Consider the following 56,651-nt stretch of genomic DNA (forward strand, 5'->3'; position numbering starts at 1 on the left):
GCGCGCCGAAGACCAGCAGCGCGGAGAGCACCAGGCTGAGGAAGATCACCGAGCCCAGCAGGCGGTAGTAGAAGAACGAGTAGATGATGACCAGCAGCATGCCGATGCCGGCCGCCAGCAGACCCGCCTGGAGGTGGCTGTCGCCCAGCGTCGCGGTCACGTTCTGCTGCTCCTGCTGCTCGAACGTCACCGGCAGCGCGCCGTAGCGGAGCTGGCTGGCCAGCGCGTTCGCCGACTTGTTGTCGAAGCTGCCGGTGATCTGCGAGTCACCGGTCAGCACGCCCTGGATCTCGGGCGACGACACGATCTCGTTGTCCAGCACCACGGCGACCCGGCACTTGCCGTCCTGGCCGAGCGCGGTCTGGTCGCAGGCCTGGCCCTCGTTGGTGAACGCCTCGCGGGTCAGCGCGGTCCACTTCTCCTGGCCCTTGCCGGTGAAGTTGAGGCTGACCACCCACTGGCTGGTCTGGTCGAGCACAGCGTTCGCGTCGTCGACGTCGGTGCCCAGCACCTTGGCCTTGTCGAGCAGGTACTTCGCGCCGGCCTCACAGGCCACCGCCTGCTGGTTCTCGTCCTTGATCGACGCGGCGGGCCGCTTGTCCAGCTGGGCGCAGGTGATCGAGGGGACGTTGAACTGCATGTCCACCGGCAGCACCGCGATCTCCTGCGGGGAGAGCGTGCCGAACGGCTTGAGCTTGTCGGCCAGCGACGGGTCGGTCGCGAGGTCGGCCGGGGCCTTCAGGCCGGAGGCGGCGCCCCAGGCGGCCGCGCCAACCTTCTGCTCGACGGCCTTGCGCTGCTGCTCGACGCTCTGCGGCACCGGGGCGGCACTGGCGCTCGGGCTCGGCGCGGCGGCGCTCGGCGATGCCGAGGGGGTCGGCGTGGCGCTGGCGCTCGGCGCCGGGGCCATGCCGCCCTGCCCGCCGGCGCTCGGCGAGGCGGTCGCCTTGGCGCTCGTGCCCGCCTTCGGCGAGGCGCTGCCGGACGGCTTCGCCGACGCGCTGCCCGACGGCTTGGGGCTGGCGCTGCCGGACGGGGCCGGGCTGGCGCTCGGGCTCGGCGGCGGGGCAAGGGCCGCACCGCTGCCGTCGGTGGCCTTGAGCACCTTGCGGAAGCGCAGCTCGGCCGCGCTGCCGACGTCGGTCAGGTCACGGTTCTGGCCGGGCAGGGAGATGACGATGTTGCGGTTGCCCTCGGTGACCACCTCGGCCTCGGCCACGCCGTAGGCGTTGACCCGGCTCTCGATGATCTGGCGGGCCTCCTCGAGGTTGCCGGCGGTCGGCGGCTTGCCGTCGACCGTGTTGGTGGCCTCGAGCGTCAGCCGGGTGCCGCCGATGAGGTCCAGGCCGAGCCGGGGCTCCAGCCGGTCCTTCCAGCCACCGCTGGCGCCGCCCGAGAAGAACACCAAAAGATAGAGGACGACGAAGATGAACCCGAGCACGGCGAGCTGCCGTCCGGGGCGCATCTGTCCCTGAGGTGGTGCCACGGCTGTCCTGTCTCCCTGTACGGTCGCGCCGCTTCCGCGGCGGCGACATCTGTCGGGCCGGGGGTGTCCGCCCGACTGCTCCGGCTGGTCGGCCCCGGCGGACGGCACGCCGACCCGGACGCGACGCGGGGGCGCCGCGCGGGCCTGCCCGCGTGCCGGCGTCCGACGCCGACCCAACTATCCACTTGTGCGGGTGTCCCCGCTGCCCCGTCCGGGGCGGGCGGTCACTCCTTGACCGGCTCGGCTTCCTCGCTGATCGTCTCGGCCGCCGGCGCCTCGGCCCGCTTGATCACCCGGGCCACGGCCGGGCGGGCGTAGCGGGTCTGCACGCCGGGAGCGACCTCCAGCAGGACCGTGTCGTCCTCGACCACGGTGACCGTGCCGTGCAGGCCGCCGATGGTGACCACCTCGTCGCCCGGGGAGAGGGCGGACTGCATCTGCTCGGCCTCACGGCGGCGCTTCTGCTGCGGACGGATCATCATGAAGTACATGACGACGAAGAGCAGAGCGATCATGAGGATCGGCGTCAGACCGCCGGCTCCCCCGCCACTCGCTGCTGCGTAAAGCACGGTGTCGACCTTCCGGTTGGCCCCCGCCGGCCCCGGAGGGCACCGCAGCGGAGGCGGATTCTCACGTCCTGTACAGACCGCGGCGAAGTCTAGTCCCTGCTCCTGAGAACACCGAATGCGGCACAGATCACGTTCGGATCACGGCTGATCGGTCTGGACCGAGAACAGATCGGGCCCGGCCGGGGCGTCCGCACCAAATGTACCATTCGGGGGCGTACGCCCCAGATGATGCCAGGCAGCCGCCGTCGCGACCCGGCCCCGCGGGGTCCGGGCCAGCAGCCCGGCCCGGACCAGGAACGGCTCGCAGACCTCCTCGACCGTGTCCGGCTGCTCCCCCACGGCCACCGCCAGGGTGGAGAGCCCGACCGGGCCGCCCCGGAACGAGTCGACCAGCGCGGTGAGCACCGCCCGGTCCAGCCGGTCCAGGCCGAGCGCGTCCACGTCGTAGACGGTCAGCGCGGACCGCGCCGTCTCCACCGTCACCACACCGTCGGCCCGCACCTCGGCGTAGTCGCGCACCCGGCGCAGCAGCCGGTTGGCGATCCGGGGCGTGCCCCGGGACCGGCCGGCGATCTCGGCCGCGCCGTCGGTGGTGATCGGCACGCCGAGGATCCGGGCGGAACGGTGCAGCAGCGTCTCCAGGTCGGCCGGCGCGTAGAAGTCGAGGTGCGCGACGAAGCCGAACCGGTCCCGCATCGGGCCCGTCAGCAGACCCGAGCGGGTGGTGGCGCCGACCAGCGTGAACGGCTCCACGTCGAGCGGGATGGCGGTGGCGCCGGGGCCCTTGCCGACCACCACGTCGACCCGGAAGTCCTCCATGGCGCTGTAGAGCAGCTCCTCGGCCGGCTTGGCGATCCGGTGGATCTCGTCGATGAAGAGCACGTCGCCCTCGGCCAGGCTGGTCAGGATCGCGGCCAGGTCACCGGAGCGCTCGATGGCCGGCCCGCTGGTCACCCGGATGCCCGCACCCAGCTCCGCCGCGACGATGTTGGCCAGCGAGGTCTTCCCGAGGCCGGGCGGCCCCGACAGGAGAATGTGGTCCGGTGGGGAGCCGCGCCGCATCGCGCCCTGCAACAGCAGGTCGAGCTGGTCGCGCACCCGGTCCTGGGCGATGAACTCGGCGAGCCGCTTCGGCCGGACGCTGGCCTCGGCGTCCCGCTCGGCGTCGCTGACGTACGCCGAGACCAGGTTGTCGCCGGTCATCCGCGCGGGCCCGTCATCGGGTGCGGCCCAGCAGACGGATGGCCTGCTTGAGCAGGACCGGCACCGGCGGCGTCTCGCCGTCGACGGTCTCCGCCACCGCGGCCACCGCCTGGTCGGCCTGCGCGGCCGTCCAGCCGAGCCCGACCAGCGCCTGACGCACCTGCTCCGGCCAGGCGCCGACGGTCACCCCGGCCGCGCCGTCGGGGCCGACCGGCACCGGACCGACCCGGTCGCGCAGCTCCAGCACGAGCCGCTCGGCGCCCTTCTTGCCGATCCCGGGCACCCGGGTCAGCGCGGCGGTGTCGGCGTTGGCGATGGCCTTGCGGACCGCGTCCGGCGTGTGCACCGCGAGCACCGCCTGGGCCAGCCGGGGGCCCACGCCGCTGGCGGTCTGCAGCAACTCGAACAACTGCTTCGCGTCGTCGTCGGCGAAGCCGTAGAGGGTGAGCGAGTCCTCCCGGACCACCAGGCTGGTGGCCAGCCGGGCCGGCTGGCCGACCCGCAGGTCGGCGAGCGTACCGGGGGCGCACTGCACGGCCAGGCCGATGCCGCCCACCTCCACCACCGCGTGGTCCGGACCGGTGGCGGTCACCGTGCCGCGAACGCTGGCGATCATCGTGCCCCTCCTCGTCGGGCCCGCTGGGCGGCGGCGGCCAGCTTGGACCGGGTGCCACCGCGCCAGACGTGACAGATGGCCAGCGCCAGGGCGTCGGCGGCGTCGGCCGGGCGAGGCGGCTCGGCGAGCCGAAGCAGCCTCGTGACCATGGCCGTCATCTGCGCCTTGTCGGCCTGACCGGAACCGGTCACCGCCGCCTTCACCTCGCTCGGCGTGTAGGTGGTCACCGGCAGCCCGGCCCGGGCGCCGGCGAGCACCGCGATGCCGCTGGCCTGGGCGGTGCCCATCACCGTGCGCACGTTGTGCTGGCTGAACACGCGCTCCACCGCGACCGCGTCCGGCCGGTGCTCGGCGACCAGGTCGGTGAGCGACCGGTCCAGGTGCAGCAGGCGCAGCGGCAGGTCGTCCTCGGGGTCGGTGTAGACCACGTAGTAGGCGACCAGCGTGCACGGGCGACCGGGGACGCCCTCGACCACGCCGACCCCGCACCGGGTCAGCCCCGGGTCGACGCCGAGCACGCGCACGCCGCCTCCTCCCCGAGCCGTCAGCAGTACGTGTGTTCGACACACCCTACTGGTGTGCTCCGACGACCGGACGCCCGGACACGCCGGGTGCGATCGGAGCGCAACACACCACACACTGAAGCGGTCGAGTATGTGTCGCCGCCCCATGTGCCCGAGGCCACACGCCTCGTAACTTCTTGCGCCATGACGGCAGAACCCGTGGCGGTCCCCCACGTCGTACACGTCGACCTCTCCGGTCGCAACGCCCTGGTGACCGGTGGTGGCAGCGGCATCGGACGGGCCTGCGCCCTGCGCCTGGCGGCGGCCGGCGCCTCGGTGGTGGTGCTGGACCGCAACGTGGAGGCGGCGAAGGCGGTGGCGGCCGAGGCGGGCGGCCGGGCCGAGGGGGTCGACCTGGCCGACCCGGAGGCGGTGGACCGGCTCGACGTCGACGCCGACATCGTGGTGAACAACGCCGGCCTGCAGCACGTGGCGCCGGTGCAGGAGTTCCCGGTGGAGCGGTTCGAGTACATCCAGCGGGTGATGGTGGAGGCGCCGTTCCTGCTGATCCGCCGGGCGCTGCCCCGGATGTACGCCAACGGCTGGGGCCGGATCGTGAACATCTCCTCGGTGCACGGGCTGCGCGCGTCGCCGTACAAGGCGGCGTACGTGTCGGCGAAGCACGCGCTGGAGGGCCTGTCGAAGGTGGTGGCCCTGGAGGGCGCGGCGCACGGGGTGACGGCCAACTGCATCAACCCGGCGTACGTGCGGACCGCGCTGGTGGAGAGCCAGATCGCCGACCAGGCGGCCAGCCACGGCATCGGCGAGGACGAGGTGGTGGAGAAGATCATGCTGGCCCGGGCGGCGATCAAGCGGCTGATCGAGCCGGAGGAGGTGGCCGAGCTGGTGGCGTACCTGTGCGCGCCCCCCGCCGCGTTCCTCACCGGCGCGTCGATCGCCCTCGACGGGGGCTGGACGGCGAACTAGTGGCGCCGCGCACAATGTCGGTCATGTCGTCGCCGGTCGAGTTCCTGGAGCTGCTGGCGCGCGAGGCCGCCGCGGTCGAGTTCGAGGGCCCGCTGGTCGCCGCGCGCGCCGCCGGCCTGCCCGCCGACCGCCTGGCCGAGCTGGAGCAGGCGAAGGTGGTGGCGCTGCGGGTGCGGGCGCTGCTGGAGCGCCGCCGCCGGCGGGAGACCGAGCTGTCCGGCCTGTACGACACCGCCAACGACCTGGCCGGCCTGCGCGACCTGGACGACGTGCTGCGGGCGATCGTGCACCGGGCGCGGATCCTGCTCGGCACCGACGTGGCCTACATGACGCTCAACGACGACGAGCGCGGCGACACCTACATGCGGGTCACCGACGGGTCGATCTCGGCCCGCTTCCAGCGGCTGCGGCTGGAGATGGGCGACGGACTGGGCGGGCTGGTGGCGCAGACCGGCACCCCGTACGCCACCGCGAACTACCCGGAGGACGAGCGGTTCCGGCACACCGGGGAGATCGACGGCGGGGTGGGCGAGGAGGGCCTCGTGGCCATCCTCGGCGTGCCGCTGCGGCTCGGTTCGAGCGTGATCGGCGTGCTCTACGCGGCCAACCGCTCGGCCCGGCCGTTCGCCCGGGAGGAGGTGTCGCTGCTGGTCTCCCTGGCCGCGCACGCGGCGGTGGCGATCGACACCGCCCGGCTGCTGGCCGAGACCCGCGCGGCGCTGGAGGAGCTGTCGGCGGCGAACGGCACGATCCAGGCGCACAGCACGTCGGTGGAGCGCGCCGCGGCCGCGCACGACCGGATGACCGCGTTGGTCGTGCGGGGCGGCGGGATGGAGGACGTGGCCGCGGCGGTCACCGAGGTGCTCGGCGGGGCGCTGCTGGCGCTGGACGCGGAGGGCCGGCGGCTGGCCCGGGTCGGCGAGATCTCCGAGCCGGACCGGGCGGACATCGTGGAGGCGGTGGCCGCGTCGCGGACCGAGGGGCGCAGCGTGCGGCGCGGCCCGCTCTGGTACGCCGCGGTGGTGGCCGGCGCGGAGAACCTGGGCGCGCTGGTGCTGCGCCCGGACGACGAGCTGGTCGACGCCGACCAGCGGATCCTGGAGCGGGCGGCGCTGGTGACCGCGTTGCTGCTGCTGTTCCGCCGCACGGTGGCCGAGGCGGAGGGTCGGGTCCGGGGTGAGCTGCTCGACGACCTGATCGCCCGGCCGTTGCGGGACACAGACGCGTTGCGCAGCCGGGCCCGCCGGATCGGGGTCGACCTCGACGCGCCGCACGTGCTGGTGGCGGTCGGCGACGACGCGTTCGCCGAGACCGGCTCGGCCCGGCAGCGGGTGCTGTCGTGGGCCACCACGTACGCGTCGACCCGGGGTGGGCTGGCCGCGGCGCGCGACGGCCGGGTGGTGCTGATGCTGCCCGGCCAGGACGCCGGCGGGGCGGCCCGCGCGGTGGCCCGGGACCTGTCCCGGGTGACCGGCCGCCCGGTGACCGCCGGGGCGAGCGGGCCGTCGACCGGTCCGGCGTCGCTGGCGGTCACGTTCGCCGAGGCGGAGCGCTGCCTGACCGCGCTCGGTGCGCTGGGCCGGGCCGGGCAGGGGGCGAGCACCGCGGAGCTGGGTTTCGTCGGGCTGCTGCTGGGCGCGGTCGGCGACTCCGGCGACCGGGACGTGACCCGGTTCCTCACCGCGACGGTGGGGCCGGTGGTCGACTACGACGCCCGGCGCGGCACCGCGCTGGTGAAGACGCTGGAGGCGTACTTCGGGGTGGGCGGCAGCCTGGCCCGGGCGGCCGAGCAGCTGCACGTGCACGTGAACACGGTGACCCAGCGGCTGGAGCGGGTCGGGCAGTTGCTGGGCGCCGACTGGCAGCGCCCGGAGCGGGCGCTGGAGGTGCAGCTCGCGTTGCGGCTGCACCGGTTGCGCACCCCGGCCGGCTGAGCCGGCCGGGTCAGCGGGGGCGCAGGCCGTCCAGGACCGCGTCGACGATCCGCTCGGGCAGGATCCGCTCGTCCCGGTCGGGGTGCCAGTGCAGCATCCGCTGGGTCAGCATCGGCGCGGTGAGCAGCGCCATGGCGAGCTCGACGTCGAGGTCGGCGCGCAGATCCCCGTTGTCCACGGCGCGCAGCAGCACCTCGCGCATGGCCTGGCGCCGGGGCTCGATGATCGCCTCGTAGGCCTGGCGGTGCGCGGAACTGCGGCTCACCTCGGGCACCAGACACGGCATGATCTTGCGGACCCGGGGGTCGACGTGCTGGCCCACGGCGCCGACCAGCAGGACCAGGTCGTCGCGGACCGAGCGGCCGCCGGTGCGGGGCGGGGCGCCCTTGAGCCGGCCCAGCGCGTCGAGCAGCAGCGCCTCCTTGCCCGGCCAGCGACGGTAGATGGTGGCCTTGCCGACGCCGGCGCGGGCCGCGATCGCCTCGATGGAGAGCGCCTCGACGGTGCTGCCCTCGGCCAGCAGGTCGAGGGTGGCCTCCACGATCGCCTCGTCCGCGCGGGTGCTCCGCGGTCGCCCGGGCGACCGCGGAGCATCCGCCGTGGAAGTCATGTCAGACATTGTCCACGAACCTACGCGGTCCCGGCCAACTCCCGCTCCGTGGCCGGAGCGGCGTCGGGGGCGACGACCGGCCGGCCCGGCATCCACCGCAGCACGATCACCATGCCGAGCGCCGCCACCAGCGCGGAGACGCCGGCCGCCCAGTGCATGGCCGAGACGAACGAGTCGTTGGCCGCGTCGATCAGTCGCGGCGCGGCCGGGCCGAGCCGGTCGGCGACCGCGTACGCCCCGGAGACCGACTCGCGGGCCGCGTCGCGGACCGGGGCGGGCAGGGCGGCGACCGCCGGGGCGACCTGGTCCCGGTAGACCGCGGAGAGCACCGAGCCGAGCACCGCCACGCCGAGCGCGCCGGCGACCTGGCGGATGGTGTTGCTGACCGCCGAGCCGACCCCGGCCTTCTCCCGGGGCAGCGCCGACATGATCGACTCGGTGGCCGGCGGCATGATGTTGGCCATGCCGGCGCCCTGGACGAAGCCCAGCGCCGAGAAGATCCAGATCGGCGTGTCCGCGTCGATGAAGACGAACGCGGCGAGCGCGATCGTGGTGAGCAGCAGCCCGACCGCGGCCACCGTCCGGCCGCCGTAGCGGCGGACCATGGCCGCGCTGCGCGGCGCGAAGATCAGCTGCGCGGCCGCGAACGGCAGGAACAGCAGGCCGCTCTCCAGCGGGCTGTAGCCGCGCACCAGCTGAAGGTAGAACGCGCCGAAGAACATCACGCCCATGGCGGCGAAGAAGACCAGGCCGACCAGGGCCACCGGGGCGGCGAACCGGGGCACCCGGAACAGCCGCACGTCCAGCGACGGGTGGTCGCTGCGCAGCTCATGGGCCACGAACCAGCCGAGCACCGCCAGGCCGCCGACGATCGCGACCCAGACCTGCGGCCGGCCGAAGCCGTGCTCGCCGCCGTCGATGATGCCGTAGGTGAGGGCGACCAGGCCGACCACGGACAGCAGGACGCCGAGCAGGTCGACCCGGCCGGGCGAGGGATCGCGGGACTCGGGGACCAGCACCGCGACCAGCACCACGCCGAGCACCACCACCGGCACGTTGATCAGGAAGACCGAGCCCCACCAGTAGCGCTCCAGGAGCGCGCCGCCGAGCACCGGGCCGATCGCCACGGCGAGGCCGACCGCGCCGGCCCAGACCCCGATCGCCTTGGCCCGCTCGCGGGGGTCGAACACGTTGGAGATGATCGAGAGCGTCACCGGCATGATCGCCGCGCCGCCGACCCCCATCAGCGCCCGGGCGGCGATCAGCTGCGCCGGGTCCTGCGCGTACGCCGACAGCAGCGAGGCGAGCCCGAACAGCGCCAGCCCGAAGATGAGGAAGCGGCGGCGGCCGAGCCGGTCGCCGAGCACGCCGAAGGTGAACAGCAGGCCGGCGAAGACGAGCGTGTAGGAGTTGATCGCCCATTCCAGCTCGCCCTGGCTGGCGCCGAGGCCGTGCACCGGGTCGGCGAGGGTGCGCAGCGCGACGTTGAGGATCGTGTTGTCGAGGACGACCACGAGGAGGCTGATCACCAGCACCCCGAGGATCGCCCACCTCCTCGGGTGTCCGGTGTTCTCGTGCGGTTCCATTCGGGTTCTCCCCCCGGCTCACCCGCGTCGGAATACGATACGGGGCAGACTCGTAACGCAGCCGAGCGTAGGTGAGCGGGTTTCGATACGGAACCGGTTCGTATCGAATGTGCGCCAGGTCACGGTCAGGCGGGCGGGCCGGCGGCCAGCGCCAGCCGGAGCACCGCGTCGCGTACCGGCAGCAGGCGTCGGGCCTGGGCGAGCCGGCCCGCCCACCGCGCGCCGGCCGCGATCCGCTGGGTGGGCCGCCGGCGGCGCCGGTCGTACGCCCGCAGCCCGGCCGGCAGGTCGCCGGCGGCGCGGAGGCAGTCGGCCAGCGCCACCGCGTCGATCAGCGCCTGGCAGGCGCCCTGCCCGAGGTCCGGCGTCATGGCGTGCGCGGCGTCGCCCAGCAGCGCCGTCCGGTCGCCCACGTAGGACGGCAACGGGGTCAGGTCGCGGATCTCGTGCCGGAGGATCCCGTCGGGCGTGAGGGCGTCGAGCACCTGCGGCACCGGCCGGTGCCAGTCACCGAAGAGCCGACGCAACTCGGCCCGGTCGTCCGTCGGCGCGGGATGACCCTCGGGCAGGCTCACCGCGGCGTACCAGTTGGTGCGCCCCGGGCCCGCTGGCGTGAGCCCGAACTTGCGCCCCCTCCCCCAGGTCTCGCCGCCCTCGGGCACCTCCGTGTCGACCACGCCCCGCCAGGCCACCGCGCCGGCGTGGCGCAGCGGGTAGCGGTCGCCGTGCAGGGCGACGCGGACCACGCTGTTGATCCCGTCCGCGCCGACCACGAGGTCGTACGCGTCGAGCAGGGCGCGCGGGTCGGTGACCGGGGCGGCGAGGCGCAGCACCGGCCCCGGTAGCGCGGCGGCGAGCACCGCGAGCAGCACCGGCCGGGTGACCAGGTGCACCGGCTCGCCGTGCCGGCGCTCCAGCCGGTCGACGTCGATGGTGGCGATGCGACTGCCGTCCGGCCGCCGGATCGTCCCGCCGACCTGCCGGCGGCCGCGGCGGCGCACCTCGTCGCCCACGCCGAGCGTGTCCAGCGCGCGCATCGCCCCGGGCCAGATGCCGAGCCCGGTGCCGGTCTCCGGCAGCCCGGCGGAGCGCTCCAGAACCGTCACCTCCCAGCCGGCGGCGCGCAGCCCGACGCCCGCCGCGAGCCCACCCACGCCGCCACCGACCACCACCGCCCGACCGTCCATGCCGGCCACCGTACTACAGATGTAGTCATTTCCACTACGCCTGTAGTCTGACCCGGTGACCGATCGCCGGCAGCTTCTGCTCGACGCCGCCATCCGGGTGCTCGGCACCCGGGGGCCGCGGCAGCTCACCCACCGGGCGGTGGACGCGGAGGCGGGACTGCCCGAGGGTTCCGCGTCCAACCGGTTCCGCACCCGGGAAGCGCTGGTCGACGGCGTCTTCGAGCGACTGGTCGAGGTGGAGACGCAGACCTGGCAGCGACTCGCCGCGGATCTGCCGCCCGGCGACGTCAACGGGTTCACCCGCGTGCTCGGCCGGCTGGTCCGGCGGTTCACCGACGAGGAGCGGGTGGTCACACTGGCCCGGTACGCGCTGTTCGTGGAGGCGGCCGTGCGGCCCGAGCTGCGCCCCGCCATCGAGGCCGGGCGGGCGCGGCTGGCCGGGTGGGGGGTGCCGCTGCTCGCCGCGCTCGGCTCGACCGACCCGCCCGCCCACTTCCGGGCGCTGCTCGCGCTCGTCGACGGGCTCCTCGGCAACCAACTCGCCGCCCCCGACGACGACTTCGACCCGGAGTCCGCCGTCGCCGCCCTCCTGCGCGGCTTCCGGGTCGGCTGACCGGCCGCCGCCCGCGGCGCGCGAGCCGCGCGGGACGGATACCGCCTACCGCGCCTCGTCCCGCTGCCGGGCGGCGTCGCGACACGCGGCGAGCGCGTCCGACAGGCTGGTCAGATGCCCGGCCGGCGTGGCCGGCGGCGTGATCCAGCCCGGCCCGGCCCCGTGCACCCGCACCGACGGGAACTCCCGCGCGAACCGGACCGCGCGGTACGCCCGCCCGGTCATCGGTGTCTGCGACCACACCACCACGGTGTGCGGGCGGGTCCGACGCACCGCGCTGGCCAGCGCCGGCCAGGGCAGCGCGGCACCGAGCAGCAGGCTGCCCAGACCGGCCTCGCGCAGCGCCGCGGCGAGCGCGTGCAGACCGAGGCAGTGCAACTCCTGTTCCGCCCCGGCGAGCAGGATGCCGCCGGCCGGGGGTGGTGTCCCCGGCCCGCGCAGCAGCACGTCCAGTCCGGACCGCAGGCCCTCCGAGAAGGCGTGTTCCACGGCCACCTCGGCGGCGCTGCGGCCGGGCAGCGCGGCCAGCATCGGCGCGCAGACACCCTCCCACACCGGCGCCACCCCCCACCGGCCCGCGGCCTCGACGACCAGCGCGGCGACCCGGTTGCCGTCCAGGTCCTCCGCCGCCAGCGTGAGGTGCTTGCGGGCGGTCTCGACGACATCGGCCGGGATCGGATCGGTCACCACCGGACGCACCCCTCGGTAGACGGTCACTACCGAGGGGTTCGTCGGAAGGGGGCGGCCTGGATGCGCCCGGCGCCGACCGGTCCGCACCGGGGCGCGGTGTCCACGCCGCGCCGGTGGGGCGGCTCACACCGGCGTGCGCTCCGGTCGGACCGGCCGAGCCCCGGCCGTCACGGCTCGATCACCAGGCGGGCGATCAGCCCGTCCCGGAGCGTGAACCGGAAGTGCAGGTCGGCGACGCCGCCGGGGAAGTCGCCCTCCAGGTGGTGGACCGCGTCGTAGTTCCGGTCGTCGACCCGGGCCGCCGCGACCAGCTCCGAGGTGTACGTGTACTCGCTCGACGAGTGGGACAGCCAGTCCCGGATCTGCTCGGGTCCCCGGTGGGTCCGGCCCTCGTCGGTCACCGACGCGTCGGGGGTGAAGCGTGCCACCGCCGCGTCGGCGTCCCGGGCCTGGTGCGCGACGAGGTACTGCGTGATCGTTTCGGGCAGTTCGTCCGGCGAGATCCGGCTCGCCCGGCTCCAGTCGATTGCGTCCATGTGCCCACCGTGAGGTCTCTCGGCGGGAGAGGGTCAAGTCGTCGACTCTCCCGCGTGGGGAAGGTGCAGAGTGAGGGCATGCGCAAGGGCATGACGATCGGGGAGTTCGCGACGGTCACCCACCTGAGCGTGCGGACGTTGCGTCGCTACCACGAGGCCGGGCTGCTGGAGCCGGAGACCGTGGACCCCTTCACCGGCTACCGCTACTACTCTACGAACCAGGTACCGCCCGCGCAGGTGATCCACCGACTACGCGAGCTGGACGTGCCACTGGCCGAGGTCAAGGCGATCCTCGCCACCGACGACCCCGCCCGGCGCACCGACCTGATCGCCGGGCACCTGCGTCGCCTGGAGGAGACGCTGGACCGCACCCGGGGGGCCGTCACCGCCCTGCGTCGGCTGCTGCGCCCCGACGACCACGACCTGTCGGTCGAACTGCGCGCCGTCCCCCGGCTCACCGTCGCCGCGGTGCGCGCAGACGTCGAGTTGGCGCGGGCCGGCACCTGGTACGACGGCGCGATGGCGGAGCTGGACGCGGCGTACCCGGTGGGCGAGCGCACCGGACCACCGGGCGGCCAGTACGCCAACGAGCTGTTCACCGACGGCGCCGGCGCCGTGACCGTCTACCGGCCGGTCCGTCGTCCCCGCCCGGCCGGGCGGATCGAGGTCGTCGACCTGCCGGCGGCCGAGTTCGCCGTCGCCGTGCACTCCGGCCCGCACGACGACATCGACGTCACCTACGGACGGCTCGGCGCCTGGGTGGTCGCCCACGCGCTGGTCGTCGACGGGCCGATCCGCGAGACCTACCTCGTCGGGCCGCGCGACACCGACGTCCCCACCGACTGGCGTACCGAGATCGGCTGGCCGGTCTTCCGCCTGACCCCCGACTAGGAGTGCCCGGCGCCGGGCGGCGCGACGCGGAGGCGATGTCCGCCGCCCGCGTCGCGCCGTCGGGCACGCCGGTCTAGCCGGACCGGCCCTGACGGGTCGCCGCCCGCCGCCGGGCCAGGTGGGCGACCGTGCCCCAGATGCCCCGCCGGAACAGCAGCACGACGAGGACGAAGATGCCGCCGGTGACCAGCCCGATGGCCTCGAACCCGGAGAACGACAGCCAGTCCTCCAGGCGGACCACCAGGGCCGCGCCGAGCACCCCGCCCCACAGCGTGCCGATGCCGCCGAGCACCACCACGATGACCGCCTTGCCGGAGGTCGTCCAGTGCAGCACGTCCAGCGAGACGAACCGGTGGCCGACCGCGAAGAGCCCGCCGCCGAGCCCGGCCAGGAAGCCGGAGAGCACGAACGCGGTCAGCTTGTAGCGGTGCACCGGGTAGCCCAGCGCGCGGGCCCGGGCCGGGTTGTCCCGGATGCCGACCAGCACCCGGCCGAACGGCGAGTGCACGATCCGCCAGGCGGCGAGCAGGCCGAGCAGCACGATCGGCAGGATCGCGTAGTAGAAGTAGTAGTCGTCGGTGAGGTCGGCGCCGAAGAACGCGCGCGGCACGCCCTGCAGGCCGTTCTCGCCCTGGGTGACCGAGCGCCACTCGTTGGCCACGTAGTAGACCATCTGCGCGAAGGCCAGCGTGACCATGGCGAAGTAGATCCCGGTGCGCTTCACCGCCAGGTAGCCGATCGGCAGCGCGAGCAGCGCCGCGCCCAGCGCCCCGGCCAGCACCGCGGCCGGGAACGGCAGGCCGGCGTGGATCGCCACCAGCCCGGTCAGGTACGCCGAGGTGCCCCAGAACCCGGCGTGCCCGAAGGACATCAGCCCGGTGAAGCCGAGCAGCAGGTCCACCGAGACGGCGAAGAGCGCCCAGCACAGGATGTCCACCGCGACCGCCGGGTAGAGCCCGTTGGGCAGCCACAGCGCGACGAGCAGGCCGGCGGCGAGCAGCACGTACCGGACCCAGCCGGGCGCCCGCGCCACGGCGAGCAGACCGGACCGGGGTGCCTTCCGCTTGACCGGGGCGGTTTCCACAGCACTGCTCACGCGGGTGCCTCCTCTCGGCCGAACAGGCCGGCCGGACGCCAGAGCAGCACGGCGGCCATCACCACGAACACGACGGTCTGCGACACGAGCGGGTAGTCGGACAGGTACGCCTCGCCCCACGCCTGGATCAGGCCGATGCCGAAGCCGGCGGCGACCGAGCCGAAGATCGAGCCGAGGCCGCCGATCACCACCACCGCGAAGACCACGATGATCAGGTCGGCGCCCATCAGCGGGTTGACCGCCCGCATCGGGGCGGCGAGCACCCCGGCCAGCCCGGCCAGGGCGATGCCGAAGCCGAACACCGGGGTGACCCACTTCCCCACGTCGATGCCGAACGCCCGGGTCAGCTCCGGCCGCTCGGTGGCGGCCCGGACCACCATGCCGATCCGGGTCCGCCCGAGCACCCACCACACCGCCACGCACAGCAGCACGGTGAAGCCGAGGATGAAGACCCGGTACGTCGGGAAGTCGAAGAGTCCGAAGTCGACCGTCCCGCTCAGCTCGGCGGGCGTGGCGTACGGGCTGGACTGCACGCCGTACCGGGACTTGACCAGGTCCTGCAGGATCAGCGTCAGGCCGAAGGTGAGCAGGAAGTTGTAGAGCGGGTCGAGCCGGGTCAGCCGGTGGATCACCGCCCGCTCCAGCACCATGCCGAGCAGGCCCAGCGCCAGCGGCATGATCACCAACGCGGCCCAGAACGGCACTCCCGCCTCGGCGAGCAGCACGTACGCCCCGAACGCGCCGAGCATGTAGAACGCGCCGTGGGCGAAGTTCACCACCCGGAGCATGCCGAAGATGACCGCGAGCCCGAGGGCGAGCAGGGCGTAGAACGCCCCGCCCACCAGCCCGTTGAACGTGTTCTGCAGGAACCCGGACATGTCAGAGCTTGCAGTCCGGGGACGGGGTGCGGAAGGCTTCCGCCGCCGGGATGGTCTTGAGGATCTTCACGTAGTCCCACGGCTCCGTGACCTCGGCCTGCGGCTTCACCTGGGCCAGGTACGCGTCGTGCACGACCCGGTGGTCCTCCGCGCGGATCTTGCCGTTGCGCAGGAAGAGGTCGTTGACGTCCTTGCCCTCCAGCTCCTTGACCACGGCGTCCGCGTCGTCGGTGCCGGCGGCCTGCACCGCCTCCAGGTACTGCATGGCGGCGGAGTAGTTCGCCGCGTGGGCGAACGACGGACGGGTGCCGGTCTCCTTCTGGAACCGGTCCGCCCACTCCCGGTTCTGCTGGTCGAAGTTCCAGTACCAGGCGTCGGTGTAGGTGGTGCCGGCCAGCGCGGCCGGGGTGAGCGAGTGGATGTCGGTGATGAACATCAGGCCGACGGCCAGCCCGACGCCCTTGTCCCGCAGCTTGAACTCGTTGTACTGCTTGACCACGTTGACCAGCTCCGCGCCGGCCTGCATGGTGCCGAGCACCTGCGGCTTCGGGTTCAGCGTCGGCGCCTTGAGCAGGAACGACGAGTAGTCGCCGCTGGTGTTCGGGAACGGGGCGCCGTCGGAGCCGACGACCTGCCCGCCGGCCGCCGTGATGGCGGCGGTGAAGCTCTTCTCCATGTCCTGCCCGAACGCGTAGTTCGGGTAGAGGATGTACCAGTTCTTGCCGACCTGCTCGGTGGTCACCGTGCCGGTGCCGTGGGCCAGCATGTACGTGTCGTACGCGTAGTGGAACGTGTACTTGTTGCAGCTCTTGCCGGTCAGGTCGGTGGTGGCGGCGCCGATGTTGAAGTAGAGCTTCTTCTTCTCCTTGGCCACGTCGGCGACCTTCAGGGCGGCCGAGGAGGTCGGCACGTCCAGGATGGCGTCGACGCCCTTGCGGTCGACCATCTCCTGGGCCTTGCTGTTGGCCACGTCCGGCTTGTTCTGGTGGTCCGCCGTCTCCACGGTGATGTCCTTGGTCACCGCGTCGTCGCCGTGCTTGGCCTTGAAGTCGGCGATCGCCATCTCCACGGCCTTGACCGAGTTGCGCCCGGACAGCTCCGAGTAGGCGCCCGACTGGTCGTTGAGCACGCCCAGCACGATCTTGTCGCCGGTCAGCTTCGAGTCGCCGCCGGACTGCGGGCCACCGCCGCCGCAGCCGGCCACCAGCAGCGCCGCCGCCGAGGCGGCGGCCACACCCACGCTCCTACGCATGTTCATCCCCTTCGTACCGCGCGGTCCGCGCGGGTCAGCCGTCCAGATTCAGATGCCGAGGTACGCCAGCAGCTCGCGTTCCCGCGAGCGCACCTCGGCGTTCTCCATCGCCTCCGCGATCCGTCCCTCGGCCAGCAGGTAGTGCCGGTCGGCGACGCCGGTGGCGAAGTGCAGGTTCTGTTCCACCAGCAGCACGGTCACGCCGTGCTTCTTGGCCTCCCGCAGCAGGTCACCGACCTGCTGCACGAGCAGCGGCGACAGCCCTTCGGTGGGCTCGTCGCAGAGCAGCAGCCGGGCGCCCATGCGCAGCACCCGGGCCAGCGCGAGCATCTGCTGCTCGCCGCCGGAGAGCATGGTCGCGGCCGAGTCGCGCCGGGCGTGCAGGGCGGGGAACGCCTCGTACACCCGCTCCAGCGGCCACGGGTCGGGACCGACCCGGGGCGGCAGGGTCAGGTTCTCGGTGACCGTGAGCGTGGCGTACGCGCCCCGGTCGTCGGGGACCCAGCCGAGCCCGGCCCGCGCCCGCCGGTACGCCGGCAGCCGGGAGATGTCCCGGCCGTCGAGGTGCACCGCGCCGCGCTGGCCGGGGTGCAGCCCCATCACCGACCGCAGCAGCGTGGACTTGCCGGCGCCGTTGCGCCCGACCAGGGTGACCACCTCACCGGCGGCCACCTCCAGACTCACCTCCCGCAGCACCTGGGCCTCGCCGTACCAGGCGGAGAGGTTCTCAATGCGCAGCATCCGCGGCTCCCAGGTAGGCGGTGATGACCCGCTCGTCGGCGCGGACCTGCTCGTACGGCCCCTCGACCAGCACCTTGCCGGCCTGCAGGACGGTGACCGTGTCGGCGAGCCGGCCCACCACGCTCATGTTGTGTTCCACCATGACCACGGTCCGTCCCGTGCGGACGGTGGCGATCAGGTCGACGGTGCGGTCGACGTCCTCCAGGCCCATCCCGGCCGTCGGCTCGTCCAGCAGCAGCACCTTCGGGTCGAGGGCGAGCGCGATCGCCAGCTCCAGGGCTCGCTTGCGCCCGTACGCGAGGGCCTCCGCCGGCGCCTCGGCGAGGTCGGCCAGGCCGACCATGGCCAGCAGCTCGTCGGCCCGGTCCCGGTAGCGGCGCATCAGCTTCGCCGACCGCCAGAACCGCCAGCCCAGCCCGCTGCGCGACTGGAGGGCCAGCTCGACGTGCTCCCGCGCGCCGAGCTGCGGGAAGAGGCTGGTGATCTGGAACGACCGGGCCACGCCGAGGCGGGCCACCCGCTCGGGGGGCAGGCCGGTGACGTCCCGGCCGTCCAGCTCGATCCGCCCGCCGCTGGGCGGCAGGAAGCCGGTGAGCAGGTTGAACAGTGTGGTCTTGCCGGCGCCGTTCGGGCCGACGAGGGCATGCACGGTCTCCGGTGCCACGTCGAGGTCGACGCGATCGACGGCCCGGAAGCCCCGGAAGTCCCGGGTCAGCCCTCGGGCCGACAGGATCGCTTGCCCGGCCATCGCCTCACCCTCCGCAGGTCCGCACGCGACGGCCAGGTCGGTGACCGGGGTCACAGGGCCGTCGCGTGCAGGAAACCTACGGGGAGCCGAAGTGGTCGAGCCATGTCGATCCACCACACATTCCCCCGGGACGGCACGGGCCCGTCCTCCATAGGTGTCGGTCGCCCCCGACCGGGTCCGGTCCGATCGGTGGCCGTCGACATGTGGTGCGGCACCGTCACCGGGGCGCGGGGAAGGGCCCCGCTCCAGGACGGCGAGCAGCCACCGCCGAGGGGGTGTACCGCTCTTCGCGGAGGCGGAGGCCGCCCCGGCCGGGAGGTCAGTCCGAGAAGGTGACCACCCAGCGGGCGCCCTCGCCACGGGCCAGCCGGTCCAGCGCCTCGGGCGCCTCCGCGAGCGACACCGTGCCACTGACCAGGGGCGCCAGGTCGAGGTCGCCGGCGGCGAGCGCGGCGGCCAGCTCCGGCACCTCGCGGTCCGGATCGGTCGAGCCGTAGACCGAGGAGCGCAGCGTCCGCGCCGAGTGGAAGATGTCCAGGGCGGACAGGCTGAGCAGGTCGTCCTTGGCGCCCATGCCGACCACGGTCACCGCTCCCCCGCGCCGGGTGGCGCGCCAGGCGGCCCGGATGGTGGCGGACCGGCCGACGCACTCGAAGGCGTGGTCCACCCCGCGCCCGCCGGTGCGCGCGCGGACCTCCTTGCCGAGCGTGTCGTCGGAGCGCAGGAAGTCGGTGGCGCCGGCGGCCAGGGCCAGCTCCCGCTTGGCCTCCACCACGTCGACGGCGAGGATCGGTGACGCGCCGGCGCGACGGGCCGCGGTGAGCACGGCCAGGCCGACCCCGCCCAGCCCGATCACCGCCACCGACTCGCCGGCGCCCACGCGGGCGGTGTTGCGGACCGCGCCGACGCCGGTGAGCACCGCGCAGCCCAGCAGCGCCGCCTGCGCCGGCGGCAGGCCGGCCGGCACCGGCACGGCCGCCCGCTCCGGCACCACCACCTCCTCGGCTAGCGCGCCGAGCCCGAGCGTGACCTGCACCGGCTCCCCGGCGGCCGTCTCCCCCCGGGCGACCGAGGGGGCGGTGTTCGCGGCACACAGCCAGGGCTCGCCGTGTCGGCAGTGCCAGCAGTCGCGGCACGCGGGCGCCCAGTTGAGCACCACCGGCGTGCCGACCGCCAGCCGGGTCGCCGGACCCGCCTCGGCCACCACACCGGTCGCCTCGTGCCCCAGCACCAGCGGGTACGCCGGCGCCAGCGTGCCGTTCACCATGGCCAGGTCGGAGTGGCAGAGGCCGGCGGCGCGGATGCGGACCCGCAGCTCCCCCGGGCCGGGCGCGGGCAGGCGCACCTCCTCGACCGTCGGGGTCCCGCCCCGGCCACGCACGACCAGCGCCCTCACCGCTGGATCGCCTTCAGCTCGGTGAACTCCTCGACGCCGTAGCCGCCCAGCTCGCGGCCGAGGCCGGACTGCTTGTAGCCGCCGAACGGCGCGAGCGGGTTGAACGCGGCGCCGTTGACGTCCACCTGGCCGGTCCGCAGCCGCCGGGCCACGGCCAGCGCCGCGTCGGAGTCGGCGGACCAGACCGCACCGGCCAGGCCGTACCGGGAGTTGTTGGCGATCGCGACCGCCTCGTCGGTGTCGGCGAACGGGACCACCGCGAGCACCGGGCCGAAGACCTCCTCCTGCGCCAACGCGCTGTCCGGGTGCACGTCGGCGAAGACGGTGGGCGCCACGAAGTGGCCCCGGGACGGCAGCGGCGCGTCCGGGCCGCCGGCGACGAGCCGGGCTCCGTCGGCGAGCGCCCGGTCCACGTGCCCGCGTACCCGTTGGGCCTGGGCGGCGGAGACCAGCGGGCCGAGCCGGGTGGCCGGGTCGAACGGGTCGCCGAGCCGGTAGCCGGCCACGGCGGCCGCGACCAGGTCGAGCGCCTCGGCGTAGCGGTCGCGGTGCACCAGCATCCGGGTCCAGGCGGTGCAGGTCTGCCCGGAGTTGAGCAGCGCGTTGCCCACGCCGACCTTGACCGCGGTGGGCAGGTCGGCGTCGGCCAGGATCACGTTCGCCGACTTGCCGCCCAGTTCCAGGGCGACCCGGGCGATCCGGTCGGCGGCGAGGTGCGCGATCCGCCGGCCGGTGGCGGTGGAGCCGGTGAACGAGACCAGGTCCACGTCGGGGTGCGCGGCGAGCGCCTCACCGACCACCGGGCCGGTGCCGGGCACCAGGTTGACCACCCCGGGCGGCAGGCCGGCCTCGGTCACCGCGTCGAAGAGCAGGTACGCGGTGAGCGGCGTCAGCTCGCTCGGCTTCAGCACGACGGTGCAGCCGGCGGCCAGCGCCGGGGCGACCTTGGCGACCACCTGGTGCAGCGGATAGTTCCACGGGGTGATCGCGCCGACCACACCGACCGGCTCGCGCACCACCAGCGAATTGCCGACCTCCTGCTCGGCGGCCGGGCGGGCGGCCAGGTCGACCAGGCCGCGCAGCACCGTCAGCGGCAGCCCGGCCTGCACCCGGGTGGCGAGCTTGAGCGGGGTGCCCAGTTCGAGGGCCACGGTGCGGGCGACCTCGTCGGCGCGGGCGGCGAGCGCGGCGTGCAGCCGGTCGAGGTGGGCGGCCCGGTCGGCGGGTGCCGTGGCGGCCCAGCCGGGGAAGGCGGCCCGGGCGGCGGCGACCGCACGGTCCACGTCGGCGGGGGTGCCGGCGGGAACCTGCCCGATGATCTCCCCGGTCGCCGGGTTCTCGACCGGGATCGTCCCGCCGTCCGCCGGGTCGACCCAGTCCCCGGCGAGGTGCAGGTGGCGGCGGACCAGCAGGGCGGGGGGCGCATCGGCGAGATCCATGGCGTCCCTTCGGGGGCGGGAAACTAGCAGTGGGAGTTTTGACGCTACCCCGGACCGCTGCCGCGTTCCACCGGGGCCACCGTCCGGGCGTACTCGTCCGCGAGGCCGTGCAGCAACGCGTCCAGGCCGAGGGTGAAGGCGCCCTCGTCGACGCTGCGCTGGTGGCCGCGCAGCCGGTGGGCCTGCGTGAGGTGCGGGTGGGCCGCGTACAGCTCCGGGTCCTCCACGAACCCCCGCGCGAACGAGCCGAGCGCCGACCCGGCCACGAAGTAGCGCAGCGCGGCACCGATGTGGGTGGCCCGGGCCGGCGGCCAGCCCGCCCGGACCAGCGCGCCGTAGACAGCGTCGGCCATGGCCAGCGCGGCCGCCCGGCGGCCCGGCCCCTGCGCCAGGTAGGGGACGATGTTCGGGTGCGCGGCCAGCGCCGCACGGTAGGACCGGGCCCAGCGGCGCAACGCCTCGACCCAGTCGTACCGGTCGAAGACGCTCACGTCGACCGTGCCGGTGACGCTGTCCGCCACGGCGTCGAGGATCTCGTCCTTCGTGGCGAAGTGGTTGTAGAGCGAGGGGCCCTGCACGCCGAGCGCGGCGGCCAGCCGGCGGGTGGAGAGCGCGCCGAGACCGTCGGCGTCGATGAGCACGAGCGCGGTCTCGACGATCCGGTCCCGGTTGAGCAGGGCCTGGCGGGGGCGGGGCATGTCAGGCCTCCCCGCCGGCGGTTCCGGCGGACGCCCGGAGGATCCCCGCCCCGGCAAGGATCCGTTCCATGAGGGCGACCGGAAGGTTGGGGTTTCCCGCCGCCGATCCCGCGGCGGCCGGATCGTCGAGCAGCTCGGCCAGCCGCCCGGCGCCAAGGCGGGGGTCGGACGCCATCCGGGACCGGACGCCGCCGTCCCCATCACGGCTGAGCCGGTCGATGAGCTCGGCCGGTGCCTCCGGGTCGTGGCGGACCAGCATGCGCGCCCTGGGATCGGCGGAGTCCGCCAGCCGGGCCAGCCCGACCCGCGGGAAGCGGGGCCGCGCGATCAACATGCTCGCCGTGATCACCCGAGCCTCCAGATACGTCGCGAGCAGCACCTCCCCCGGGACCTCGTCGTGGTTCTCACAGAGCAGCAGCCGGACCGCGAAGTCGTCGTCGCCGGCGAGCCGGGCCACCTGGTCCGGACGCAGGCTCGGGCTGTACGCGGCGCTGCGCCGAAGCCCGACGTGGGCCGAGCGGACGGCGCCGTCCAGCGCGTCGGGATCGCCGAGCCGGTCGAGCACCCACCGGGCGGGTCGGAGGCGGGTCTCCGGCCGCACCTCGTAGTCGACGGCGGCGCGTTCGGCCTCGGTCAGCCCGGGGCGCAGGGACAGCCGTAGCCGCACCGTCGGGTCGGGGTCGGTGGCCAACTCCTGGACCAGGTCGCGGGGCAGGTGCGGGTTCTCGGCCACGGCCGCGCGGACGTCCCGGTCCTGGTGCCGGGCGAGTCGCTCCGCCATCGCCCGCGCCAACGGGATCTCGACGGCCAGGTCACGCAGCCACCAGGGGTCCGACCACGCCTCGTCGAGCACGCCGGCGAGCAGTTCCGGACGGCGGCGCCACGCCCGCCGGGCCACCGCGTCGCGCACCCGGGGGTCGGGGTCGGCGAGCAGCCGGTCGGTGATCCCGTCCGACGGATCCGCCCAGCCCGCGTACCCCGAGACCCGGACCTCGGGATCGGGGTCCTCGACCATCCGGGCCCGGACGTCCACCGGACACTGCCGGGACCCGGCCACCTCGTCGCGGACCCGGTGGTCCGGGTCCGCCGCCAGCCGGGCGTAGGTCTCCTCGGGCAGCGGCGCGGGCGTGGCCCGGAACAGCTCCGGCCCGTGGGCGAGCAGGATACGGACCATCGGCGCGGGATCGTCGACGAGCAGGGCGCGCTGTTGCGGCGTGGCTGACGAACTGTCCGCCAGCGCCGCCCGGACCCGCCGATCCGGGTGTGCGGCGACGGCGGCGCAGAACTCGTCCGGCAGCGTGTTCCGGAAGATCAGCACCGCTACGGCCGCGTCGCTGTCGTCCAGCATGCGGAGCAGCAACTCCGACGGGGTCGCCGGGTTGCCGGCCACTCCCCTCACCTGTTCGCAGACCAGGTCCCGCAAGCCGCCTCCCGTCCGAAACCACCTGATCATGCACCTTAACCGGGCGGGTCTCACCGCGGCGGTGACAGGAGAGGGCTGGACGGATGAAAACTTGCACCGCTAGTTTAAAGGCGACCGCCGCCGCCGCGACGGTCGCCACGCCGACCGAGGGAGCATCGTGGACTTCGCACTGTCCGACGAGGAACGGGCCGTCCGGGACACCGTGCGCGCCTTCGTCACCCGCGAGGTGCTGCCGCTGGAGCAGGAGGTGCTGCGCCGTGAGCGCGCCCACCGGCCCGGCCTGGACCGCTCAGAGCTGCGCGAGTTGCAGCTCAAGGCGAAGAAGTTCGGCTTCTGGGGCCTGGCCACCCCGGAGGAGTACGGCGGGATGGACCTGCCGGCGGTGATGCAGTCGCTGATCTGGACCGAGCTGGGCCGCAGCTTCGTGCCGTTCCGCTTCGGCGGCGAGGCCGACAACATCCTGTTCCACGCCACCGACGAGCAGAAGCGCGAGTTCCTGATCCCGACCATCGAGGGCGAACGGATCTCCTGCTTCGCCATCACCGAGCCGGGCGCCGGCTCGGACGCGGCCAACATCAAGCTGCGCGCCCGACGCGACGGCGACGACTGGGTCCTCGACGGCGAGAAGACGTTCATCACCAACGGCAACGACGCCGACTTCGCCATCGTGGTGGCGGTGACCGACCCGGAGAAGGGGGCCCGCCGCGGCGGCGCGACCGCGTTCCTGGTCGACCGGGCGATGGGCTGGCGGTCGGAGTTCATCCAGACCATGGGCGAGGGCGGCCCGGCCTCACTCGTCTTCGACGGCGTACGCGTGCCGCACCGCAACATCCTCGGCGAGATCGGTCAGGGCTTCACGCTCGGCATGGAGTGGATCGGCAAGGGCCGCTACACCATCCCCTCGCACGCGGTCGGCATCGCCGAACGCGCCCTCCAGATGGCGATCGACCACGCCAACACCCGGGAGACGTTCGGCGCGCCGATCGCCACCAACCAGGCCATCCAGTGGATGATCGCCGACTCGGAGACCGAGTTGGAGGCCGCGCGCTGGCTGATCCTGCGCTCGGCCTGGACGGTCGACCAGGGCCTCGATCCCCGGCACGCCTCCTCGATGGGCAAGCTCTACGGCGCCGGCATGGTCAACCGGGTGGTGGACCGGGTGCTCCAGATCCACGGCGGCATGGGCTACACCCGGGAGTTGCCGATCGAACGCTGGTACCGGCAGGTGCGCCTGTACCGGATCTTCGAGGGCACCGACGAGATGCAGCGGCTGATCATCTCCCGCGACCTGCTGCGCGGCTACACGAAGATCGGCGGCCACCTGGCCTGACCCGGGGGCCGGGTCAGCCGGTCAGCGCCTCGACCGCCCGGTCCACGTCCGCCTCGGTCGTGTAGAGGTGGAACGAGGCGCGCACCCGCCCGGCCCGCACCGCCGCGCGCACCCCGGCGCGGGCCAGCCGCTCCTGGGCGTCCGGCACGTCCACGCTGACGATCGCGCTGTCGCCGGGCGGGCGGCCCAAACCGGCCAGGAACCGGTTGGCCAGCGCCACGTCGTGGTCCCGCACCGCCGCCAGGTCGAGGTCGGCGAGCAGTTCCAGCACCGGCGCCGCCCCCGCGTAGCAGAGCCACGACGGGGAGATGTCGAAGCGGCGGGCGTCGTCGGCCAGCCGCAACGGCGTGCCGTAGTACGAGGCGTGCGGGTCGCGGCCCGCGTACCACCCGGCGGCGTCCGCACGCATCCGCTCGCGCAGCGCCGGGGCCAGGTAGGCGAAGGCCGCGCCGCGCGGCGCCATCAACCACTTGTACGCCCCCACCAGCACCGCGTCCGCCCGGTCGGCCGCGAACGGCAGCCATCCGCAGGCCTGGGTGGCGTCGACCACGACCAGCGCCCCGTGCGCCCGGGCCGCCGCGACGATCTCGTCGTACGGCGCGACCGTGCCGTCGGCGGACTGCACCAGGCTGAACGCGACCAGGTCGGTGTCGGCGTCGATCGCGTCGACCAGGCCGTCGAGCGGCACGGTCCGCACCCGCACCCCCCGGTCCTCCTGCACCAGCCAGGGGAACAGGATCGAGGTGAACTCGACCTCGGGCACCACCACCGTGGCCCCCGACGGCAGCGCCGCCGCGATCGGCGCGGCCAGTTGGGACACGGCGGCGCCGACGCTCACGTCGGCCGGGTCCACGCCGACCAGCCGGGCGAACGCGGCCCGGGACCGGCCGACCGACTCGTCCCACACCTCGAACGACACCCGGCCGGTCCGCCACTCGGCGAGCACCTGCTGCACGGCCGTCCACACCGGATCGGGCGGCAACCCGTAGGTCGCCGTGTTCAACCAGCCCGACTCCACCTGCCACAACTTCCGCGCCTGCTCCAGCTCCATGCCACCGACGCTAGCCACCCCCGACTCCCGTCCGAAACCACCAATCCCACCCCCGTGGCCCACGCTTCTCACCCGCTCGCCCTACACCCCGCTCCCCCACCCCTCACCCCCTGCTGCCCCCGCACACGCCCCGCGCTGGCCCCCGCCCCCGCCACGCCCCGCGCTGGCCCCCGCCCCCGCACACGCCCCGCGCTGGCCCCCGCCCCGGCCTCGCCCCTGCCTCGCCCCGCGGCCCCGCCCTACACCCCACCCTCAGCCCTGCTCTGCACCCCCCACCCCCAGCCCTGCCCTGCGCCCTCACCCTCGGCCCCGCCCTCGCGCCCTCACCCTCGGCCCCTCCCTGCACCCGCGCCCCGCGCCCCGCGATCTTGCAGTTCCGGCCACCTCCCTGGGCGCTCCGTCCCTTTTGCCTGGACCGAAGGTGCATGATCGCGGTCGGGCCTGCGTCGCTGCCACCGCATGAGGGCGACGGTTGAAGACCGATATACCGCTCAGTCATATTTATGACTCAGCGGTATATCGGTTTGGAACTCATGTGCCTGTCTGGTCGGTCGCGTCCGGTGGTCCGCCTCGGGACATGGACCGACTCAACAGGTAGGGCGCTCCGGCCCGTGCCCGTCTCGACGAGAGCGCCGCTCCAGGCGCGCGGCTGGTCCGCAGGCGGACTACGTAGCCAATCCTGCCCCTGGTGAAGGCGGGCCAAGCCGAATCGCATCGGGCCGGGCCGGGCCAAGCCGGGCGGGTCGCGCCGGGCCGAGCCGAGCCAAGCCAGGCCGAGCCAGGCCAGGCCGGGCCCGGCCGGGCCGAGGCGAGGCGAGCCCGGGGCGGGCCGGCGGGGGGGTCAGGCGGTGGAGCCGGCGAGCGGGCGCTCGGCGCCGGGCGGGGTGTCCTCGGCGGGGCGCTCGTCGTCGTCCTCGTCGACCATGCTGGCCTCGTCGAACGGGCGGTCCCCGGCCAGGACGGCACGGGCCTGGTCGCGGTCGAACTCACCGGTCCAGGTGCCGACCAGCACGGTGGCCACGGCGTTGCCGGCGAAGTTGGTCAGCGCCCGGGCCTCGGACATGAACCGGTCGATGCCGACGATCAGGCCGACGCCGTCGACCAGGTCCGGCCGGTGCGACTGGAGGCCGCCGGCGAGCGTGGCCAGGCCGGCGCCGGTCACGCCGGCCGCACCCTTGGAGGCGATCACCATGAACACCAGCAGCGAGATCTGCTCGCCGACGGCCAGCGGCTTGCCCAGCGCGTCGGCCACGAAGAGGGAGGCCATGGTCAGGTAGATCGCGGTGCCGTCGAGGTTGAACGAGTAGCCGGTGGGGACCGTGATGCCGACGACCGGACGGCCGACGCCGACGTGTTCCATCTTGGCGATCAGCCGGGGCAGCGCCGATTCCGACGACGAGGTGGAGAGGATCAGCAGGAACTCCCGGCCCAGGTAGCGCAGCAGCGAGAAGATCGAGATCCGGGCGATCAGGCGCAGCAGCAGGCCGAGCACCACGATCACGAAGATCAGGCAGGTGGCGTAGAAGCCGAGCATGATCTGGGCCAGGCTCTTCAGCGCGTCCACGCCGGTGGCGCCGACCACGGCTGCCATCGCGCCGAACGCGCCGATCGGCGCGAGCCACATGATCATGGCCAGCACCTTGAAGACCAGGCGCTGCAGCACGCCGATCGCCCGCAGCACCGGCTCGCCCCGACTGCCCAGCCCCTGCACGGCGAAGCCGACCAGCAGCGCGACCAGCAGGGTCTGCAGCACCTCGCCCTCGGTCAGCGCGGAGACCAGTGTGGTCGGGATGATGCCGAGCAGGAAGTCGACCGTGCCGGCGCTCTCGTCACCGGCGGCGGACCGGCCGGCGTCGGCCACCTCGGGGCCCAGGTCCAGGCCCGCGCCGGGGTGGATGATGTTGCCGACCACGAGACCGATCGCCAGAGCCACTGTCGACATGACCAGGAAGTAGCCGAGCGCGAGGCCGCCGACCTTGCCGACCTTGGCCGCCTGCCGGACGGATCCGACACCGAGCACGATCGTGCAGAAGATGACCGGGCTGATCATCATCTTGATCAGGTTGACGAAGCCGGTACCCAGCGGTTTCAGCGCCTTGCCGACGTCGGGCGCGACGAGGCCGACCACGATGCCGGCGATGACGGCGACGATGACCGCCAGGTAGAGGTACCGGGTCCGGTCCCGGCGGGCGGGTCGGACAGCCTCGGGGGTGGGGGTGGTGGTGTCCATGTCGACACTGTGAAGCAGGTCTCACCGGACCGCACGCCGTCCGACGCCGCCGGTCAGCTCACGTTGGCCGGGCCCAGCACGCTCTTCAGGTCGCCCATCAGGGCGGTGGTCGGCGCGACCCGGAACGGGCCGAGGCGCAGCGTGGTGACCTTGCCGCCGTTGAGCAGCTTGACGTGCACCTCGCAGTCGCCCGGATGCAGCACCAGCGTCTCCTTGAGCCGCTCGACCAGCGGCGGGGTGCAGCGGTGCACCGGGATGGTCAGGGTGACCGGCTTGTTCGCCGGGTTGCTGGTGACGTCCGGCATGGACATGTCCATCGCCATGATCCGGGGGGTGTCGTCGCGCCGGTCCACCCGGCCCTTGACCACCACGATGGCGTCCTCGGCGATGTATTGCCCGATCACCTCGTAGGTGTTCGGGAAGAACAGCGTCTCCACGCCGCCGGCCAGGTCCTCCAGGGTGGCCGAGGCCCAGGCCCGGCCCTGCTTGGTGACCCGGCGCTGCACGCCCGAGAGGATGCCGGCGAGGGTGACGACCGCGCCGTCGGGCACGGTGCCCTCCTCGGAGAGCGCGGCGATGGTGGTGTCCGCGGCGGCGCCGAGCACGTGCTCCAGGCCGAACAACGGGTGGTCGGAGACGTAGAGGCCGAGCATCTCGCGTTCGAAGGCGAGCTTGTCCCGCTTGTCCCACTCCCCCTCGCCGATGACCGGCATCACGGTGGTGCTGCCGCCGGTGTCCGCGTCGCCGAAGCCGGCGCCGAACAGGTCGTACTGGCCGACCGCCTCCTTGCGCTTGACGTCGGCGTACGCGTCGATGGCGTCGGCGTGCACCGCCAGCAGGCCCTTGCGGGGGTGGTTGAGCGAGTCGAACGCGCCGGCCTTGATCAGCGATTCGATGGTCTTCTTGTTGCAGACCACCGCGTCCACCTTGGACAGGAAGTCGTAGAAGTCGGTGTAGTCGCCCTTCTCGTCGCGGCACCGCATGATCGAGGCGACCACGTTCGCGCCGACGTTGCGCACCGCGCCGAGACCGAAGCGGATCTCCTTGCCGACCGGGGTGAACGGGCCGGCCGAGGTGTTCACGTCCGGCGGGAGGACCTGGATGCGCATCCGGCGGCACTCGGACAGGTACATGGCCATCTTGTCCTTGTCGTCACCGACGGAGGTGAGCAACGCGGCCATGTACTCGGCGGGGTAGTGCGCCTTCAGGTAGGCGGTCCAGTAGGAGACCAGGCCGTACGCGGCGGAGTGGGCCTTGTTGAACGCGTAGCCGGCGAACGGGACGAGCACGTCCCACACCGCCTGGATGGCCTCGTCGGAGTAGCCGCGCTCGCGGCAGCCGTCCCGGAACGGGATGAACTCCTTGTCGAGGATCTCCTTCTTCTTCTTGCCCATCGCCCGGCGCAGCAGGTCGGCCTGGCCGAGCGTGTAGCCGGCGAGGATCTGCGCGGCGCGCTGCACCTGCTCCTGGTAGACGATCAGGCCGTAGGTCGGGGCGAGGATCTCGCGCAGCGGCTCCTCCAGCTCCGGGTGGATCGGGGTGATCTCCTGGAGGCCGTTCTTGCGCAGCGCGTAGTTGGTGTGCGAGTCGACGCCCATCGGGCCGGGGCGGTAGAGCGCCAGCACGGCCGAGATGTCCTCGAAGTTGTCCGGCTTCATCAGCCGCAGCAGCGAGCGCATCGGCCCGCCGTCGAGCTGGAAGACGCCCAGCGTGTCACCGCGGGCGAGCAGTTCGTACGCCTGCCGGTCGTCCAGCGGCAGGCCCAGCAGGTCCAGCTCCAGGTTGTGGTTGAGCCGGATGTTCTTCACCGCGTCGTCGATGATCGTCAGGTTGCGCAGGCCGAGGAAGTCCATCTTCAGCAACCCGAGCGACTCGCAGGTCGGGTAGTCGAACTGCGTGATGATGACGCCGTCGGAGTCACGCCGCATCAGCGGGATGTGCTCGATGATCGGCTCGGCGGACATGATGACGCCGGCCGCGTGCACGCCGGTCTGCCGGATCAGGCCCTCGATGCCCTTCGCGGTCTCGATCACCTTCTTGACGTCCGGGTCGGACTCGTAGAGGCCCCGGATCTCGCCCGCCTCGGCGTAGCGCGGGTGCTTCGGGTCGAAGATGCCGGACAGCGGGATGTCCTTGCCCATCACCGCCGGGGGCATGGCCTTGGTGATCCGGTCGCCGACCGCGTACGGGAAACCCAGCACGCGGGCCGAGTCCTTGATCGCGGCCTTCGCCTTGATCGTGCCGAACGTGGCGATCTGCGCGACCTTGTCCTCGCCCCACTTGTCGGTCACGTACTTGATGACCTCACCACGCCGGCGCTCGTCGAAGTCGATGTCGACGTCCGGCATCGAGACGCGCTCGGGGTTGAGGAACCGCTCGAAGATCAGGCCGTGCGGGATCGGGTCCAGGTCGGTGATGCCCAGCGCGTACGCGACCAGCGAACCGGCGGCCGAGCCACGGCCCGGGCCGACCGCGATGCCCTGGTTCTTGGCCCACTGGATGAAGTCGGCGACCACGAGGAAGTAGGACGGGAAGCCCATCTGGATGATGACGCCCAGCTCGTACTCGGCCTGGACGACGTGGCCCTCCGGGATGCCGTTCGGGAAGCGGCGCTTGAGCCCGGCGAACGTCTCCTTGCGGAACCAGGACTCCTCGGTCTCGCCGTCGGGGATCGGGAACCGCGGCATCAGGTTGTGGAAGGTGAACATGCCGGTCGGGTCGACCTTCTCGGCCACCAGCAGCGTGTTGCGGCAGCCCTGCTGCCACAGCTCGGAGGAGTCGACCGCGCGCATCTGGTCGGCGGACTTGACGAAGTAGCCGCCGCCCTCGAACCGGAACCGGTTCGGGTCGGCCACGTTGCTGCCGGTCTGCACGCACAGCAGCACGTCGTGCGCCTCGGCCTGCGCCTCGTGGGTGTAGTGCGAGTCGTTGGTGACCACCGGCGGGATGTCGAGCTTGCGGGCGATCTCGGTGAGCCCGTCGCGGACCCGGCGCTCGATGTCGAGGCCGTGGTCCATGATCTCCAGGAAGTAGTTGTCCTTGCCGAAGATGTCCTGGTAGGCGGCGGCGACCTTGAGCGCCTCGTCGAACTGGCCGAGCCGCAGCCGGGTCTGCACCGCGCCGGACGGGCAGCCGGTGGTGGCCATGATGCCCTCGGCGTGCTCGGCGATCAGCTCCATGTCCATCCGGGGCCACTTGACGTAGTGGCCCTCCATGGAGGCGCGGGAGTTGAGCCGGAACATGTTGTGCAGCCCGGTGCGGTTCGCCGCCCACATGGTCATGTGGGTGATGGCGCCGTTGCCGGAGACGTCGTCGCTCTTCTGCTCGGGGCGCCCCCACTTGACCCGTGCCTTGTGGAAGCGCGACTCCGGCGCCACGTACGCCTCGACGCCGAGGATGGGCTTGACCCCGGCGGCCATGGCCTGCTTGTAGAAGTCGTTCGCGCCGTGCATGTTGCCGTGGTCGGTGATCGCCACCGCCGGCATGCCGAGCCGCGCCGCCTCGGCGAACAGGTCCTTGAGCCGGGCCGCCCCGTCGAGCATCGAGTACTCGGTGTGTACGTGCAGATGCGCGAACGAATCGCCCATGCGTGGCGCCCCCCGGGTTGTGGATCAAGCTGCGTCGGAGTCGACCGACCCACCCTACCGAGGCGGTCCGACCGGCTCCACCGTCCGCGCCGGGGGTGGCCGGCGTCTCTCCCGACGGACCGGTGTATGCCACACGACGGTGTATCTGCTTGCAATGGTGTGTGGCACACACTATCGTGTGTCACATGGTCACCGACGAGGTCCTCCGGACCCACCTCCAGGAGCTGCGACGCGGCACGATCGTGGTGGCCAGCCTGGTCGCCCTGCGCCGCCCCGACTACGGCTACGCCCTGCTGCAACGGCTGGCCGCGCACGGCTTCGCGGTCGACGCCAACACGCTCTACCCGCTGCTGCGCCGGCTCGAGGAACAGGGCCTGCTGACCAGCGAGTGGAACACCGAGGAGAGCCGGCCGCGCAAGTTCTACCGCACCAGTGACGACGGCGAGACGGTGCTGGGCCGCCTGCTCGACGACCTGACCGCGGTCCAGACGTCCGTCACCCAGCTGATCGAAGGAGTAGGGCGATGAGTTCCCTGACCGACCGCTATCTCGCGGCCACCCTGCGCACCGTGCCGGCGCCCCGCCGCGCCGAGCTCGCCGAGGAGCTGCGCGCCTCCATCGCCGACATGATCGACGACCGGACCGCGGGCGGGCAGGACCACGCCTCCGCCGAGCGCGAGGTGCTCACCGAGATGGGCAACCCCGAGCAGCTCGCGGCCCGCTACAGCGACCGCACGCTCCAGCTCATCGGCCCGCGCTACTACCTGCTCTGGTGGCGGGTGCTGCGGATGCTGCTCACCTGGATCCCGGCGATCGTCGGCGTGGTCACCGGCGTGGTCAAGGCGACGGTCGGCGGCGAACCGGGCGCGGCGATCGGCGCCGGCATCGCCAGCGCGTTGCAGACGGCCGTGCAGATCGCGTTCTGGGTCACGCTGTCCTTCGCCGTCCTGGAGCGCACCCGGACCCCGCTGGGCCTGCCCGAGTGGACCGTCGACCAGCTCCCCGAGGAGACCCACGACCGGCAGATCAGCCAGCCGGACAGCGTCGCGTCCGTGGTGTTCCTGCTCGGCACGGTCGGCGTCCTCGTCGGGCAGCACTTCCAGCACTGGGCCAGCGGCGACGGCTCCCGGCTGCCGGTGCTCGACCCGGCGCTCTGGAGCTTCTGGCTCCCGGCGCTGATCGTGGTGCTGCTGGCCACCGTCGGTCTGGAGATCGCGAAGTACCGGTCGGGCCGGTGGACCTGGGCGCTGGTCGGGGTCAACGCGCTGCTCAACCTGGCGTTCGCGGCGCCGGTGGTGTGGCTGCTGCTGACCGACCGGATGCTCAACCCGGACCTGGTCGAGCGGTTCGCCTGGCTCCGCGAGGGCGGGGCGGACGACGTCGCCCGGATCGCCGTGGTGGTCACCGTGGTCATCGCGGTCTGGGACGTGATCGACAGCGCGGTCAAGGCGGTCCGCGCCCGCCGCTGAGGGTCTTGACCGGCCCGGCGCCGCCCGCACGGGGCGCGCCGGGCCCTCGGGTGCGCCGGGCCTCAGGCCGCCGCGCGCCACTCCCGCGCCAGCAGGGCGTAGACCGCCTCGTCGGTCCACTCCCCCTTGACGAACTCGTTCTCCCGCAGGTGCGCCTCGCGCCGCATGCCCAACCGCTCCAGCACCCGGGCGGAGGCCGTGTTGCGGGCGTCCAGCCGACCGACGATCCGGTGCAGGCCCAGCCCGTCGAAGCCGAGTCGCAGCAGCTCCCGGGCCGCCTCGGTGACGTAGCCCCGACCGGTGTGGTCCGGGTGGGCCGCGTAGCCGATCTCGCCCTGCCGGTGCTCGCCGCTGGTCCAGTTCAGCAGCACGTCCCCGACGACCACGCCGGTGTCGGGCAACGTCACCGCCAACTGGAGCACGTCGCCCGGTGCCCGCAACGCGGTCCGGCGGACCATCCGGTCGATCGCCGGCCGCACCGACTCGTCGTCGTAGGGCTCCTGGTAGAGAAAGCGGGTGACCTCCGGGCGGCCCCGGTAGTCCCGGACGACGGCCAGGTCGGCCGTGGTGAAGGCGCGCAGCACCAGGCGCCCGGTGCGCAGCGGCAGATCGGGTACGAGCACCGAGGCAGGCTACGCCCCCACCCGCGCCCCGGTCAGGCCGGTTTCCCTCGTCGATCAGGGTGGGTCGGGTGGCGGGGGTGCCCTTCCGGTCGGGGCGGGCGGGGGCGGGTGGCATGGTCGTACGGTGAGCACCGCAAACACCACCGGCTGGCGACGGCCGGGTCCCACCGCCGAGCAGCTCCGCACCGACCTCTGGATCGGCCTCGGAGTCACCGTGCTGGCCCTGTTCGAGCTGACCCTCGCCCGCAGCACCGGGGCGTTCCTGCTCGGGCCGCCGCCGAGCCTGGCCGAGCAGATCTTCTGGACGGCGGCGGCGACCGCGCCGCTGGCCCTGCGCCGACGGTGGCCCACCGCGGTCGCGGTGTTCATCTCGATCGCCTTCATCGCCGGGCAGGCCCGGGCGGTCCCGCTGTCCCAGCTCCCGTCGGGGGCGCTCTTCGCCGCGCTCTACACCCTCGGCGCCTGGGGCACCGACCGGCGGCTGGCCGGGCGGGTCCGGGTCGCCATCATCGGCGCGATGTTCGGCTGGCTGGGACTGTCGCTCGCGCTGCGCGCCGACCAGCTCTCGGCGAGCACCTTCGACGGCGCCGCCGGCCCGGTGCCGCCGGTGCTCGCGGCCGTCATCAACGGCGTCCTGTACAACGTCCTGTTCTTCGCCTTCGCCTACTACTCCGGCCAGACCGCCTGGGTGGCCGCGCGCCGCCGGCACGAGCTGCGGGAGCAGGCCGAGCAGCTGCGCCGCTCGCAGGAGGAGGCGCGCGAACGCGCGGTGATGGGGGAACGGGTCCGCATCGCCCGGGAGCTGCACGACGTGGTCGCCCACCACGTGTCGGTCATGGGCGTGCAGGCCGCCGCGTGCCGGCGGGTGTTCGACCGCGACCCGGACAAGGCGCGTACCGCGCTGACCGCCATCGAGGAGACGGCCCGCACCTCGGTGGACGAGCTGCGCCGGATGCTCGGCGTGCTGCGGGACCCGAGCGTCGCGTCCGGCGCCGGGCCCACCGACACCGCCGGCATCGAGCAGGTCGCCGCGCTGGTCGACCGGGCCCGCGAGACCGGGCTGCGGGCCCGCCTCGGGGTGTACGGCGACCCGACGCCGCTGCCCCGCTCGGTGTCCCAGGCGGCGTACCGGATCGTGCAGGAGGCGGTGACGAACGTGGTCAAGCACGCGTCCGCCACGTCGCTGGACGTGCGGATCCGCTACCTCGACCGGGAGCTGGAGGTCGACGTGAGCGACGACGGGCGCGGCGGAGGGTCCGGCGGCGGGGGCGGACTCGGCCTGATCGGCATGCGTGAGCGGGCCACCGCGCACGGCGGTGAGCTGGAGGCCGGGCCGAGGGCCGGTGGCGGCTTCCGGGTGCGGGCCCGCCTGCCGCTGGCCGTCGAGACGGCCGGGCGGGCGGCGTGACCGGGCCGGCGCCGGACGGGCCGGTCCGGGTCCTGCTCGTCGACGACCAGCACCTGGTCCGCAGCGGCTTCCGCATCATCCTCGAGGTGGAGGACGACATCGAGGTGGTCGGGGAGGCTGCCGACGGGGAGCGGGCGGTGGCGATGGCCGCCGCGCTGCGACCGGACGTGGTGCTGATGGACGTGGAGATGCCGGTGCTCGACGGGCTGGCGGCGACCCGCAGGATCACCGACGACGCCACCGGCGACGGCCCGGCCGTGCTGATCCTCACCACCTTCGACCGCGACGACTACCTCTTCGCGGCGCTGCGGGCCGGGGCGAGCGGCTTCCTGCTCAAGAACGGCACACCCGAGGACCTCGTCGAGGCGGTCCGGGTGGTGGCGCGCGGCGAGGGACTGATCGCGCCCGCGCTCACCCGCCGGGTGATCTCCACCTTCGCCCGTCCCGGTGCCGCGCCGCCCGACCCTCGGCACGACGCCGCGACGGCGGAACTGACCCCCCGGGAGCGTGAGGTGCTGGCGCTGGTGGCGCGGGGCGCCAGCAACGCGGAGGTCGCCGCCGTCCTGCACGTCGGCGAGGCGACCGTGAAGACCCACGTGAGCCGGGTGCTGGCCAAGCTGGGACTGCGCGACCGGGTCCAGGCGGTGATCTTCGCGTACGAGCACGGCATCGTGCGGCCCGGCGGCTGACGGCATCCGCCGCGCGGCGGACCCCGATGATCAACCCCTGGTGGGACGCCGTCGCGCCCGCCCGACCGTAGCGTCGGGCGCATGACCAGCGTGCTCCACCTGGACGGCGTCGACCGCAGCTTCGACGGACGTCAGGTGCTCTCCGACGTCACCTTCGACGTGACCGCCGGCCGGCTGACCGGGTTCGTCGGCGGCAACGGCGCCGGCAAGACCACCACGATGCGGATCATCCTCGGCGTGCTCGCCCCCGACGCCGGGCAGGTGACGTGGCGGGGCGACCGGCTCACCCGGGACGCCCGGCGGCGGTTCGGCTACATGCCGGAGGAACGGGGCCTCTACCCGAAGATGACGACCCGCGAGCAGGTGGCCCACCTCGGCCGCCTGTACGGGCTGGACGCGCCGGCGGCGCGCCGGCGTACCGACGCGCTGCTGGAGCGGATCGGCCTCGGCGAGCGCGGCGACGACCTGCTGGAGACGCTGTCGCTGGGCAACCAGCAGCGGGCGCAGATCGCCGCCGCGCTGGTGCACGACCCGGAGGTGCTGATCCTCGACGAGCCCTTCTCCGGGCTCGACCCCCTCGCCGTCGACACGGTGGTCGCGGTGCTGCGGGAACGGGCCGCCGCCGGGGCGCCCGTGCTCTTCTCCAGCCACCAGCTCGACGTGGTGGAACGGCTCTGCGACGACCTGGTGATCATCGCGGGCGGCACCATCCGGGCCGCCGGCCCCCGGGAGGAGCTGCGCGCCGCGTACACCCTGCCCCGGTTCGAGCTGGTGGTCGACGGCGACGCCGGCTGGCTGCGGGACCAGGCCGGCGTGGAGCTGGTCGACCTCGACGGCGCCCGCGCGGTGTTCGACCTGGAACCCACCGTCGACGACCAGTCGGTGCTGCGCGCGGCGCTGGCCCGCGGCCCGGTGCGCGCCTTCCACCCGGTCACCCCGTCCCTCGCCGAGATCTTCCGAGAGGTCAACCAGTGAACACCTACCAGGCCACCCGGCTGGTCGCCGCCCGCGAGATCAGGGTCAAGCTGCGCGACAAGACGTTCCTCTACGGCACCCTGGTCTTCCTGCTCATCGCGATCGCCTCCACGGTGCTGCCGGCGATGCTGCAGGGCGGACCGTCCACGGTGGCGGCGCCCGCCGCGGCCGCCGGCCCGCTGCGCGCGGCCGGCCTGGACGTCCTCGTGGTCGCCGACGACGCGGCCGCCGAGCGGGCGGTACGCGACGGCGACGCGGACGCGGCGCTGGTCGCCGGCCCGACCGTGCTCGGCGACCAGCGGGCCCCGGACGACGTGGTCCAGGCGCTCAGCGTGGCACCGCAGGTGCGGCTGCTCGACCCCGACGCGGTGGACCCGGTCACCGCCTACCTGGTGCCGTTCGCCTTCGCGTTCGTCTTCTTCATCATGTCCCAGACCTTCGGCATCCAGGTCGCGCAGAGCGTCACCGAGGAGAAGCAGACCCGGATCGTGGAGATCCTGGTCGCCGCCGTGCCGGTCCGGGCGCTGCTGGCCGGCAAGATCGTCGCCGCCGGCGCGCTGGCGCTGGGACAGGTGGCGCTGATCGCGGTCGCCGCCGTGACCGGGCTGCGGCTGACCGGCGGCGGGGACCTGCTCGACCTGGTCGCCCCCGCGCTCGGCTGGTTCGTGCCCTTCTTCCTGCTCGGCTTCCTGCTGCTGGCGGCGATGTGGGCGGCGGCCGGCGCGCTGGTGAACCGGCAGGAGGACATCGCCGGGGCGTCCACCCCGGTGCAGCTGGCGGTGATGGCGCCGTTCTTCGCGGTGGTGTTCCTCAACGACAACGGCACCGCGATGCGGATCCTGTCGTACCTGCCGCTGTCCGCGCCGACCGCGATGCCGGTGCGGCTGTTCACCGGCGACGCGGCGACCTGGGAGCCGTTCGTGGCGCTGGCGCTGCTGCTGGTCGCGGCGGCCGGCTTCCTCGCCGCCGGGGCGCGGATCTACCAGGGCTCGCTGCTGCGCACCAACGGGCGGACGTCGGTGCGTGCGGCCTGGCGGCAGCGCGAGACGGTCGGCTGACCGCGGCCGCCCCGCCCGGCCCGGGACCGGCCGGCGGGGCGGCGGAGCCGGTCCGACCTGTGCGAAGATCGCCGACCATGAGTACGGACCCGACCCACCTGCGCGCCCTCGCCGACGAGTGCGTCGACCTGGTGTCCCGGCAGTTCGGCCACCGGCTGGACTGGTCGCCCGAGAGTCTGTCGACGCTCGACGGGGTGTGCGCCGACCTGATCGCCGAGGGTCCGCTCGCCGCGGAGCGCCTGGACCTGTGGTGGCGGTTGATCGGGGCCTACACCGGCGAGGTGGTCGTCCGCGCCTACGCCGGCGAGTGGGTCACGCACGAGAGGTCGCCGGGGGCGCCGGCGGTCTCCGCGCTGGGCGTGACCGGCTTCCCGTTCGGGCTGGCCGCGCGGGTGCTGGACGGCGAGCCGTACAAGAGCCTCGCCTCGTTCGCGCGCGCCCTGCCGGCCATCGCCGAGCGCGCGACGAGCGACTGACGACGGGCCGCGACGAGCATCGCGACGTCCACCATGGACGACGGCCCGACACCCGGGAGGTCCGGGTGTCGGGCCGTCGTGGCGGTCCGGGTCAGCCGACCGCGGCCATCACCTCGTCGGAGACGTCGAAGTTGGCGTAGACGTTCTGCACGTCGTCGCAGTCCTCCAGCACGTCGATCAGCTTGAAGATCTTGCGCGCGCCCTCCTCGTCCAGCGGAACGTTCACGCTGGGGATCAGGGAGGACTCGGCCGACTCGTACTCGATCCCGGCGTCCTGCAGGGCGGTGCGCACCGCGATCAGGTCGCCCGGCTCGGAGACCACCTCGTACGCCTCACCGAGGTCGTTGACCTCCTCGGCACCGGCGTCGAGGACGGCCATCATCACGTCGTCCTCGCTGGTGTCGGCCTTGGGCACGATCACCACGCCCTTGCGGGAGAACATGTACGACACCGAGCCGGCGTCGGCGAGCGAGCCGCCGTTGCGGGTCAGCGCGGTGCGCACCTCGGTGGCGGCGCGGTTGCGGTTGTCGGTGAGGCACTCGATCAGCATCGCCACGCCGCTCGGGCCGTAGCCCTCGTACATGATCGTCTGCCAGTCGGCGCCGCCCGCCTCCAGCCCGGAGCCGCGCTTGACCGCGCGGTCGATGTTGTCGTTCGGGACCGAGTTCTTCTTCGCCTTCTGGATGGCGTCGTAGAGGGTCGGGTTGCCGGCCGGGTCGCCGCCGCCGGTGCGGGCCGCCACCTCGACGTTCTTGATCAGCTTGGCGAACATCTTGCCGCGCTTGGCGTCGATCACGGCCTTCTTGTGCTTGGTGGTCGCCCACTTTGAGTGGCCGGACATCTGAGTACCTCCGTTAGTGATCCACGCCCGCGTCCGCAGCCCGCGCCGGAGCCGAACCCGGCAATCCTACCGAGGCCACGGCCGGCCGGCACCCACGGGCGCACCGCCACGACGGCCGGCGCCGCGCTCGGCGTGGTCGGCGGCCGTCAGGCGGCGGCCCGGACCACGTCGACGAAGTGACGGTGCAGGCGGAGGTCGCCGGTCAGCTCCGGGTGGAACGACGTGGCCAGCAGGTTCCCCTGGCGGACCGCGACGATCCGGTCGGCCGCCGGGCCGTCGGTGACCCGGCCGAGCACCTCCACGCCCGGGCCGACCCGCTCGACCCAGGGCGCGCGGATGAAGACCGCGTGGAACGGCTCGCCGTCGACCCCGGCGAGCGTCACCGGCGCCTCGAACGAGTCGACCTGGCGGCCGAACGCGTTGCGCCGGACGGTCATCTCGATGCCGGCGAAGCCGCGCTGGTCGGGGCGGCCGTCCAGCACCTCCGTGGCCAGCATGATCATGCCGGCGCAGGAGCCGTAGACCGGCATGCCGGCGGCGATCCGCTTGTCGATCGGCTCGCGCATCTCGAAGATGTCCACCAGCTTGCTGATCGTGGTCGACTCGCCGCCGGGCACCACCAGGCCGTCGACCGCGTCCAGCTCGCCCGGCCGGCGCACCGCCCGGGCGTCGGCGCCCGCGCCGGCCAGCGCCGCGACGTGCTCGCGTACGTCGCCCTGAAGCGCGAGCACGCCGATCACCGGTCCGGTCACACCGCTCCCTTCGAGATGTTAAGAAGGGGCCCCGCCTCTACCGGAGGCGTTAAGAAGGGGCCCTTCCTTCGGTTCACCACCCGCGCTCGGCGAGGCGGTGCGGCTGGGGGATCTCGTCGACGTTGATGCCGACCATCGCCTCGCCCAGACCGCGCGACACCTTGGCCAGCACGTCCGGGTCGTCGTGGAACGTGGTCGCCTTGACGATCGCGGCGGCCCGCTGGGCCGGGTTGCCGGACTTGAAGATGCCCGAACCGACGAACACGCCCTCGGCGCCGAGCTGCATCATCATGGCCGCGTCCGCCGGGGTGGCGATGCCGCCGGCGGTGAACAGCACGACCGGCAGCTTGCCCCGCTCGGCGACCTCCTTGACCAGCTCGTACGGGGCCTGCAGCTCCTTCGCCGCGACGTACAGCTCGTCGGCCGGCAGCGACTGGAGCCGGCGGATCTCCTGCCGGATCTTCCGCATGTGGGTGGTGGCGTTGGAGACGTCCCCGGTGCCCGCCTCGCCCTTCGAGCGGATCATCGCGGCGCCCTCGGTGATCCGGCGCAGCGCCTCGCCCAGGTTGGTCGCGCCGCACACGAACGGGACGGTGAACGCCCACTTGTCGATGTGGTTGGCGTAGTCGGCCGGGGTCAGCACCTCGGACTCGTCGACGTAGTCGACGCCGAGCGCCTGGAGGATCCGCGCCTCGACGAAGTGGCCGATGCGGGCCTTGGCCATCACCGGGATGGAGACGGCCGAGATGATGCCGTCGATCATGTCCGGGTCGCTCATCCGGGACACGCCGCCCTGGGCGCGGATGTCGGCCGGCACGCGCTCCAGGGCCATCACGGCCACGGCGCCGGCGTCCTCGGCGATCTTCGCCTGCTCGGGGGTGACCACGTCCATGATCACGCCGCCCTTGAGCATCTCGGCCATGCCGCGCTTGACGCGGGCGGTGCCGACGGTGGCGTCGGTGGTCGGTGCGGTGGATTCAGACACGGGTCATCGCTCCTCGACGGGCTGGGGAGGGGGCTGCGCTGGAATGCTACGACCGGCGCGACGCCGCTCCGACAGCCAATCGGCCCCCCGGTGGCCTGCCCTGTGGCCGCCGTCACGAGCCCCGGCCCGGTCAGCCGGTGGTGACGTCCGCGCGCGGGACCACCGTCGGGTCGTCGATGTCGAAGTAGCGGGGCCACTCCCGCCCCCGTCCCATCCGGAACAGCCGCACCACCGGACGGCTCCGGGCCGACCGGGCGTCCCGGACCAGGTCGGTGTGCACCTGCCGGGCCAGCGCCAGCCGCCGGCTCGCCGCGATCACCGCCGCGCAGGCCGCGTCGTCCGGGTCCAGCCGGACCGCGCGCAACTGCCGGGTGAGGTCGTTCTCGGCGGCCTCGCGCTCCTCCGGGGCGGCGTCCAGCGCGATCCGGGCGGCGGCGTACAGCTCCACGCCGTACCGCTGCTCGGCCAGCACCGCGGCGGCGGCCGCCCGGCGGAGCAGGTGCGCGTCGAGCGCGCGGGCCGCCGAGTCCGCCCGGACCTGCAGCCGCTGCACCCGGCCGGAGGTCCAGATCAGGTACGCCGAGACCAGCCCGAGCACCAGGGCCGCGCCCACCACCCACCACATGCCCGGCATCGTAGTGCTGCTCCTCATCCCGGCCGGCCGGCGCGGGCACCGGTCGACGCGCTCGTCACAGCGGCCCCACCGGCCACCGCGGTCAGCCCAGCCCCGCCCACTCCTGGTCCATGACCCGGCCGTCGGTGGCCTCGATCGCGGCTGCGTATACCTCCAGAACGCGGCGGGCAACCACGGGCCAGTCGAAATTCGCCACCACCTGGTCGCCGGCGGCGGTCAGCCCGGCCCGCTGGCCGTCGTCGTCGAGCAGTTCGGTCAGCGCCGCGCCCAGCGCCACCGCGTCGCCGGTCGGGAAGAGCCGGCCGGCCCGCCCGCCGTCGAGCACCCGGCGGAACGCGTCCAGGTCACTGGCGACCACGGTGGTGCCGGCCGCGAGCGCCTCGGTGAGGATCATCCCGAAGGATTCCCCGCCGGTGTTCGGTGCGACGTAGAGGTGCACGCTGCGCAGCATGCGTGCCTTGTCCGCCTCGGAGACCAGCCCGAGGAACGTGACCCGCTCGCGCAGGTCCGCCGGGAACCGCCCGTACAGCTCGTCGGCGTCGCCCGGGCCGGCCACCAGCAGGCGCAGCCCGGGGCGGCGCGGCGCGAGCGCGACGAACGCGTCGCGCAGGATCGGGAAGCCCTTGCGCGGCTCGGTGAACCGGCCCAGGAACCCCAGCGTGCCGCCGGCGCCCGGGCCGCACTCCCCCGGCCAGTCGGGCAACGGCGCCACCCCGGCGAACTTCGCCACCGCCACGCCGTTGGGGATCTCCACCGCGCCGCCGTCCATGTGCTCGACCTGCACCTTGCGGGCGAGCGCGCTGACCGCGATCCGGGCGGTGATCCGCTCCAGCACGATCCGCAGCACCCCCTGCGCGGCGGAGAGCACCCGGGAGCGGGTCATCGCGGTGTGGAAGGTGGCCACCACCGGGCCGCGGGCGCAGAGCACCGCCAGCATCGACAGGCTCGGGGTGAGCGGCTCGTGCACGTGCAGCACGTCGAAGTCGCCACGGGTGATCCAACGGCGCACCCGCGCGGTGGAGACCGGGCCGAACGCGATCCGGGCCACCGAACCGTTGTACGGCAGCGGCACGGCCCGGCCCGCCGACACCACGTACGGCGGCAACGGCGCGTCCTCGTCGGCCGGGGCCAGCACACTCACCTCGTGGCCGAGCCCGAGCAGCGCCTCGGCCAGGTCCATGACGTGGTTCTGCACCCCGCCCGGGACGTCGAAGGAGTACGGGCACACGATGCCGATCCGCACTTGCGCCCCCTCTAGACCGTCCCGGTGGTGGTCGGCGGCTGCGCCGACGTGGGCGCGCCCTGCGGACCCTGGTCCAGCCACATCCGCTGCAGCATGTGCCAGTCTTCCGGATGCCGGGCGATGCCCGCCGCCAGACCGTCGGCAATCCGCTGGGTCACCACGCGGACCCGGGCGTCCAGCGGGGCGCTGTCCTCGGCCGGCAGCGGCAGCGGGCCGTCGATCGAGGCGCAGGCGGCGTCCGGTTCGTACCACATCGAGGCCACGTAGAGCGGGGCGCCGGTGCGGATGGCCAGCAGCGCCGGACCGGCCGGCATCCGGGTCCGGCCGCCGAAGAAGTCCACCTCCACGCCCCGGGCCGACAGGTCCCGGTCGGCGAGCAGGGGCACCACGTAACCGGCGCGCAGCCGGTCCACCAGCACGTCGAACGCGGGACGCGGGCCGCCGCGGTTGGGCAGGATCTCCATCCCCAGCCCCTCCCGGAACCCGACGAACCGCTCGTAGACGCCGTCCGGAAGCCGCTCGGCCACGGTGGTCATCGGCCAGCCGGTGGCGGCCACCCAGGCGCCGGCGGCATCCCAGTTGCCGGCGTGCGGCAGCGCCACCACCGCGCCGCGCCCGGCCGCCACGTCCGCGGCGAGCTTGTCGGCGCCGTCGAGGCGGAATCCCGCGAGGATCTCCGCCCGGTCCAGGCCGGGCAGCCGGAACGCCTCCATCCAGTAGCGGGCGTACGAGCGCAGGCCCGCCCGCACCAGCGCGTCCAGCTCCGCCTCGGGCAGCTCCGGGCCCACCACCCGGCGCAGGTTGGCGCGCAGTCGACGCGTACCCCCGCCGTCCCTGCGGTGGGCCCGGTCGGCGCCCGCCCGGAAGGCCGCGGCCGCGACGGGCCGGGGCAGCGCCCGGATCAGGCGCCAGCCCGCGACGAAGCCCGCCTCGGTGAGGTTCACTCCGCGCCGACCCGCTGGGCCTGCCGGTACACGTGGGCCATCCGCTGCCCCACCGTGAAGATCGAGACGGCGGCGAGCAGCCAGAGCGCGATCTCCAGCGCGGGGCGGACGCCGACGCCGGTGAGCAGGCCGCCGACGCCGACGATGAGCAGCCGCTCGGTGCGCTCGGCGATCCCGACGTTGCAGGTCATGCCGAGCCCTTCGGCCCGGGCCTTCACGTAGGAGACCAGGCCGCCGGCGGCCAGGCAGATCAGCGCCGCGGCCACGCCGGAGTGGTCGTGCTCGGTGGCCAGCCAGTAGGCGACCGCGCCGAAGACCGCGCTGTCGGCGACCCGGTCCATGCTCGAGTCGAGGAACGCCCCGAACCGGGTCGAGCCGCCGCTCATCCGGGCCATCGTGCCGTCGAGCAGGTCGGTGAGGGCGAAGACCGTGACGATCAGCGCGCCGGCGACCAGGTGGCCGCGCGCGCCGAAGCCGAGCGCGCCGACGAGCACGCCGACGGTGCCGGTCACGGTGACCGCGTTGGGGGACACGCCCGCGCGGAGCAGTCCGCGCGCGATCGGCTCCACGACGCGGGTCATGCCCGCGCGGGCCGTCACTTGGAAGATCTTCGCCATGGCGGTCCCACGATAACGGCCGGCAGCGGCCGGGGACACAGCCGGGCGGACGACCCGCCCGACGACCCTTGTGCCGGCACCGGCGCGGGTGTGAGATCGAGCCAGGAGGTGAGCCAGTTCACCGGATCACCGGTCCGCGTTCCCGTCCAGCAGCAGATCACCGGAAAATATCGCCGCGGCGCCCGTCCGGGTCCGCTCCCCCGTCGCCCGCGGCGGTCGCCACCACCACCGGTTGAGGGAGGTGCGCCGCGATGGCGCAGAAGAACGAGAAGGGTGTCACCGGCGGCGCGCCGGTGGTGACCGAACCCGGCAGGGTTCGCAACGTGGTGCTCGTCGGGCACTCCGGCGCGGGCAAGACCACCCTGGTCGAGGCGCTGCTGGCAGCCAGCGGCACGATCGGCCGCGCCGGCTCGGTCACCGAGGGCACCACGGTCTGCGACCACGACCCCGCCGCCGTGCGCCAGCAGCGCTCGGTGAGCCTGGCCTGCGCCCCGCTGATGCACCGCGACGTCAAGGTCAACCTCCTGGACACGCCGGGCTACGGCGACTTCGTCGGCGAGCTGCGCGCGGGGCTGCGCGCCGCCGACGCGGCGCTGTTCGTGGTCTCGGCGGTGGACGGGATGGACGCCGCCACCGCCGCGCTCTGGGAGGAGTGCGCCGCGGTGGACATGCCGCGCGCGGTGGCCGTCTCCCGGCTCGACCACCCGCGCGCCGACTTCGACGAGGCGGTCGCGCTCTGCCAGCGGGTCTTCGGCGACAACGTGCTGCCGCTCTACCTGCCCATGCTCGGCGACGACGGCGAGTCGGTGGCCGGTCTGATGGGCCTGATCACCCGCCGCGTGTTCGACTACTCCGCCGGGCTGCCGGCGGCGGTGCGCGAGCCGGACCCGGAGCACCTGCCGGCCATCCAGGAGGCACGCGACGAGCTGATCGAGGGGATCATCGCGGAGAGCGAGGACGAGACCCTGATGGACCGCTACCTCGGGGGCGAGCAGATCGACCCGGAGGTCCTCATCGCCGACCTGGAGACCGCGGTCGCCCGCGGCCACTTCTACCCGGTGGTGCCGGTCTGCGCGGAGACCGGGGTCGGCCTGGACGCGCTGCTCGACGGTCTGGTGACGGCGTTCCCGTCGCCGCTGGAGCACGACCTGCCGGCGGTCACCGGGGTGGACGGCTCGCCCCGCCCCCGCTGACCTGCGACCCGGACGGCCCGCTGGTCGCCGAGGTGGTCAAGACGACTGTCGACCGCCACGTCGGGCGGGTTTCGCTGGTCCGGGTCTTCTCCGGCACGCTCCGCCCCGACCAGGTGATCCACGTGTCCGGGCACGGCATGGCCGAGCGGGGCCACCCGGACCACGACGCCGACGAGCGGGTCGGCCACGTCTACAGCCCGCTCGGCGCGACCCTGCGCGAGGTGCCGGCCTGCGTCGCCGGTGACCTCTGCGCGGTCACCAAGTCGGGCAGCGCGGAGACCGGCGACACCATCTCCGCCAAGGACGAGCCGCTGCTGGTCGCGCCCTGGGAGATGCCCGAGCCGCTGCTGCCGGTGGCGGTGGTGGCGCGCAGCCGGGCCGACGAGGACGCGCTGGCGCGCAACCTGTCCCGGCTCGTCGCCGGTGACCCGACGCTGCGGCTGGAGCGCAACCCGGAGACCCACCAGCTGGTGCTCTGGTGCATGGGCGAGGCGCACGCGGACGTGGTGCTCGACCGGTTGCGCGGCGGCGGGGTCGAGCTGGAGACCGAACCGGTCCGGGTGGCGCTGCGGGAGACCCTCACCACGGCCGCACGCGGGCACGGCCGGCACGTCAAGCAGTCCGGCGGCCACGGCCAGTACGCCGTCTGCGACATCGAGGTGGAGCCGCTGCCCCGGGGCGCCGGCTTCGAGTTCGTCGACCGGGTGGTCGGCGGCGCGGTCCCGCACAACTACATCCCCTCGGTGGAGAAGGGCGTCCGGGCCCAGATGGAGCGCGGCCTGGTCGCCGGTCACCCGGTGGTCGACCTGCGGGTGACGCTCGTCGACGGCAAGGCGCACAGCGTCGACTCCTCCGACGCCGCGTTCCAGACCGCCGGCGCGCTGGCCCTGCGCGACGCCGCCGAGAAGGGTCAGCCGACGCTGCTGGAACCGGTCGACGAGATCACCGTCCGGGTGGCCGACTCCTCGGTCGGCGCGGTGATGGGCGACCTGTCCGGGCGGCGCGGCCGGGTGCTCGGCACCGAGCCCGACCCGGACGCCGAGGGCCGCACCCTGGTCCGCGCCGAGGTGCCCGCCACCGAGCTGCTGCGGTACGCGGTGGAGCTGCGGTCGATGACCGCCGGCACCGGCACGTTCCGGCGCGAGTTCGCCCGCCACGAGCCCATGCCCGCCCACCTGGCCGACCAGGCCCGCAAGGAGTCCTCCACCCGGTCCTGACGGTCCCGTCAGGGGCGGGCGGAGGGGACCGGCGGCATCGGCCAGTGGGGGCGGTCGGCGTCGCGGAGGGCGGCCGAGCGTACCGCCGCCAGTTGCCGCTCCACCTCGGCGAAGTGGTCCGGCGCGAGCGGGCCCCGGGCCAGCGCGGCCGCGTTCTCCTCGACCTGGGCCACCGTGCGGGCGCCGGGGATCGGTACGGCCCGGTCGCTGCGCGCCCAGATCCAGCCGAGCGCGCCCTGGGCCAGGGTCCGGCCGTCGGCGGTGAGCGCGTCCCGGACCCGGGCCACCCGGCGCAGCCACTCGGGGGCCGGCCGGCCGCTGCGGAACCACTCCAGCCAGGTCGGTCCGAGGCCGCGTACGTCGTCGCGGGGCAGCGTCGACTCCGGCGTGTACTTGCCGGTGAGCAGTCCCATGCCGAGCGGACCCCGGGCCAGGCTGGCCAGGTCGTGCTTGTCGCAGGTGGCCAGCATGGCCGGGGCGTCCCGGAGCACCGACAGCGCGTGCTGCACGGCGGCGGCGCCGCGGGCGACCTGGGCGAAGGCGGCGGCCCGGTCGGCCCGGTCGGTGCTCCACCCGTACGCCCGGATCAGCCCGTCGGCGACCAGGTCGTCCAGCGTGCCGACCAGCGCCTCGGCGCGGGGCAGCGGCAGGTCGCCGAGGTGCAGCTGATAGAGGTCGATCCGGTCGGTGTCCAGCCGGCGCAGCGAGTCGACCACGGCCCGGCGCAGGTACTGCGGCGAGGCGTTCTCCCCGGTGGCCTGCCGGGTCCGCTCGTCGAACGTGTAGCCCCACTTGGTGGCGATCACCGCCCGGTCGCGCCGGCCGGCGAGGGCCCGCCCGAGCACCCGCTCGCCGTGCCCGGCGCCGTAGGTGTCGGCGGTGTCGAAGAGCGTCACCCCGAGGTCGAGGGCGCGGCGGACGGCCCGCACCGACTCGTCGTCGTCCACCGCACCCCAGCCCAGCGGCCGGGCGCCCTCGGCCCACGGGCCGCTGATCGCCCAGCACCCCATGCCGAGTGCGCTCACCTCGATGCCGCTGCGACCCAGCGGCCGCGTGCTGACTCCCATCGCCGAATCCTGTCACCTTCCCCGCACGCGTGGGCGGCTTCGTCACCCCGGGTGCCCGACCACGGTCACCCGGCGTAACGGGAGAGGGAAAGCCTTTCGGGGAGAGCGATATACCGGAGAGTCATAAGTATGACTCTCCGGTATATCGCTCGGGGGCGGTAGGTGCACGTGACGGCCGGCAGGCCTGCCGGCGCGGGCAGGCCGATCACGCCGGGCGAGGCCGACCGAGCCGGGGCCAAGCCGACCGAGCCGGGCCACGCCGGGCCGGGCCGGGCCGGGCAGGGCCACGCCGGGCCGGGCAGGGCCACGCCGGGCCGGGCAGGGCCACGCCGGGCCGGGCAGGGCCACGCCGGGCCGGGCAGGGCCACGCCGGGCCGGGCAGGGCCACGCCGGGCCGGGCAGGGCCACGCCGGGCCGGGGAAGCGCCCCGAGGGCCGGGCCACGGACGCGGGTCGGAAGGCGACCGGTGACCCGCAACAGGCGAACCGGCCGGGACGTCAGCCGGCGTAGGCCAGCAGCACCGGGGCGTCCTGCCCCGGCCAGGCGCCGGTGAGCCGGCCCGCGACGGGCGCACCGACGGCGTCGGTGTCGGCCGGAACGGGACGCCGGACCAGGGCCAGCTCGGCGCCCCCGGCCCGGATCAGGGTCGGGTCGCCGTCCACCACCTCGGCGGCCGGGCCGGCCGGCCACGTCCGGTCGGTGCGGCTGCCCGACACGGTCATGCTCGGCTCGCGTACCTGCCGTTCGCCGTCGACCTCGAAGTACTCCTGCGCCTGGCCGGCGTCGGCGAGCACCGCGGCGGCCAGCGCCGGCGGGTAGACCGGGTCGCCGCACGCGTCGTACACCCAGCGCCGCCCGAGCACGGAGTGCTCCACGGTGCCGACCAGGAACCGCTCCGCGCCGGCCAGCGGCGCGCCCCGGTAGGTCAGCGGCACCTGCAGCACCGGACCCTCGCCGGCCCGCACGAGCAGCGTCTCCATGCCGACCTCGCCGGCCGGGTCGTCGAAGCGGTACGCCGCGACCCGGGTCACCGGGGCGCCGGCCGCGCCGGCGAACCAGGACCGGCCGGGCAGCCAGCCGACGAGCAGCTCCAGTTTCGAGGGGCGCAGTTCCGCGCGGTGCAGCAGGGCCATGCGCAAGATCGTACTGTCGGGGTGGGCCCGGTCAGGCCGGCCACGCCTTGGCGAGCAGGTCCCGGGTGTCCGCGAGCAGCTGCGGCAGCACCTTGGTGCGGCCGATCACCGGCATGAAGTTGGCGTCGCCGCCCCAGCGCGGCACCACGTGCTGGTGCAGGTGCGCGGCGATGCCCGCGCCGGCCACCCCGCCCTGGTTCATGCCCAGGTTGAACCCGTGCGCGCTGGACACGTGCCGGACCACCCGCATGGCGTCCTTGGTGAACGCGGCCAGCTCGGCCGTCTCCGGCGCGTCGAGGTCGGTGTAGTCGGCCACGTGCCGGTAGGGGCAGACCAGCAGGTGCCCGGGGTTGTACGGATAGAGGTTGAGCACCGCGAAGACGTGCTCGCCCCGGGCGACCACCAGGCTCTCCTCCGGCGGCAGGCCGGGCGCCAGGCAGAACGGGCAGCCGGTCGGCTTCTCGTATCCGCCCTCGGGCCGGTCCTCACCGGAGATGTAGGTCATCCGGTGCGGCGTCCAGAGCCGGTCCAGCCCGTCCGCCAGCCCGCCGTCGCCGCCGTACCCGGTGTCCCGCTCCGCCCCTGTCACACCGGCGATCCTACGATCCGACCGCCTCCTCGGCGACGGCGGCGGTGGGCCCGCTGTTGGTGCGCGACTCGACGACCTCGCGGATGTGCGCCACCGCCTCGTCCAGCGGTACGCCGTTGCGCTGCGACCCGTCCCGGTAGCGGAACGACACGGTGCCGGCCGCCACGTCGTCGTCACCGGCGATGACCATGAACGGGATCTTCTGCTGCTGGGCGTTGCGGATCTTCTTCTGCATCCGGTCGTCGCCCAGGTCGACCTCGGCCCGGATCCCCTGCCGGCGCAGCGTCGCGGCGAAGTCCTCCAGGTAGTCGCCGTGGTCGTCGCGGATCGGGATGCCGACCACCTGCACCGGGGCGAGCCAGGCCGGGAACGCGCCGGCGTAGTGCTCGGTCAGCACGCCGATGAACCGCTCGATCGAGCCGAACTTGGCGCAGTGGATCATCACCGGCTGCTGCCGGGTGCCGTCGGCGGCCTGGTACTCCAGCCCGAAGCCCTTGGGCTGGTTGAAGTCGTACTGGATGGTCGACATCTGCCAGGTCCGGCCGATCGCGTCCTTGGCCTGCACCGAGATCTTCGGGCCGTAGAACGCCGCGCCGCCCGGGTCCGGCACCAGGTCCAGCCCGGTCTCCAGGGCGCACTGCTCCAGCACGGCGGTGGCGGTGGCCCAGTCGGCGTCGGTGCCGACGAACTTGTCCGGGCGGCTGTCGTCCCGGGTGGACAGCTCCAGGTAGAAGTCGTCGATGCCGAAGTCACGCAGGAGGCTCAGCACGAACCCGAGCAGGTGCTTGATCTCCGCCGGCGCCTGCTCCTGGGTGCAGTAGGAGTGCGAGTCGTCCTGGGTGAAGCCGCGCACCCGGGTCAGACCGTGGATCACGCCCGACTTCTCGTACCGGTAGACCGACCCGAACTCGAACAACCGGATCGGCAGCTGCCGGTAGGAGCGCCCGCGCGACCGGTAGATCAGGTTGTGCATCGGGCAGTTCATCGCCTTGAGGTAGTAGTCGCTGCCCTCCATCTCCATCGGCGGGAACATCGTGTCCTTGTAGTAGGGCAGGTGTCCCGAGGTGTGGAAGAGACCTTCCTTGGAGATGTGCGGCGTCCCGACGTACTGGAAGCCCTCCTCGATGTGGCGGGTGCGGACGTAGTCCTCCATCACCCGCTTGAGCACCCCACCCTTGGGGTGGAAGACGGCCAGGCCGGAGCCGATCTCGTCGGGGAAGCTGAACAGGTCGAGGTCCGCGCCGAGCTTGCGGTGGTCGCGCCGGGCGGCCTCCTCCAACAGCTTCAGGTACGCCTTCAGCTCGTCCCGGGTCGGCCACGCGGTGCCGTACACCCGCTGCAACTGCGGGTTCTTCTCCGACCCCCGCCAGTACGCGGCGGCCGAGCGCATCAGCTTGAACGCGCCGATCAGCCGGGTGTTCGGCAGGTGCGGGCCACGGCACAGGTCCGACCAGCAGACCTTCTCCTCGTTGGCGGCGAGGTTGTCGTAGATGGTCAGCTCGCCGCCGCCCACCTCCATCACCTCGGAGGAGTCGAGCCCCTCACCCTTGACCTCGATCAGTTCCAACTTGAACGGCTCGGCGGCCAGCTCGGCGCGGGCCTCGTCGAGGCTGGAGAACCGGCGCCGGCGGAACCGCTGACCGGACTTGACGATCTCCTGCATGCGCTTCTCGAGCTTGGCCAGGTCCTCCGGCTGGAACGGCTTGCCGACCTGGAAGTCGTAGTAGAAGCCGTTCTCGATCGGCGGGCCGATGCCGAGCTTCGCCTCCGGGAAGACGTCCTGCACCGCCTGCGCCAGCACGTGCGCGGTCGAGTGGCGCAGCACGTCCAACCCGTCCGGGGTGTCCAGCCCGACCGGCTCCACCGCCGTCTCCTCGGCCGGCTTCCAGTCCAGGTCGCGCAGCTGGCCCTGCGGGTCGCGGACCACCACGACCGCCTTCGGCCCGGTCGTGGGCAGGCCGGCCGCGGCCACCGCGTCGGCCGCCGTGGTCCCGGCGGCGACGACGACGGGGTCGGCCACGACGGGGGTACGGGGTGCGGACACGGTGACTCCTGTCGTCGAGGTACGGGTGGGCCGGTGACCGGCCCCTGCGATGCTATCGGTCGGCCGGAGCCCGGCCGACGCCGACGCCACGCCCCGGACGACGAGTTGCGGGCGACGTTGAACCTTTCCGTCCTCCCGACCGAACTACCGGGTGGGGCCGGAGCCGGTACCGACCCCAGTCGAGAAGGATGGGGACGACCATGAGGATGACCCGTCAGGGCCGATGGGCGTCGGCACTGCTGGCCGCCGCGCTCGCCGGGACGGTGGGTTGGCCGGGCGCCGCGAGCGCCGCCGCCGGGGTGACCGTCACGACCTCCCCCGGCGAGGTGCACCAGGGCGACGCGATCGAGCTGTCCGTGGTGGTGCCCGCGGACCGTCCCGGCACCCGGACCACCAAGATCGAGCTGACCATGCCCGCGGACGCCCCGATCGGCGAGGTCTATCCCCTGTCCGTGCCGGACTGGGCGCCGACGATCACCACCCGCAACCTGGACCAGCCGGTCGCCGGCATCCACGCCTCCGAACTCAACCAGGTGACCCACGCGGTGACCTGGCTCCGGGTCCCCGGCGGCGGCACCGGGGCGGCCCGGCTGCCGCTCGGCATGGGCCCGATGCCCGCCACCGACCGGCTGGTCTTCACCGTGGTGCAGACGTACGCCGACGGCACGGTGGTGCGCTGGGCGGACCCGGCCGGCGGGGCGCACCCGGCGCCGACGGTCGCGCTGCTGCCGCCGCTGTCGGGCGCCGTCACGCACGGCGGGGACGCCGGTGCGGGCGGCGCGGCGCACGGGGGCCACGGCGCCGTCGGCGGCGGCCGGGACGGCGCGGCACCGGGCGGCGCGACCGCCGGGGGCCCGGCGGCCGGGGCCACCGACGACGGGCCGAGCGCGGACCTGCTGCTCGGCGGCGGTCTGCTCGCCGGGCTGGCCGGCGGGGCCGCGATCGGCTGGCTGCTCAGCCGCCGCCGGCGGGGCGCGCTGACCCTGCCGTCGGACACCGCCGACTCCCCCGCCCCGGCCGCCGACCGCGACGCCGACCCCGCGACCGACGCTCCGACCTCCGGCGAGCCCGTCACCGCAGGCGCCCCGGGCCGACGCCCTTGACCGCCCTCCCGACCCACCACACGATCCCCCGCCAACCGAAACCAGCCGTCCACGATGCCGGAACGCCGGAGATCTTGGTACGAAGGCGCCCCCAGGGGGCCGTCCCGTACCAAGATCTTGAGCTCGCCGGGGGCGGGGTCAGGTGGAGGCGGTGAGCCAGGGGGGCAGGGGCTCGCGGGCGGTGAGCCAGCCCTCGGGTACGCCGCCGGGCGTGCCGACGCCGGTGTGGGCGGCGACGATCCCGCCGACGATCGCGGCCGTGGTGTCGACGTCGCCACCGGCCTCCACGCAGGCGCGGACCGCGGCCGGGTAGTCGTGCAGCAGAGTGGCCGCGACCCAGAGCGTGAACGGGACGGTGTCCTGTGCGGTGACCCGCGATCCGTTGCCCACCGCCTCGACCACCTCGGCCGGCGGACGACCGAGCAGCGCGGCGGCCCGGCGTACGCCCCGGTGCACCTCGCCGGCCGGGTCCAGCGCGCCGGCCACGGCGGTGAGCAGCCGGGCCGGCTCGGGCCGGGTGCCGTCGAGCCGGGCCCGGGCGGCCAGCGAGGCGGCCACCGCCACCGCCACCGCCCCGGCGACGCCCTCGGGGTGGGCGTGGGTCACCTCGGCGCAGGCGCGGGCCTGCTCGGCGGCGCGTCGGATGGAGTCGGCGTGCCAGGCGCCGAGCGGGGCGACCCGCATGGCCGCGCCGTTGCCGCAGGAGCCCTGACCGTCGAACGCCGACGCGGCGGCCACCGGCCACGGAGTGCCGGTGCGGATCAACCGCAGGATCGTCACCGCGCCCGGCCCGTAGCCCCGGTACGGCTCGCACCGCTGCGCGAACGCCAGCGCCAACCGGTCCCGGTCGATCCGGCCGGCGGCGGCCAGCTCGGCCACCACCGAGCAGGCCATCTCGGTGTCGTCGGTCCACTCCCACGGCGGCGCGGGCAGCCGGCCCTCGGCGAGGTCGGCCGGGCGCCGGCCGGGGACGAAGAACTGGGAGCCGAGCGCGTCCCCCACCGACAGGCCGGCCAGCGCGTCGCGGGCAAGCGTCAGGCGGGTGTCGGGGAAGAGGGTGAACGTCATCGTCGTCCCAGCTTGCCCGGTTCCCCGGACCGCCGCAACGCGATCGACTTGCCACGCCGAGTACGGTGCTGACGTGGCAACCGTCCTACTGGTCGAAGACGACCACGTCGTCCGTGGCGCGATGCTGCGGTCGCTGACGGACCGGGGGCACGCGGTGCACGCCGTCGGCACGGCGCTGGACGCCCTGCGCCGGGTGGCGGCGGAGACGCCCGACCTGGTGGTGCTCGACCTCGGCCTGCCGGACCTGGACGGATCGGACGCGCTGCGCATGTTGCGCGGCATCACCGACGTGCCGATCATCATCGCCACCGCCCGCGACGACGAGCAGTCGGTGGTCCGGCTGCTGCGGGCCGGCGCGGACGACTACATGGTCAAGCCGTTCACCGGCGCCCACCTGGACGCCCGGATCACCACCGTGCTGCGCCGGGCCGGCCGGGCCAGCCGTACCGTGCAACCGGCCGTGCACACCGTCGGCGGCCTGCGGGTGGACGTGGGTGAGCGCAGCGCGGTGCTGGACGGGGAGTCCCTGGCCCTGACCCGCAAGGAATTCGACCTGCTGGCGTATCTCGCCGCGCGTCCCGGCCGGGTAGTGTCCCGGCGGGAACTCTTGGAGGAGGTATGGCGGCAGCCATCGGTCGGCGAGGACCAGACCATCGACGTTCACCTGTACTGGCTCCGCCGCAAAATGGGCGAGTCCGCGGCGAAGCCGCGTTACCTGCGCACCGTGCGGGGGGTCGGCTTCCGGCTGGTGGCGCCGGACTGAGGCCGGCGCTGGCCTGGCTCACCGCCGGTATGTGCAGCCTGGTCGCGTTCGCCTTCCTCATCCCGCTCGGGATCAGCCTCTCCGACCAGTCGCGCGAGGAGAAGCTGGCCGACGCGGCCCGCCGCAGCGCGCTGGTCACCGGCGCGCTGGCGGTCAGCACCGATCCCGAGGTGGTCAAACGGGCGGTGGCGGCCAGCGGTGACGATCCCGCGCTGCGACCGGTCGTGCACGGCATCGGGGCCGACGAGTCGGCCGGTCGGGCCGACCCGGCGGCGCTGACCGACGCCGCCGCGCAGCGGCGCTCGGTGGTGTCCGAGGTGGACGGCGGGGTGCTGCGGCTGGACCCGGTGGTGCTCGGTGACCGGGTGGCCGTGGTGGAGGTCTTCATACCCGACGAGGTGCTCGACGCGGGCGCCGGCGGCCGGTGGCTGCTGCTGCTCGCGGTGGCGCTGGCCCTGGTCGGCGCGGCGGTGGTCGTGGTCGACCGGGTCGCGGCCCGGGCCGTGGACGCCACCGGCGACCTGGTCAAGGCGGCGCTCGCGGTGGGCGACGGCGAGCTGGGGGTACGCGTCGAGCCCACCGGCCCACGGGAGCTGGCCGAGGCGGGGCACGCGTTCAACCGGATGGCGGAGCGGCTGGTGGCGCTGCGCGCCGACGAGCACGAACTGGTCGCCGACCTGTCGCACCGGCTGCGGACGCCGCTGACCGCGTTGCGGCTGGACGCGGAGGCGTTGGAGTCCGACGACACCAGCATCGGCACGTTCAGCGAGGCGGAACTGGACCGGCGGCGCGGCATCCGGCGGATCCGGCAGGCCATCGTGACGCTGGAGGGCGAGGTCGACCAGCTGATCAAGACGACCCGCAAGGCGGTCAGCCAGGAGACGGCGCCGGCGTCCTGCGACGTCAGCGAGGTGGTCCGGGACCGGATGGTCTTCTGGTCGGCGCTGGCCGGCGACCAGAACCGCCCGCACCGGGTGGTCGGGGCGCAGCTGCGCATTCCCGCGCCGGTGCCCCGGGCCGAGCTGGCCGCCGCGCTGGACGCGGTGATCGGCAACGTGTTCCGCTACACCCCGCAGGGCACCGCGTTCGAGGTGGCGGTGAGCCGCCGGGACGGTTGGGTGGCGATCCGGATCGACGACGCCGGGCCGGGCATCGCCAACCCGGACCGGGCGCTACGCCGGGGCGAGAGCGACCAGGGCTCGACCGGGTTGGGGCTGGACATCGCCAAGCGGGTCGCGTTGCAGGCCAACGGTTCGGTGAGCATCGACCGGGCCCGGCTCGGCGGGGCCAGCGTGGTGATGCTGCTGGCCGATCCGGACGCGGCGCCCCGGCAGGTCAACCGGTTCGGCCTGGTCGGCCGGATGGCCCGGGAGGCCCGCGAACCGCGCGCCGGGCGGCGCTGGCCGCGCCCGCGCTGACCGGTGGCTGTGGGCCGGCGCAAGTTCTCCTTAGGAGTGTTTTAACGACCGCCACAAACCCGCCGCGGACTGCCAGGATCAGGACAGAACCCATCAGTTCCGTCGGCCGGGACGCCCCGTAACACCTTCCGGCCGGCGGATCCGTGCGCGCGGCGGGAGTCCGGTCCCCCCACACCTCGCTCCCGTCGCGCGCCGCTCTCCCGTCGAGCCGGGCGTTGAGGTGACCGTCATGACCCCGACCGTCAGCCGTCTGCTCCGCTGGGCCGCCGTGATCGGCCTCGGCATCGCGCTCACGCTCGCCGCCTGGCAGGACCCGGTGCTCGCGCACGGCCCCGGCCGGTCCGCGACGGCCGGACCCGGACCCGCCACCGCGCTGGCCGTCCTGACCGCGCTCGCGCTCGCACCGGCGGCCCGCCGGTTCTCCCGGCGCGGGACGCCGGCCGGACCCGGGCTGCTCCTGGCCGCCCGACGCCGACCGCCCCGCCTGTCCCGGCGGCCGGCGCCCGCGCGACCGCTCAGCGCGCCGCGCTCGCCCGGTACGCGTCGATCTCGGCGGTGATCCGGGCCTGCTCGGCCGGTTCGAGGAACGCGGCGGCGACCGCGTCGCGGGCCAGCGCGGCGACCCCGTCCGGGTCGAGTTTCAGCAGCCGGGCGGCCACCGCGTACTCGTCGTTGAGCGTGGTGCCGAACATCGGCGGGTCGTCGGAGTTGATGCTGACCGGCACGCCGGCGGCGACCAGCTGCGGCAGCGGGTGCTCGTCGAGGCCGGCCACCGCCCGGGTCCGCACGTTGGAGGTGGGGCAGACCTCCAGCGGGATCCGCCGCTCGGCGAGGTGGGCCAGCAGCGCCGGATCGAGCACGGCGGAGATGCCGTGGCCGATCCGCTCGGCGCCCAGCTCGCGCAGCGCGTCCCAGATCGTCTCCGGGCCGGTGGTCTCGCCGGCGTGCGGCACCGAGCGCAGCCCGGCCGCGCGGGCCTGGTCGAAGTACGGCTTGAACTGGGGCCGGGGCACGCCGATCTCGGGGCCGCCGAGGCCGAAGCTGATCAGCCCGTCCGGCCGCT

The 56,651-nt window shown here is 73.9% G+C and carries 52 protein-coding genes and 1 pseudogene (2 of these 53 only partly in view); 17 read left to right on the forward strand and 36 right to left on the reverse strand.

All coding sequences use genetic code 11. The features are described 5' to 3' along the window. From secD to ruvC, 5 genes are all read right to left on the reverse strand, one after another. Positions 1-1,486, reverse strand: partial view of a protein translocase subunit SecD gene (gene secD, locus CO540_RS08195; protein WP_172967808.1) — the 5' portion only. It extends 452 nt beyond the left edge of the window; only the first 1,486 of its 1,938 coding nucleotides appear in the window; its start codon is at positions 1,484-1,486; its stop codon lies off the left edge, out of view. Between the two features lie 224 nt (positions 1,487-1,710). Continuing rightward, the gene (yajC, locus tag CO540_RS08200) at positions 1,711-2,055 is read right to left on the reverse strand and encodes a preprotein translocase subunit YajC (protein ID WP_091578132.1); all 345 of its coding nucleotides are present in this window, start codon (positions 2,053-2,055) and stop codon (positions 1,711-1,713) included. Between the two features lie 138 nt (positions 2,056-2,193). After that, positions 2,194-3,258: a Holliday junction branch migration DNA helicase RuvB gene (gene ruvB, locus CO540_RS08205; protein ID WP_099161562.1), complete on the reverse strand. Its 1,065-nt coding sequence runs from the start codon at positions 3,256-3,258 to the stop codon at positions 2,194-2,196. 13 nt (positions 3,259-3,271) lie between these two features. Then, on the reverse strand, positions 3,272-3,874 hold the full coding sequence (gene ruvA, locus CO540_RS08210) for a Holliday junction branch migration protein RuvA (RefSeq protein ID WP_091578136.1): 603 nt from the start codon (positions 3,872-3,874) through the stop codon (positions 3,272-3,274). Further along, entirely contained in the window at positions 3,871-4,398 is a 528-nt protein-coding gene (ruvC, locus tag CO540_RS08215; RefSeq protein ID WP_091578139.1) for a crossover junction endodeoxyribonuclease RuvC, read from the reverse strand. The genes ruvA and ruvC overlap by 4 nt, the downstream gene beginning before the upstream one ends. A gap of 183 nt (positions 4,399-4,581) precedes the next feature. On the opposite strand from ruvC, the gene CO540_RS08220 reads away from it, so the two are divergent. Both CO540_RS08220 and CO540_RS08225 read left to right on the forward strand, forming a co-directional pair. Beyond that, complete coding sequence (locus CO540_RS08220) at positions 4,582-5,364, forward strand: 3-hydroxybutyrate dehydrogenase (RefSeq protein ID WP_099161563.1); 783 nt, start codon at positions 4,582-4,584, stop codon at positions 5,362-5,364. A 14-nt stretch (positions 5,365-5,378) separates the two neighbouring features. Then, positions 5,379-7,298, forward strand: coding sequence for a helix-turn-helix domain-containing protein (locus CO540_RS08225; RefSeq protein ID WP_091578145.1), 1,920 nt, complete (start codon positions 5,379-5,381; stop codon positions 7,296-7,298). Between the two features lie 10 nt (positions 7,299-7,308). Here CO540_RS08225 and CO540_RS08230 read toward each other — a convergent pair whose 3' ends face one another. From CO540_RS08230 to CO540_RS08240, 3 genes are all read right to left on the reverse strand, one after another. Further along, on the reverse strand, positions 7,309-7,917 hold the full coding sequence (locus tag CO540_RS08230) for a TetR/AcrR family transcriptional regulator (RefSeq protein WP_099161564.1): 609 nt from the start codon (positions 7,915-7,917) through the stop codon (positions 7,309-7,311). An 11-nt stretch (positions 7,918-7,928) separates the two neighbouring features. Continuing rightward, positions 7,929-9,494, reverse strand: coding sequence for an MFS transporter (locus CO540_RS08235; protein ID WP_099161565.1), 1,566 nt, complete (start codon positions 9,492-9,494; stop codon positions 7,929-7,931). A 125-nt stretch (positions 9,495-9,619) separates the two neighbouring features. After that, a complete protein-coding gene (locus tag CO540_RS08240; RefSeq protein WP_099164658.1) occupies positions 9,620-10,681 on the reverse strand; it encodes an FAD-dependent monooxygenase in 1,062 nt (353 codons plus the stop codon). Positions 10,682-10,736: 55 nt separating this feature from the next. On the opposite strand from CO540_RS08240, the gene CO540_RS08245 reads away from it, so the two are divergent. Next, the gene (locus tag CO540_RS08245; RefSeq protein ID WP_099161566.1) at positions 10,737-11,294 is read left to right on the forward strand and encodes a TetR/AcrR family transcriptional regulator; all 558 of its coding nucleotides are present in this window, start codon (positions 10,737-10,739) and stop codon (positions 11,292-11,294) included. Positions 11,295-11,339: 45 nt separating this feature from the next. On the opposite strand, the gene CO540_RS08250 is transcribed toward CO540_RS08245, so the two are convergent. After that, positions 11,340-11,981 carry a transcriptional regulator gene (locus CO540_RS08250; protein ID WP_253866553.1) on the reverse strand — a complete coding sequence of 214 codons (642 nt, stop codon included), beginning with the start codon at positions 11,979-11,981 and terminating at the stop codon, positions 11,340-11,342. 170 nt (positions 11,982-12,151) lie between these two features. Then, positions 12,152-12,520, reverse strand: coding sequence for a nuclear transport factor 2 family protein (locus tag CO540_RS08255; protein ID WP_099161567.1), 369 nt, complete (start codon positions 12,518-12,520; stop codon positions 12,152-12,154). 54 nt (positions 12,521-12,574) lie between these two features. On the opposite strand from CO540_RS08255, the gene CO540_RS08260 reads away from it, so the two are divergent. Then, entirely contained in the window at positions 12,575-13,411 is an 837-nt protein-coding gene (locus tag CO540_RS08260) for a MerR family transcriptional regulator (RefSeq protein WP_253866555.1), read from the forward strand. 73 nt (positions 13,412-13,484) lie between these two features. On the opposite strand, the gene CO540_RS08265 is transcribed toward CO540_RS08260, so the two are convergent. The 9 genes from CO540_RS08265 to CO540_RS08305 form a co-directional block, all read right to left on the reverse strand. Continuing rightward, the gene (locus CO540_RS08265) at positions 13,485-14,507 is read right to left on the reverse strand and encodes a branched-chain amino acid ABC transporter permease (RefSeq protein WP_099161569.1); all 1,023 of its coding nucleotides are present in this window, start codon (positions 14,505-14,507) and stop codon (positions 13,485-13,487) included. Continuing rightward, the gene (locus tag CO540_RS08270; protein ID WP_091578165.1) at positions 14,504-15,385 is read right to left on the reverse strand and encodes a branched-chain amino acid ABC transporter permease; all 882 of its coding nucleotides are present in this window, start codon (positions 15,383-15,385) and stop codon (positions 14,504-14,506) included. Before CO540_RS08270 ends, CO540_RS08265 begins: the two co-directional genes overlap by 4 nt. Before the next feature lies 1 nt (position 15,386). Beyond that, positions 15,387-16,643 carry an ABC transporter substrate-binding protein gene (locus CO540_RS08275; protein WP_099161570.1) on the reverse strand — a complete coding sequence of 419 codons (1,257 nt, stop codon included), beginning with the start codon at positions 16,641-16,643 and terminating at the stop codon, positions 15,387-15,389. 42 nt (positions 16,644-16,685) lie between these two features. Next, positions 16,686-17,378, reverse strand: a complete 693-nt coding sequence (locus CO540_RS08280; RefSeq protein ID WP_091578169.1) for an ABC transporter ATP-binding protein — start codon at positions 17,376-17,378, stop codon at positions 16,686-16,688. Continuing rightward, positions 17,365-18,126: an ABC transporter ATP-binding protein gene (locus CO540_RS08285; RefSeq protein ID WP_099164660.1), complete on the reverse strand. Its 762-nt coding sequence runs from the start codon at positions 18,124-18,126 to the stop codon at positions 17,365-17,367. The genes CO540_RS08280 and CO540_RS08285 overlap by 14 nt, the downstream gene beginning before the upstream one ends. A gap of 319 nt (positions 18,127-18,445) precedes the next feature. Beyond that, complete coding sequence (locus CO540_RS08290; protein ID WP_172967809.1) at positions 18,446-19,522, reverse strand: alcohol dehydrogenase catalytic domain-containing protein; 1,077 nt, start codon at positions 19,520-19,522, stop codon at positions 18,446-18,448. Beyond that, the gene (locus CO540_RS08295) at positions 19,519-20,961 is read right to left on the reverse strand and encodes an aldehyde dehydrogenase family protein (protein ID WP_099161571.1); all 1,443 of its coding nucleotides are present in this window, start codon (positions 20,959-20,961) and stop codon (positions 19,519-19,521) included. The genes CO540_RS08290 and CO540_RS08295 overlap by 4 nt, the downstream gene beginning before the upstream one ends. Before the next feature lie 44 nt (positions 20,962-21,005). Then, positions 21,006-21,659, reverse strand: a complete 654-nt coding sequence (locus CO540_RS08300; protein ID WP_099161572.1) for a TetR/AcrR family transcriptional regulator C-terminal domain-containing protein — start codon at positions 21,657-21,659, stop codon at positions 21,006-21,008. A 1-nt stretch (position 21,660) separates the two neighbouring features. Then, entirely contained in the window at positions 21,661-23,082 is a 1,422-nt protein-coding gene (locus CO540_RS08305) for an LRV domain-containing protein (protein WP_157779082.1), read from the reverse strand. A 157-nt stretch (positions 23,083-23,239) separates the two neighbouring features. On the opposite strand from CO540_RS08305, the gene CO540_RS08310 reads away from it, so the two are divergent. Continuing rightward, a complete protein-coding gene (locus CO540_RS08310; protein WP_099161574.1) occupies positions 23,240-24,412 on the forward strand; it encodes an acyl-CoA dehydrogenase family protein in 1,173 nt (390 codons plus the stop codon). Positions 24,413-24,425: 13 nt separating this feature from the next. On the opposite strand, the gene CO540_RS08315 is transcribed toward CO540_RS08310, so the two are convergent. The 3 genes from CO540_RS08315 to dnaE form a co-directional block, all read right to left on the reverse strand. Further along, a complete protein-coding gene (locus CO540_RS08315; RefSeq protein ID WP_099161575.1) occupies positions 24,426-25,463 on the reverse strand; it encodes an aminotransferase class V-fold PLP-dependent enzyme in 1,038 nt (345 codons plus the stop codon). Positions 25,464-26,304: 841 nt separating this feature from the next. Beyond that, the gene (locus CO540_RS08320; RefSeq protein ID WP_099161576.1) at positions 26,305-27,693 is read right to left on the reverse strand and encodes a cation:dicarboxylate symporter family transporter; all 1,389 of its coding nucleotides are present in this window, start codon (positions 27,691-27,693) and stop codon (positions 26,305-26,307) included. Positions 27,694-27,746: 53 nt separating this feature from the next. Then, a complete protein-coding gene (gene dnaE / locus CO540_RS08325; RefSeq protein ID WP_091578190.1) occupies positions 27,747-31,280 on the reverse strand; it encodes a DNA polymerase III subunit alpha in 3,534 nt (1,177 codons plus the stop codon). Between the two features lie 185 nt (positions 31,281-31,465). Between dnaE and CO540_RS08330 the strand changes: the two genes are divergently transcribed. Together CO540_RS08330 and CO540_RS08335 are read left to right on the forward strand one after the other, a co-directional pair. Beyond that, positions 31,466-31,807 (forward strand): PadR family transcriptional regulator, encoded by a 342-nt coding sequence (locus CO540_RS08330; protein WP_091578193.1) that lies wholly within the window; start codon positions 31,466-31,468, stop codon positions 31,805-31,807. Beyond that, positions 31,804-32,748 carry a permease prefix domain 1-containing protein gene (locus CO540_RS08335; RefSeq protein ID WP_099161577.1) on the forward strand — a complete coding sequence of 315 codons (945 nt, stop codon included), beginning with the start codon at positions 31,804-31,806 and terminating at the stop codon, positions 32,746-32,748. The genes CO540_RS08330 and CO540_RS08335 overlap by 4 nt, the downstream gene beginning before the upstream one ends. Before the next feature lie 62 nt (positions 32,749-32,810). Here CO540_RS08335 and CO540_RS08340 read toward each other — a convergent pair whose 3' ends face one another. Next, entirely contained in the window at positions 32,811-33,371 is a 561-nt protein-coding gene (locus CO540_RS08340; protein ID WP_099161578.1) for a GNAT family N-acetyltransferase, read from the reverse strand. Between the two features lie 124 nt (positions 33,372-33,495). Between CO540_RS08340 and CO540_RS08345 the strand changes: the two genes are divergently transcribed. The 5 genes from CO540_RS08345 to CO540_RS08365 all read left to right on the forward strand — a co-directional run bounded on the left by CO540_RS08345 (position 33,496) and on the right by CO540_RS08365 (position 37,977). Further along, a complete protein-coding gene (locus CO540_RS08345; protein WP_099161579.1) occupies positions 33,496-34,779 on the forward strand; it encodes a sensor histidine kinase in 1,284 nt (427 codons plus the stop codon). Further along, positions 34,776-35,468, forward strand: coding sequence for a response regulator transcription factor (locus CO540_RS08350; RefSeq protein ID WP_091578205.1), 693 nt, complete (start codon positions 34,776-34,778; stop codon positions 35,466-35,468). The genes CO540_RS08345 and CO540_RS08350 overlap by 4 nt, the downstream gene beginning before the upstream one ends. Positions 35,469-35,549: 81 nt before the next feature. Continuing rightward, positions 35,550-36,443: an ABC transporter ATP-binding protein gene (locus CO540_RS08355; protein WP_099161580.1), complete on the forward strand. Its 894-nt coding sequence runs from the start codon at positions 35,550-35,552 to the stop codon at positions 36,441-36,443. After that, complete coding sequence (locus tag CO540_RS08360) at positions 36,440-37,501, forward strand: ABC transporter permease (RefSeq protein WP_099161581.1); 1,062 nt, start codon at positions 36,440-36,442, stop codon at positions 37,499-37,501. Before CO540_RS08355 ends, CO540_RS08360 begins: the two co-directional genes overlap by 4 nt. Positions 37,502-37,578: 77 nt before the next feature. Next, positions 37,579-37,977, forward strand: coding sequence for a hypothetical protein (locus tag CO540_RS08365; protein WP_099161582.1), 399 nt, complete (start codon positions 37,579-37,581; stop codon positions 37,975-37,977). A 91-nt stretch (positions 37,978-38,068) separates the two neighbouring features. On the opposite strand, the gene CO540_RS08370 is transcribed toward CO540_RS08365, so the two are convergent. The 7 genes from CO540_RS08370 to pgsA all read right to left on the reverse strand — a co-directional run bounded on the left by CO540_RS08370 (position 38,069) and on the right by pgsA (position 43,993). Then, positions 38,069-38,818 carry a YebC/PmpR family DNA-binding transcriptional regulator gene (locus tag CO540_RS08370; protein ID WP_099161583.1) on the reverse strand — a complete coding sequence of 250 codons (750 nt, stop codon included), beginning with the start codon at positions 38,816-38,818 and terminating at the stop codon, positions 38,069-38,071. A 146-nt stretch (positions 38,819-38,964) separates the two neighbouring features. Beyond that, positions 38,965-39,570 carry a pyridoxal 5'-phosphate synthase glutaminase subunit PdxT gene (pdxT, locus tag CO540_RS08375; RefSeq protein WP_091578217.1) on the reverse strand — a complete coding sequence of 202 codons (606 nt, stop codon included), beginning with the start codon at positions 39,568-39,570 and terminating at the stop codon, positions 38,965-38,967. Positions 39,571-39,643: 73 nt separating this feature from the next. Then, entirely contained in the window at positions 39,644-40,555 is a 912-nt protein-coding gene (gene pdxS / locus CO540_RS08380; RefSeq protein ID WP_099161584.1) for a pyridoxal 5'-phosphate synthase lyase subunit PdxS, read from the reverse strand. Between the two features lie 130 nt (positions 40,556-40,685). Next, entirely contained in the window at positions 40,686-41,189 is a 504-nt protein-coding gene (locus CO540_RS08385) for a hypothetical protein (RefSeq protein WP_091578224.1), read from the reverse strand. An 82-nt stretch (positions 41,190-41,271) separates the two neighbouring features. After that, positions 41,272-42,432: a glycosyltransferase family 4 protein gene (locus CO540_RS08390; protein ID WP_099161585.1), complete on the reverse strand. Its 1,161-nt coding sequence runs from the start codon at positions 42,430-42,432 to the stop codon at positions 41,272-41,274. 11 nt (positions 42,433-42,443) lie between these two features. After that, positions 42,444-43,376: a phosphatidylinositol mannoside acyltransferase gene (locus tag CO540_RS08395; protein WP_099161586.1), complete on the reverse strand. Its 933-nt coding sequence runs from the start codon at positions 43,374-43,376 to the stop codon at positions 42,444-42,446. Next, positions 43,373-43,993: a phosphatidylinositol phosphate synthase gene (gene pgsA, locus CO540_RS08400; RefSeq protein WP_091578233.1), complete on the reverse strand. Its 621-nt coding sequence runs from the start codon at positions 43,991-43,993 to the stop codon at positions 43,373-43,375. The genes CO540_RS08395 and pgsA overlap by 4 nt, the downstream gene beginning before the upstream one ends. Before the next feature lie 251 nt (positions 43,994-44,244). Between pgsA and CO540_RS08405 the strand changes: the two are divergent. Continuing rightward, positions 44,245-46,403, forward strand: a pseudogene (locus CO540_RS08405) (elongation factor G-like protein EF-G2). Between the two features lie 8 nt (positions 46,404-46,411). Here CO540_RS08405 and CO540_RS08410 read toward each other — a convergent pair. The 4 genes from CO540_RS08410 to thrS form a co-directional block, all read right to left on the reverse strand. Then, positions 46,412-47,470 carry an aldo/keto reductase gene (locus CO540_RS08410; RefSeq protein WP_099161587.1) on the reverse strand — a complete coding sequence of 353 codons (1,059 nt, stop codon included), beginning with the start codon at positions 47,468-47,470 and terminating at the stop codon, positions 46,412-46,414. 497 nt (positions 47,471-47,967) lie between these two features. Then, positions 47,968-48,603 carry a hypothetical protein gene (locus CO540_RS08415; RefSeq protein WP_099161588.1) on the reverse strand — a complete coding sequence of 212 codons (636 nt, stop codon included), beginning with the start codon at positions 48,601-48,603 and terminating at the stop codon, positions 47,968-47,970. 31 nt (positions 48,604-48,634) lie between these two features. Beyond that, positions 48,635-49,192, reverse strand: coding sequence for an HIT domain-containing protein (locus CO540_RS08420; RefSeq protein WP_371682275.1), 558 nt, complete (start codon positions 49,190-49,192; stop codon positions 48,635-48,637). 10 nt (positions 49,193-49,202) lie between these two features. Then, positions 49,203-51,236 (reverse strand): threonine--tRNA ligase, encoded by a 2,034-nt coding sequence (thrS, locus tag CO540_RS08425; RefSeq protein ID WP_099161589.1) that lies wholly within the window; start codon positions 51,234-51,236, stop codon positions 49,203-49,205. 200 nt (positions 51,237-51,436) lie between these two features. On the opposite strand from thrS, the gene CO540_RS08430 reads away from it, so the two are divergent. Beyond that, the gene (locus CO540_RS08430) at positions 51,437-52,339 is read left to right on the forward strand and encodes a YcnI family protein (RefSeq protein WP_099161590.1); all 903 of its coding nucleotides are present in this window, start codon (positions 51,437-51,439) and stop codon (positions 52,337-52,339) included. Between the two features lie 138 nt (positions 52,340-52,477). Here the strand turns inward: CO540_RS08430 and CO540_RS08435 are convergent, their stop codons facing one another. Beyond that, on the reverse strand, positions 52,478-53,407 hold the full coding sequence (locus tag CO540_RS08435; protein ID WP_099161591.1) for an ADP-ribosylglycohydrolase family protein: 930 nt from the start codon (positions 53,405-53,407) through the stop codon (positions 52,478-52,480). A 73-nt stretch (positions 53,408-53,480) separates the two neighbouring features. Here CO540_RS08435 and CO540_RS08440 point away from each other — a divergent pair, with 73 nt between their 5' ends. The 3 genes from CO540_RS08440 (at position 53,481) to CO540_RS08450 (ending at position 56,147) form a co-directional block, all read left to right on the forward strand. Then, positions 53,481-54,170: a response regulator transcription factor gene (locus tag CO540_RS08440; RefSeq protein WP_018784999.1), complete on the forward strand. Its 690-nt coding sequence runs from the start codon at positions 53,481-53,483 to the stop codon at positions 54,168-54,170. A gap of 29 nt (positions 54,171-54,199) precedes the next feature. After that, positions 54,200-55,588 carry a HAMP domain-containing sensor histidine kinase gene (locus CO540_RS08445; RefSeq protein WP_172967810.1) on the forward strand — a complete coding sequence of 463 codons (1,389 nt, stop codon included), beginning with the start codon at positions 54,200-54,202 and terminating at the stop codon, positions 55,586-55,588. A 229-nt stretch (positions 55,589-55,817) separates the two neighbouring features. Further along, positions 55,818-56,147 carry a hypothetical protein gene (locus CO540_RS08450; protein WP_157779083.1) on the forward strand — a complete coding sequence of 110 codons (330 nt, stop codon included), beginning with the start codon at positions 55,818-55,820 and terminating at the stop codon, positions 56,145-56,147. Here CO540_RS08450 and CO540_RS08455 read toward each other — a convergent pair. Next, a protein-coding gene (locus CO540_RS08455) for an adenosine deaminase (protein WP_099161593.1) crosses the window boundary here: on the reverse strand, positions 56,104-56,651 show its 3' portion. Its footprint extends 478 nt past the window's final position; 548 of the gene's 1,026 nt are visible here — the last part of the coding sequence; its start codon lies beyond the right edge, outside the window — the gene reads right to left on this strand; its stop codon occupies positions 56,104-56,106. The two genes, CO540_RS08450 and CO540_RS08455, sit on opposite strands and share 44 nt — an antisense overlap.

Origin of the sequence: Micromonospora sp. WMMA2032, from assembly GCF_002688545.1 — a bacterium.
In the GTDB taxonomy this organism is placed as follows: Bacteria; Actinomycetota; Actinomycetes; order Mycobacteriales; family Micromonosporaceae; genus Micromonospora; species Micromonospora sediminicola.

Bases quoted from the DNA above. Each gene is read 5' to 3' on its own strand.
- CO540_RS08410 (WP_099161587.1), bottom strand. From the start codon at position 47,470: ATGGGAGTCAGCACGCGGCCGCTGGGTCGCAGCGGCATCGAGGTGAGC.
- CO540_RS08230 (WP_099161564.1), bottom strand. From the start codon at position 7,917: ATGTCTGACATGACTTCCACGGCGGATGCTCCGCGGTCGCCCGGGCGA.
- CO540_RS08300 (WP_099161572.1), bottom strand. From the start codon at position 21,659: ATGCCCCGCCCCCGCCAGGCCCTGCTCAACCGGGACCGGATCGTCGAG.
- CO540_RS08355 (WP_099161580.1), top strand. From the start codon at position 35,550: ATGACCAGCGTGCTCCACCTGGACGGCGTCGACCGCAGCTTCGACGGA.
- CO540_RS08315 (WP_099161575.1), bottom strand. From the start codon at position 25,463: ATGGAGCTGGAGCAGGCGCGGAAGTTGTGGCAGGTGGAGTCGGGCTGG.
- CO540_RS08285 (WP_099164660.1), bottom strand. From the start codon at position 18,126: ATGGCCGGGCAAGCGATCCTGTCGGCCCGAGGGCTGACCCGGGACTTC.
- CO540_RS08270 (WP_091578165.1), bottom strand. From the start codon at position 15,385: ATGTCCGGGTTCCTGCAGAACACGTTCAACGGGCTGGTGGGCGGGGCG.
- CO540_RS08435 (WP_099161591.1), bottom strand. From the start codon at position 53,407: ATGACGTTCACCCTCTTCCCCGACACCCGCCTGACGCTTGCCCGCGAC.
- CO540_RS08275 (WP_099161570.1), bottom strand. From the start codon at position 16,643: ATGAACATGCGTAGGAGCGTGGGTGTGGCCGCCGCCTCGGCGGCGGCG.
- ruvB (WP_099161562.1), bottom strand. From the start codon at position 3,258: ATGACCGGCGACAACCTGGTCTCGGCGTACGTCAGCGACGCCGAGCGG.
- CO540_RS08220 (WP_099161563.1), top strand. From the start codon at position 4,582: ATGACGGCAGAACCCGTGGCGGTCCCCCACGTCGTACACGTCGACCTC.
- CO540_RS08365 (WP_099161582.1), top strand. From the start codon at position 37,579: ATGAGTACGGACCCGACCCACCTGCGCGCCCTCGCCGACGAGTGCGTC.
- dnaE (WP_091578190.1), bottom strand. From the start codon at position 31,280: ATGGGCGATTCGTTCGCGCATCTGCACGTACACACCGAGTACTCGATG.
- CO540_RS08320 (WP_099161576.1), bottom strand. From the start codon at position 27,693: ATGGACACCACCACCCCCACCCCCGAGGCTGTCCGACCCGCCCGCCGG.
- CO540_RS08430 (WP_099161590.1), top strand. From the start codon at position 51,437: ATGAGGATGACCCGTCAGGGCCGATGGGCGTCGGCACTGCTGGCCGCC.
- CO540_RS08235 (WP_099161565.1), bottom strand. From the start codon at position 9,494: ATGGAACCGCACGAGAACACCGGACACCCGAGGAGGTGGGCGATCCTC.
- CO540_RS08280 (WP_091578169.1), bottom strand. From the start codon at position 17,378: ATGCTGCGCATTGAGAACCTCTCCGCCTGGTACGGCGAGGCCCAGGTG.
- CO540_RS08295 (WP_099161571.1), bottom strand. From the start codon at position 20,961: ATGGATCTCGCCGATGCGCCCCCCGCCCTGCTGGTCCGCCGCCACCTG.
- CO540_RS08330 (WP_091578193.1), top strand. From the start codon at position 31,466: ATGGTCACCGACGAGGTCCTCCGGACCCACCTCCAGGAGCTGCGACGC.
- CO540_RS08370 (WP_099161583.1), bottom strand. From the start codon at position 38,818: ATGTCCGGCCACTCAAAGTGGGCGACCACCAAGCACAAGAAGGCCGTG.
- CO540_RS08450 (WP_157779083.1), top strand. From the start codon at position 55,818: ATGACCCCGACCGTCAGCCGTCTGCTCCGCTGGGCCGCCGTGATCGGC.
- CO540_RS08415 (WP_099161588.1), bottom strand. From the start codon at position 48,603: ATGGCCCTGCTGCACCGCGCGGAACTGCGCCCCTCGAAACTGGAGCTG.
- CO540_RS08225 (WP_091578145.1), top strand. From the start codon at position 5,379: ATGTCGGTCATGTCGTCGCCGGTCGAGTTCCTGGAGCTGCTGGCGCGC.
- pgsA (WP_091578233.1), bottom strand. From the start codon at position 43,993: ATGGCGAAGATCTTCCAAGTGACGGCCCGCGCGGGCATGACCCGCGTC.
- CO540_RS08385 (WP_091578224.1), bottom strand. From the start codon at position 41,189: ATGCCGGGCATGTGGTGGGTGGTGGGCGCGGCCCTGGTGCTCGGGCTG.
- CO540_RS08240 (WP_099164658.1), bottom strand. From the start codon at position 10,681: ATGGACGGTCGGGCGGTGGTGGTCGGTGGCGGCGTGGGTGGGCTCGCG.
- CO540_RS08255 (WP_099161567.1), bottom strand. From the start codon at position 12,520: ATGGACGCAATCGACTGGAGCCGGGCGAGCCGGATCTCGCCGGACGAA.
- CO540_RS08335 (WP_099161577.1), top strand. From the start codon at position 31,804: ATGAGTTCCCTGACCGACCGCTATCTCGCGGCCACCCTGCGCACCGTG.
- CO540_RS08445 (WP_172967810.1), top strand. From the start codon at position 54,200: ATGTGCAGCCTGGTCGCGTTCGCCTTCCTCATCCCGCTCGGGATCAGC.
- ruvA (WP_091578136.1), bottom strand. From the start codon at position 3,874: ATGATCGCCAGCGTTCGCGGCACGGTGACCGCCACCGGTCCGGACCAC.